This window comes from Chryseobacterium endophyticum (assembly GCF_056333165.1).
Map to the genome: position 1 here is coordinate 429,662 of NZ_JBWGXE010000003.1, position 57,671 is coordinate 487,332.

The 57,671-nt window shown below is 38.9% G+C and carries 55 protein-coding genes (2 of these 55 running past the window's edge); 35 read left to right on the forward strand and 20 right to left on the reverse strand.

From position 1 onward, the window contains the following. Positions 1 to 994: the 3' portion of a cation:proton antiporter domain-containing protein gene (locus tag AC0N32_RS10125; protein ID WP_476393730.1), read on the forward strand. The gene continues 200 nt to the left of window position 1, outside the view; only the last 994 of its 1,194 coding nucleotides appear in the window; the start codon falls outside the window, past its left edge; the stop codon is at positions 992 to 994. A gap of 249 nt (positions 995 to 1,243) precedes the next feature. On the opposite strand, the gene AC0N32_RS10130 is transcribed toward AC0N32_RS10125, so the two are convergent. Further along, positions 1,244 to 1,567 (reverse strand): helix-turn-helix domain-containing protein, encoded by a 324-nt coding sequence (locus AC0N32_RS10130; RefSeq protein WP_476393731.1) that lies wholly within the window; start codon positions 1,565 to 1,567, stop codon positions 1,244 to 1,246. A gap of 910 nt (positions 1,568 to 2,477) precedes the next feature. Between AC0N32_RS10130 and AC0N32_RS10135 the strand changes: the two genes are divergently transcribed. Further along, a complete protein-coding gene (locus tag AC0N32_RS10135; RefSeq protein WP_476393732.1) occupies positions 2,478 to 5,426 on the forward strand; it encodes a sensor histidine kinase in 2,949 nt (982 codons plus the stop codon). Here the strand turns inward: AC0N32_RS10135 and AC0N32_RS10140 are convergent. After that, positions 5,423 to 6,058: a response regulator gene (locus tag AC0N32_RS10140; protein WP_476393733.1), complete on the reverse strand. Its 636-nt coding sequence runs from the start codon at positions 6,056 to 6,058 to the stop codon at positions 5,423 to 5,425. The two genes, AC0N32_RS10135 and AC0N32_RS10140, sit on opposite strands and share 4 nt — an antisense overlap. Before the next feature lie 145 nt (positions 6,059 to 6,203). Next, entirely contained in the window at positions 6,204 to 6,674 is a 471-nt protein-coding gene (locus tag AC0N32_RS10145) for an Lrp/AsnC family transcriptional regulator (RefSeq protein WP_476393734.1), read from the reverse strand. Between the two features lie 144 nt (positions 6,675 to 6,818). On the opposite strand from AC0N32_RS10145, the gene AC0N32_RS10150 reads away from it, so the two are divergent. Beyond that, the gene (locus AC0N32_RS10150; RefSeq protein ID WP_476393735.1) at positions 6,819 to 8,207 is read left to right on the forward strand and encodes an MFS transporter; all 1,389 of its coding nucleotides are present in this window, start codon (positions 6,819 to 6,821) and stop codon (positions 8,205 to 8,207) included. Between the two features lie 63 nt (positions 8,208 to 8,270). Here the strand turns inward: AC0N32_RS10150 and AC0N32_RS10155 are convergent, their stop codons facing one another. The 4 genes from AC0N32_RS10155 to AC0N32_RS10170 form a co-directional block, all read right to left on the reverse strand. Then, the gene (locus tag AC0N32_RS10155) at positions 8,271 to 10,535 is read right to left on the reverse strand and encodes a glycoside hydrolase family 3 C-terminal domain-containing protein (RefSeq protein WP_476393736.1); all 2,265 of its coding nucleotides are present in this window, start codon (positions 10,533 to 10,535) and stop codon (positions 8,271 to 8,273) included. A 212-nt stretch (positions 10,536 to 10,747) separates the two neighbouring features. Further along, positions 10,748 to 11,557 (reverse strand): methionine ABC transporter substrate-binding lipoprotein MetQ, encoded by an 810-nt coding sequence (metQ, locus tag AC0N32_RS10160; RefSeq protein ID WP_476393737.1) that lies wholly within the window; start codon positions 11,555 to 11,557, stop codon positions 10,748 to 10,750. Between the two features lie 165 nt (positions 11,558 to 11,722). After that, a complete protein-coding gene (metI, locus tag AC0N32_RS10165) occupies positions 11,723 to 12,379 on the reverse strand; it encodes a methionine ABC transporter permease MetI (RefSeq protein WP_476393738.1) in 657 nt (218 codons plus the stop codon). Beyond that, positions 12,372 to 13,400, reverse strand: coding sequence for a methionine ABC transporter ATP-binding protein (locus AC0N32_RS10170; protein ID WP_476393739.1), 1,029 nt, complete (start codon positions 13,398 to 13,400; stop codon positions 12,372 to 12,374). Before AC0N32_RS10170 ends, metI begins: the two co-directional genes overlap by 8 nt. Before the next feature lie 451 nt (positions 13,401 to 13,851). Here AC0N32_RS10170 and AC0N32_RS10175 point away from each other — a divergent pair, with 451 nt between their 5' ends. The 9 genes from AC0N32_RS10175 (at position 13,852) to AC0N32_RS10215 (ending at position 21,501) form a co-directional block, all read left to right on the forward strand. Next, positions 13,852 to 14,781 (forward strand): ring-cleaving dioxygenase, encoded by a 930-nt coding sequence (locus tag AC0N32_RS10175; protein ID WP_476393740.1) that lies wholly within the window; start codon positions 13,852 to 13,854, stop codon positions 14,779 to 14,781. 169 nt (positions 14,782 to 14,950) lie between these two features. Further along, positions 14,951 to 15,247, forward strand: coding sequence for a GNAT family N-acetyltransferase (locus AC0N32_RS10180; protein WP_476393741.1), 297 nt, complete (start codon positions 14,951 to 14,953; stop codon positions 15,245 to 15,247). Between the two features lie 36 nt (positions 15,248 to 15,283). Continuing rightward, positions 15,284 to 16,237, forward strand: coding sequence for a VOC family protein (locus AC0N32_RS10185; RefSeq protein WP_476393742.1), 954 nt, complete (start codon positions 15,284 to 15,286; stop codon positions 16,235 to 16,237). Between the two features lie 3 nt (positions 16,238 to 16,240). After that, entirely contained in the window at positions 16,241 to 16,861 is a 621-nt protein-coding gene (locus AC0N32_RS10190) for an alpha/beta hydrolase (RefSeq protein ID WP_476393743.1), read from the forward strand. A 48-nt stretch (positions 16,862 to 16,909) separates the two neighbouring features. Beyond that, positions 16,910 to 17,257 carry a cupin domain-containing protein gene (locus AC0N32_RS10195; protein ID WP_476393744.1) on the forward strand — a complete coding sequence of 116 codons (348 nt, stop codon included), beginning with the start codon at positions 16,910 to 16,912 and terminating at the stop codon, positions 17,255 to 17,257. Between the two features lie 163 nt (positions 17,258 to 17,420). Further along, the gene (locus AC0N32_RS10200) at positions 17,421 to 19,031 is read left to right on the forward strand and encodes a Na+/H+ antiporter (RefSeq protein WP_476393745.1); all 1,611 of its coding nucleotides are present in this window, start codon (positions 17,421 to 17,423) and stop codon (positions 19,029 to 19,031) included. A gap of 395 nt (positions 19,032 to 19,426) precedes the next feature. Beyond that, complete coding sequence (locus AC0N32_RS10205; protein ID WP_476393746.1) at positions 19,427 to 19,738, forward strand: hypothetical protein; 312 nt, start codon at positions 19,427 to 19,429, stop codon at positions 19,736 to 19,738. Positions 19,739 to 19,748: 10 nt separating this feature from the next. Beyond that, on the forward strand, positions 19,749 to 20,333 hold the full coding sequence (locus tag AC0N32_RS10210) for a Crp/Fnr family transcriptional regulator (protein ID WP_476393747.1): 585 nt from the start codon (positions 19,749 to 19,751) through the stop codon (positions 20,331 to 20,333). A gap of 292 nt (positions 20,334 to 20,625) precedes the next feature. Then, complete coding sequence (locus AC0N32_RS10215; RefSeq protein WP_476393748.1) at positions 20,626 to 21,501, forward strand: pirin family protein; 876 nt, start codon at positions 20,626 to 20,628, stop codon at positions 21,499 to 21,501. Positions 21,502 to 21,611: 110 nt separating this feature from the next. Here AC0N32_RS10215 and AC0N32_RS10220 read toward each other — a convergent pair whose 3' ends face one another. Together AC0N32_RS10220 and AC0N32_RS10225 are read right to left on the reverse strand one after the other, a co-directional pair. Continuing rightward, the gene (locus AC0N32_RS10220; RefSeq protein WP_476393749.1) at positions 21,612 to 22,034 is read right to left on the reverse strand and encodes a DUF1573 domain-containing protein; all 423 of its coding nucleotides are present in this window, start codon (positions 22,032 to 22,034) and stop codon (positions 21,612 to 21,614) included. Positions 22,035 to 22,038: 4 nt separating this feature from the next. Next, on the reverse strand, positions 22,039 to 22,920 hold the full coding sequence (locus AC0N32_RS10225) for a carboxypeptidase-like regulatory domain-containing protein (protein ID WP_476393750.1): 882 nt from the start codon (positions 22,918 to 22,920) through the stop codon (positions 22,039 to 22,041). A 1,177-nt stretch (positions 22,921 to 24,097) separates the two neighbouring features. Between AC0N32_RS10225 and AC0N32_RS10230 the strand changes: the two genes are divergently transcribed. From AC0N32_RS10230 to AC0N32_RS10255, 6 genes are all read left to right on the forward strand, one after another. After that, complete coding sequence (locus AC0N32_RS10230; RefSeq protein WP_476393751.1) at positions 24,098 to 26,215, forward strand: type IA DNA topoisomerase; 2,118 nt, start codon at positions 24,098 to 24,100, stop codon at positions 26,213 to 26,215. 148 nt (positions 26,216 to 26,363) lie between these two features. Beyond that, positions 26,364 to 27,143, forward strand: a complete 780-nt coding sequence (locus AC0N32_RS10235) for an alpha/beta fold hydrolase (RefSeq protein ID WP_476393752.1) — start codon at positions 26,364 to 26,366, stop codon at positions 27,141 to 27,143. A gap of 53 nt (positions 27,144 to 27,196) precedes the next feature. Next, complete coding sequence (locus AC0N32_RS10240; RefSeq protein ID WP_476393753.1) at positions 27,197 to 27,619, forward strand: PaaI family thioesterase; 423 nt, start codon at positions 27,197 to 27,199, stop codon at positions 27,617 to 27,619. A 71-nt stretch (positions 27,620 to 27,690) separates the two neighbouring features. Further along, positions 27,691 to 28,035: a phage holin family protein gene (locus AC0N32_RS10245; protein WP_476393754.1), complete on the forward strand. Its 345-nt coding sequence runs from the start codon at positions 27,691 to 27,693 to the stop codon at positions 28,033 to 28,035. A 152-nt stretch (positions 28,036 to 28,187) separates the two neighbouring features. Next, a complete protein-coding gene (locus AC0N32_RS10250; RefSeq protein WP_476393755.1) occupies positions 28,188 to 30,182 on the forward strand; it encodes a S9 family peptidase in 1,995 nt (664 codons plus the stop codon). A gap of 81 nt (positions 30,183 to 30,263) precedes the next feature. Beyond that, positions 30,264 to 30,755 (forward strand): DNA-deoxyinosine glycosylase, encoded by a 492-nt coding sequence (locus AC0N32_RS10255; RefSeq protein WP_476393756.1) that lies wholly within the window; start codon positions 30,264 to 30,266, stop codon positions 30,753 to 30,755. Here the strand turns inward: AC0N32_RS10255 and AC0N32_RS10260 are convergent, their stop codons facing one another. Both AC0N32_RS10260 and AC0N32_RS10265 read right to left on the reverse strand, forming a co-directional pair. After that, complete coding sequence (locus AC0N32_RS10260; protein WP_476393757.1) at positions 30,756 to 31,829, reverse strand: serine hydrolase domain-containing protein; 1,074 nt, start codon at positions 31,827 to 31,829, stop codon at positions 30,756 to 30,758. 52 nt (positions 31,830 to 31,881) lie between these two features. Continuing rightward, complete coding sequence (locus tag AC0N32_RS10265; RefSeq protein ID WP_476393758.1) at positions 31,882 to 32,574, reverse strand: AIM24 family protein; 693 nt, start codon at positions 32,572 to 32,574, stop codon at positions 31,882 to 31,884. Positions 32,575 to 32,747: 173 nt separating this feature from the next. Here AC0N32_RS10265 and queA point away from each other — a divergent pair, with 173 nt between their 5' ends. The 6 genes from queA to AC0N32_RS10295 all read left to right on the forward strand — a co-directional run bounded on the left by queA (position 32,748) and on the right by AC0N32_RS10295 (position 38,577). Beyond that, positions 32,748 to 33,797, forward strand: coding sequence for a tRNA preQ1(34) S-adenosylmethionine ribosyltransferase-isomerase QueA (queA, locus tag AC0N32_RS10270; RefSeq protein ID WP_476393759.1), 1,050 nt, complete (start codon positions 32,748 to 32,750; stop codon positions 33,795 to 33,797). 49 nt (positions 33,798 to 33,846) lie between these two features. Then, a complete protein-coding gene (locus tag AC0N32_RS10275; RefSeq protein WP_476393760.1) occupies positions 33,847 to 34,194 on the forward strand; it encodes a four helix bundle protein in 348 nt (115 codons plus the stop codon). Positions 34,195 to 34,233: 39 nt separating this feature from the next. Then, on the forward strand, positions 34,234 to 35,268 hold the full coding sequence (gene rlmN / locus AC0N32_RS10280; RefSeq protein WP_476393761.1) for a dual-specificity RNA methyltransferase RlmN: 1,035 nt from the start codon (positions 34,234 to 34,236) through the stop codon (positions 35,266 to 35,268). A 74-nt stretch (positions 35,269 to 35,342) separates the two neighbouring features. Then, positions 35,343 to 36,281 carry a sterol desaturase family protein gene (locus AC0N32_RS10285; protein WP_476393762.1) on the forward strand — a complete coding sequence of 313 codons (939 nt, stop codon included), beginning with the start codon at positions 35,343 to 35,345 and terminating at the stop codon, positions 36,279 to 36,281. 313 nt (positions 36,282 to 36,594) lie between these two features. Continuing rightward, entirely contained in the window at positions 36,595 to 37,467 is an 873-nt protein-coding gene (locus tag AC0N32_RS10290) for a hypothetical protein (RefSeq protein WP_476393763.1), read from the forward strand. 132 nt (positions 37,468 to 37,599) lie between these two features. Then, the gene (locus AC0N32_RS10295; RefSeq protein ID WP_476393764.1) at positions 37,600 to 38,577 is read left to right on the forward strand and encodes a polyprenyl synthetase family protein; all 978 of its coding nucleotides are present in this window, start codon (positions 37,600 to 37,602) and stop codon (positions 38,575 to 38,577) included. A gap of 1 nt (position 38,578) precedes the next feature. On the opposite strand, the gene AC0N32_RS10300 is transcribed toward AC0N32_RS10295, so the two are convergent. Beyond that, positions 38,579 to 38,872 carry a hypothetical protein gene (locus tag AC0N32_RS10300; RefSeq protein WP_476393765.1) on the reverse strand — a complete coding sequence of 98 codons (294 nt, stop codon included), beginning with the start codon at positions 38,870 to 38,872 and terminating at the stop codon, positions 38,579 to 38,581. Between the two features lie 137 nt (positions 38,873 to 39,009). On the opposite strand from AC0N32_RS10300, the gene AC0N32_RS10305 reads away from it, so the two are divergent. Further along, the gene (locus AC0N32_RS10305) at positions 39,010 to 41,442 is read left to right on the forward strand and encodes an alpha-ketoacid dehydrogenase subunit alpha/beta (protein ID WP_476393766.1); all 2,433 of its coding nucleotides are present in this window, start codon (positions 39,010 to 39,012) and stop codon (positions 41,440 to 41,442) included. A 57-nt stretch (positions 41,443 to 41,499) separates the two neighbouring features. Here AC0N32_RS10305 and AC0N32_RS10310 read toward each other — a convergent pair whose 3' ends face one another. Continuing rightward, the gene (locus AC0N32_RS10310; protein WP_476393767.1) at positions 41,500 to 41,889 is read right to left on the reverse strand and encodes a winged helix-turn-helix transcriptional regulator; all 390 of its coding nucleotides are present in this window, start codon (positions 41,887 to 41,889) and stop codon (positions 41,500 to 41,502) included. A 386-nt stretch (positions 41,890 to 42,275) separates the two neighbouring features. Between AC0N32_RS10310 and AC0N32_RS10315 the strand changes: the two genes are divergently transcribed. Further along, positions 42,276 to 43,337, forward strand: a complete 1,062-nt coding sequence (locus AC0N32_RS10315) for an NADH:flavin oxidoreductase (protein WP_476393768.1) — start codon at positions 42,276 to 42,278, stop codon at positions 43,335 to 43,337. 628 nt (positions 43,338 to 43,965) lie between these two features. Here the strand turns inward: AC0N32_RS10315 and AC0N32_RS10320 are convergent. Next, on the reverse strand, positions 43,966 to 45,168 hold the full coding sequence (locus tag AC0N32_RS10320) for a C1 family peptidase (protein WP_476393769.1): 1,203 nt from the start codon (positions 45,166 to 45,168) through the stop codon (positions 43,966 to 43,968). A gap of 74 nt (positions 45,169 to 45,242) precedes the next feature. After that, the gene (locus AC0N32_RS10325) at positions 45,243 to 45,497 is read right to left on the reverse strand and encodes a hypothetical protein (protein ID WP_476393770.1); all 255 of its coding nucleotides are present in this window, start codon (positions 45,495 to 45,497) and stop codon (positions 45,243 to 45,245) included. A gap of 957 nt (positions 45,498 to 46,454) precedes the next feature. Between AC0N32_RS10325 and AC0N32_RS10330 the strand changes: the two genes are divergently transcribed. From AC0N32_RS10330 to AC0N32_RS10365, 8 genes are all read left to right on the forward strand, one after another. Then, positions 46,455 to 46,973: an RNA polymerase sigma factor gene (locus AC0N32_RS10330; protein WP_476393771.1), complete on the forward strand. Its 519-nt coding sequence runs from the start codon at positions 46,455 to 46,457 to the stop codon at positions 46,971 to 46,973. A 10-nt stretch (positions 46,974 to 46,983) separates the two neighbouring features. Further along, positions 46,984 to 48,090, forward strand: coding sequence for a hypothetical protein (locus AC0N32_RS10335; RefSeq protein ID WP_476393772.1), 1,107 nt, complete (start codon positions 46,984 to 46,986; stop codon positions 48,088 to 48,090). Positions 48,091 to 48,232: 142 nt separating this feature from the next. Then, complete coding sequence (locus tag AC0N32_RS10340) at positions 48,233 to 50,209, forward strand: vWA domain-containing protein (protein WP_476393773.1); 1,977 nt, start codon at positions 48,233 to 48,235, stop codon at positions 50,207 to 50,209. 114 nt (positions 50,210 to 50,323) lie between these two features. Next, positions 50,324 to 50,827, forward strand: a complete 504-nt coding sequence (locus AC0N32_RS10345) for a GbsR/MarR family transcriptional regulator (RefSeq protein ID WP_476393774.1) — start codon at positions 50,324 to 50,326, stop codon at positions 50,825 to 50,827. Positions 50,828 to 50,896: 69 nt separating this feature from the next. Beyond that, positions 50,897 to 51,241 carry a hypothetical protein gene (locus tag AC0N32_RS10350; protein ID WP_476393775.1) on the forward strand — a complete coding sequence of 115 codons (345 nt, stop codon included), beginning with the start codon at positions 50,897 to 50,899 and terminating at the stop codon, positions 51,239 to 51,241. A 6-nt stretch (positions 51,242 to 51,247) separates the two neighbouring features. Next, positions 51,248 to 51,652, forward strand: a complete 405-nt coding sequence (locus AC0N32_RS10355; protein WP_476393776.1) for a hypothetical protein — start codon at positions 51,248 to 51,250, stop codon at positions 51,650 to 51,652. Between the two features lie 78 nt (positions 51,653 to 51,730). Further along, complete coding sequence (locus tag AC0N32_RS10360; protein ID WP_476393777.1) at positions 51,731 to 52,135, forward strand: hypothetical protein; 405 nt, start codon at positions 51,731 to 51,733, stop codon at positions 52,133 to 52,135. Between the two features lie 106 nt (positions 52,136 to 52,241). Then, entirely contained in the window at positions 52,242 to 53,135 is an 894-nt protein-coding gene (locus AC0N32_RS10365) for a TIGR01777 family oxidoreductase (RefSeq protein WP_476393778.1), read from the forward strand. 152 nt (positions 53,136 to 53,287) lie between these two features. Here AC0N32_RS10365 and AC0N32_RS10370 read toward each other — a convergent pair whose 3' ends face one another. From AC0N32_RS10370 to AC0N32_RS10380, 3 genes are all read right to left on the reverse strand, one after another. Further along, positions 53,288 to 53,689, reverse strand: a complete 402-nt coding sequence (locus tag AC0N32_RS10370) for a hypothetical protein (protein ID WP_476393779.1) — start codon at positions 53,687 to 53,689, stop codon at positions 53,288 to 53,290. Between the two features lie 376 nt (positions 53,690 to 54,065). After that, positions 54,066 to 54,563 carry a hypothetical protein gene (locus tag AC0N32_RS10375; RefSeq protein ID WP_476393780.1) on the reverse strand — a complete coding sequence of 166 codons (498 nt, stop codon included), beginning with the start codon at positions 54,561 to 54,563 and terminating at the stop codon, positions 54,066 to 54,068. After that, positions 54,563 to 56,194: an RHS repeat-associated core domain-containing protein gene (locus AC0N32_RS10380; RefSeq protein WP_476393781.1), complete on the reverse strand. Its 1,632-nt coding sequence runs from the start codon at positions 56,192 to 56,194 to the stop codon at positions 54,563 to 54,565. The genes AC0N32_RS10375 and AC0N32_RS10380 overlap by 1 nt, the downstream gene beginning before the upstream one ends. Before the next feature lie 380 nt (positions 56,195 to 56,574). On the opposite strand from AC0N32_RS10380, the gene AC0N32_RS10385 reads away from it, so the two are divergent. Beyond that, a complete protein-coding gene (locus tag AC0N32_RS10385) occupies positions 56,575 to 57,018 on the forward strand; it encodes a hypothetical protein (protein ID WP_476393782.1) in 444 nt (147 codons plus the stop codon). A gap of 28 nt (positions 57,019 to 57,046) precedes the next feature. Here the strand turns inward: AC0N32_RS10385 and AC0N32_RS10390 are convergent, their stop codons facing one another. Together AC0N32_RS10390 and AC0N32_RS10395 are read right to left on the reverse strand one after the other, a co-directional pair. Then, complete coding sequence (locus AC0N32_RS10390) at positions 57,047 to 57,421, reverse strand: hypothetical protein (protein WP_326319547.1); 375 nt, start codon at positions 57,419 to 57,421, stop codon at positions 57,047 to 57,049. After that, positions 57,411 to 57,671 carry part of the coding region annotated (locus AC0N32_RS10395) for an RHS repeat-associated core domain-containing protein (RefSeq protein WP_476393783.1) on the reverse strand (this coding region is incomplete at its 5' end). 651 nt of the annotated region lie beyond the right edge of the window, so 261 of the 912 annotated nt are shown. The genes AC0N32_RS10395 and AC0N32_RS10390, both read right to left, overlap by 11 nt.

Below are 57,671 nucleotides of genomic sequence, written 5' to 3' on the forward strand. Positions count from 1 at the left end.
TTTTTTAGGCATGGAAATTAATGTTCCGGATAATCGGAGTGCTCTTGTGAAACCTGTTGTAGCACAGGTTATTAAGATTATTCTGAGTATAGGGTTTGCCTGTATTGTGGGATATTTTGCGGAACTTTCGGTGAAAAGTATCGTACTTATCACGGTGTTGTTTGTTTTTAACAGTACGGCTGTGGTCAGTGAGTTTTTAAATAAGCACAATACGCTGAAGACGACTTTCGGATTAACGGTACTCAATATATTAATATTCCAGGATCTTCTTCTTGCTCCTGTGCTTACTTTGTTGAAGGCCTGGGGAATTAATGATTTTCATTTATTTAAAATTCTCTTTCCGGTCATTTTCTGCCTTCTTATTTTTTTTATGATGAAAAGGCTTAGGAATTTTCAGGAGATTAAATTGCCAAAATTCTTTGCATCCATCAAGGAGGACCATGATCTACAGGTTTTTTCCGGATTATTCTTATGTCTCATTTCCGGGTTAGTGGCCGAAGTAGCAGGAATGAGCAGCGCGCTCGGAAGTTTTATGGCAGGAGTAATTGTGGGAAGGGTGAAAATTTTCGGCTGGCTGGAACATTCGTTACTTCCTTTTAAAGTTTTTTTTGTGACGCTGTTTTTCGTTTCTATTGGTTTACGCCTTGATGTTTCTTATCTCCTTTCAAACATCAGCATCATTTTTCTGGGAACTTTTTTTGTTCTCATCAGCAACAGTGTGATGTCTGCGGCAGCATTTCGTTTACTAAAGTTTAGCTGGAAAGAAAGCTTGTATGGAGGTGCCTTACTTTCACAGACCGGAGAATTTGGAATTCTGGCATTATCTGTAGCGTATAAGTCGGGAATTATAGAATACAGCCTTTATAAATCAGGGCTTGCCATCACTTGTCTCTCACTTTTACTTTCCACAGTCTGGGTGGCGGTGCTGGATCGCCTGCTAAAGAAAAAATCTCAAAAAAGATTTTTAGATCGGTCTTACGGTGAGAGATTTTAAAATGTTTTCAGCAGAAAGTGAGGTTTGGATTTAAATAGCCTTTTTAGAACAGCGGGTGTATTAACTATCAACCAAAATTATTCCCGGTAAAATATCAAACCAAATAAAATATTTTACGTTCTAACAATACCGTATACGTCGCTGAAACGATGATCGTACGATATGTTTTTAAAAGGTAAAAGAACCTGTTCTGAAAGGCATGTAATATATTCTATACTATTTAATCTTAATTAATAGCATTTTTTGGAATCAGTAAGAAAATTCTCTTTTCCATTTGCTTATTGTATTTCGGGACAGATCGAACTGTCTGGATATTTCAATATTAGTAAGTTCATTTTTCTTCTGATAGTCCAGAATCTTAATAATAGACTCGTAATCATAGCTCTTATGTTTCCGGTTGATGATTTGTGACTCATCTGTTTTACCGAAAACCATTTCATTGAGAGATAAGACATCCATTGCTGAAATTTCATTTTTATTCAATAATGGTGCACATTGATTGTATTTTTCAGGACATTTTTTTCGGATAATGTCCTCGTAGATTTTTTTATAATCAGGTAATGATCTTTCCATAATGTTTTTTATAATTGAAGTTTGCAAGAAATTTTTAGATCGTAGGGGTATGGTTTAGTTTTGAGTTGCGGAACGATATGGTCTTAATGAATATCATTCCGCAAAGATGCATTCCAGGATCTGTCAAAACTTTTAAAACAGCCTGAAGCACATACTCAAAACTTCTTAAAGAAACACCTTCACTTAATATGAGTTAACACTTAAGCTATTTTTTTTCATCACTGTGCGTTGGATATGATGAGTTTGTGTTTTCCTGTCGGTTTTCAGAATTGCAGAGACGATCTCTGCAACCCCTGAACCTTAATAATCATTATGTGTTTTTAGAATCTTGCGTTTTGAATTTATTTTCGGGTATTACATCATTTGCTTTTATGGTTTTCGTTTTTTTTGTTTAATTTTTCTCAACTTCGGTTGATTATTTTTATGGGTCTTATCAGAAATTTGTGATAAGGAAGCAGTGAAAATCATGATATTTCTTTTTAGATCATATAGTATTTTCATATTCCTGACACTATTTGTAGTTATTTTTCTTTCTGATATTTCATCATTACGATCATTATCCGTATCAAAGATGACCCTCAGGGATTGCCCTATGATAGGCCATCGGAGATGCGGAATGGGAAGTTTAATCTTTTCTTATCATTTGGTTTTCTTAGGTCATCGCTATAATTCACTTTTTTATAAGTCTACTATTTTTATATACTGCTATGTATAATGTCATAAAAATCGTATTTTTGCTGCATGTTTTTTAATAATTCTAAGTTTTTATTACTTTAACACTACAGGCACAAAGTTATTTCTATGAAAAGATAAAATATGTAATACTATTTCAATATTTGATGAGTATTTATACTACCCTATGTAGTACTAGTATTACATCGAATTGTTATATTATTTTATTTTTTAAGGTATGAATTCTCTTTGGATATTGCTTTTCTTTCTGTTATTCAGTCCGTTGTGTGCACAGCAGGATGCTTACTATGAAAAGTGGTATGATGCCGACAATAGTAAACTTCCGCAGAATTCTATCATGTCAATTGTCAAAGATAAATACGGTTTTCTGTGGCTTTCCACACAAGATGGTATTGTAAGGTTTGATGGAAATAATTTTCTGGTACATGATATTGGTGTTCCATCGATAGAAAACCGCACCCTGATGATCGATGGATCTGCAGCTGATGACTGGCTGTTTACCTTTTATAATTCTGGAGGGATTCCCTCGCTCATTTCTAAAAGAGGATATTCTGTAATTACTGACGCTAAGTCTTCTCTTTTTAAGGACCTGATGAGGCGTGGCAACGGAAATCTCTGGAAACTGAATAGAATGGTTCCAAGAGATTCAAGTGCGATGAAATTCTTTTATTTTATTTCGAAAAATGAATTTTATTATCTGGATTATGACAAGCTTTTTTATCAGAAGAAGGACACGAAACAATACGTAGGAAGATTCGATGCCCGATCTTTTTACCGTTTTTTTTTACTGGGAGACCAGTTGTTCCGTATAAAGGATGGTTCGGTCATAGAAAAAATAGAAAAAAACGGGAAAGTCAGGGAATATAAAACGGGCTTGAAAGTGGCAAAGGACTTCGACTATTTTATAAACATACCCAACAAACAGCTTCTTCTCAGAAACGATAATAAGATTTACCTGGTCGGATATCATAATAACTTATTAACCCTAGACCTTATTTATGATGGTAAAACTCTCCGTGACCTTACCGTTTCCAATATGTATTATGATGAATCTGCAAGGACGCTCAGTATCGGTACTTCGTCAAAGGGCCTGTTATTGATCAGGAAGAAATTTATTTATCCACACATCACACCAAGGAAAAGTATTTTTCATTCGCTTACCAATGATGGTGTGGGAAGAGTTTTAACAAGTGAAGGAGATATGTTCGGGATTGATGGTTATATTAAAACAATTCCAGTTTCAGGTATTGATCAATACGGGATTGTCCCACTGGACAACCGTGGAGAGTTTCTTCTGAAAGGTGAGCACGCCCTCGTCTTACAGTTTAATAATAAAACAAAAATTGTCAGAGATTTTACTAATGACTCTTCGGTATACTGTATCAGTAGCACTTCTGGTAATAAGGTATGGTTATCCCTGTTGTACAAAGACCGGCATCTCTTGGGATATGTTGTTATAAAAGACCATAAAGTTGCGGAGGAGATGTTCTTTAAGACTAATATCGGCATAAAAGGAATTGCTAAGGTTAATGACGAAGAACTTCTTCTGGCTGCCAACGAAGGACTTTTTATTTTTAATGAAAAGAAGAGGATTTATAAAAAGCTTATGTCCGGAATCAGTTTCAGAAGCATTAATAACAATAATGGAGATCCCTTTTTCTGGGTACAAAGCTATGGAAAAGGACTTTATCTTTACAAGGAAGGGAAGCTCTACAAGCCTCTTCATAATAAGGAGATTTTATCTTCGGTCCACAGTGTAATCGATGACAAAAGGGGTTTTTACTGGCTTTCATCGAATCACGGGCTTTTTCAGGTTAAGAAAAATGATTTCATTAATGCTTATTTAAAAGGGAATAAAAATTTTTATATCCATAAATATGCCCGAAAGGACGGTATTCTGACCTCGGAGTTTAATGGAGGAGCAAACAATAATGGAGTATTCAACAATGGATATGTAATATTTCCATCCATGAACGGCATGGTTTATATTGATACCAAAAAAGCCTTCCCGGTGCTGCCTGCTGAAGATTTCTTTATCGACCGTGTGGCGATAAATGAAAAAGAAAAAGTAGTTTCCGGAGTTTTAAAGCTTGAGAGAAATTTTGGGTATGTAAAGATTTTTGTGGATTTTGTAAATTTTGGAAATCAAAGAAATAATTATATCGATTACAAGATCGATGATAAAACCTGGCAGCCGCTGCCTGAAAACAGGATTATCAATATTAATGCGCTGACGAAAGGAAAACACAGTATTGTGGTCAGAAAGCTGAAGAACTTCTCATCCGAATACAGCTACAAAACACTGCACGTATATGTACGGCCCGCTTTCTGGGAAACGGATGTATTCAAAATTTCCATGGTGATCCTTGTGCTTCTGATTTTTTATCTCATCTACACCCTGAGATTAAAGCAGGCAGAAAAAGAGGCCATTATCCTCAGTGAAAAAATTGAAGAACGCACGGCAGAGCTCAACGAAACCATAGATTCCCTCTCAAAAACAAGGGAAGAACTTTACGCACAGCTTTCCCGGAAAAAAAAGCTTGTCGCAGCCATCAGTCATGATATCAAAAGTCCTCTGAATTTTATCAATATCAGTACGGGAATTTTATTGGATAGCATAGACGACTCAACCTACGAAAAAAGAGTTATCAGCTCAATCAAAGAGTCTTCTGCACAGATTCTTGAATTTATTGATTCTACGATCAGGTACAATAAGATTTTTGTTTATGACAACTATAAATCCAGGGAGCAGATTGTGCTCAGAGACTTTATGACACAGAGAATCGGCCTGTTCCTCAATGCGGCAGAGTTTAAATTTATCCAGATACAAAATAACATAAGTGCAGATCACACGGTAATCAGTAATCCGGATGTGCTAAGCATCGTGATTCACAATATTCTGGATAACGCCGTGAAGTATACAAATCAGGGATTTATTTATATTTACGGGATCAAAGACGAATGCCGGTTTCATCTGGTGATTGAGGATACCGGGATAGGAATGTCTGAACAGGAACTGTCCCAAATTAAAAATTCTGACAAGTTTAACGGGCCGCAATTAGGAATGAAAATTATTGGAGAACTCTTACCTCTTATAGACGTGACTTTTAATATTGAAAGTAAAAAAGGGCAGGGGACAAAAATTACCCTTAGTTTTACGATTTAATTCACACTTAAAAAATTTAGAAGTGCCGGAATGTTATTAATTCCCAGCTTTTCAAAAATCCGGTTCTTATAAGTACTTACGGTAGATTTGTGAATGTAAAGCTTGGATGCGATCTCATTGTTTGTAAGTCCCGAAACCAAAAGCCTCGCGATTTCCAGCTCCCGTAATGACAGCAGTTCAATAGGCGTAGCGCCGCTTTTCCGGATCATATTTTCCAGGAGTCTTTCTTTAAGCTCGTCACTCATATATTTTCCGGATTCAAAAAACTTGCTGAATGCCCGGATGATCTCGTCCTGTTCGCAAAGTTTACTGAGAAAGCCATTGGCACCGGCCTTTATGAATTTAAAAGCATAGATACCCTCTTCAAGAGCAGAAAAGATAAGCGTTTTTATACCGCCGCAGTATTCAACAGACAGGTTCTCGACAAAACTTAAGCTGTTTCCTTCAGGGAAATTAATATCCAGGATGATAAAATCTATGTTTTCCCTTTTTATAACTGATCTTCCTTCATTCAATGTTGACGCTTCAAATACATTTATATTTGAGAAATGCTTTCTGATAAGCAGAAAAACACCCTGTCTTACAATGCTGTGATCGTCAATCACAAGTACATTTTTTCTGTTAGTTTCCATTTATATAGTTTTCATCATCTTTTATATAATTCAAATATATTAATATTTTTTTTAAATCAAATATGTCGAATTTTTCGATTTTTTATTAAATGAATGTGTTTTTCTGAATGGAGAATTCCTGAAAACTGATGTGTCTATTTCCAATCTACAGAATCTGAGCACTTTCCTTAATGCTGTTCATCACGAAAATACTTTTCGTTTGCCCGATCCCTTCGATTTCAGATAATTTGTTAACAAAAAATTCATGAAACTCATCCATATTCGGGGCTAAAATTTTTAACATAAAATCAAAATCTCCGCTGATGTTATAAAATTCAACCACTTCCTTCAGTTTCCCCACTTCTTCGATGAATTTTCCGGCCGTTTTTTTATGGTGAACATTCAGGGCAACCATGCAGATAACCATCATTCCTTTGTTTACTTTCTTGCGGTCAACAATGGTAGTGTATTCCCGGATAATTCCCAATCGCTCCATTCGTTTGATACGTTCGTGAGTAGGAGTGGGACTGAGATTGATTTTGCCGGCAATATCACGGACGCTCAGTTTGGCATCTTTCTGTAAAATTCGCAGGATGGAAAGGTCTTTATCGTCAGGTATGTAATTTTCGGTAGTCATTTTGTTCTGTTTTATAAGATTTAAATTATTCTAAATGATACTATGTTCTTTTTATTTGTCTTAAAGTGTAATATTGTTCTAAATTTAAGGTTAAATTTTTATATGTGTTCTATTGATTTTAATTTTGCAGGGTAAATGAACTATATGAAAAGTAAAAATCTGATCCTGGCAGTGGCCTCTGCTGGAACCTTTGTTGAAGCTTTGGACATTGCCATCGTAAATCTCAGCATCCCCTCCATACAGGCGCAATTTGCGATCGGTACGGAAACGGTACAGTGGCTGCAGACTTTGTATGTATTGTTTTTCGGAGGCTTCCTAATCATCGGGGGCAAACTTTCAGATCAGATCGGGCGTAAAAGGGTTTTTCTTCTGGGGTCTCTTATTTTTATGCTGACCTCTCTTGGTGCCGGACTTTCTCAGGGGTTTGAAACACTCGCGGTATTCCGGGCATTTCAGGGTTTGGGAGCAGCATTCATTATGCCTTCTGCAATGTCTATCGTTACAAATACTTTTACGGAAGATCAGGAAAGAAACCGTGCCGTGGGTATTTTCAGTTCTTTTGCCGCCATCGGCTCCGGAAGCGGACTTTCACTTGGTGGAATTATCAGCACATATTTGAGCTGGCATTGGGTCTTTCTGATCAATGTTCCGGTTTTGGCCATCACGCTTATTGCCGCTTATCATTACCTTCCCAAAGATCAGCCTTCCGTAAAACCTGAAAAAACCGATGTGCTTTCAGGTTTGCTGTTAGTATCGGGATTGCTGAGTCTTACGTACGGTACTCACGAACTGGTTCATGTCAGGGATCAACCATGGTTAGTCATTTCTTCTTTGGTTTTGGCGGTGGTTCTTTTATGGGCTCTTTTTTACCGATTGAAATCAGTTTCCCAGCCGCTGATTGATCTGAATCTGCTAAAACACCGTTCTTTAAAGGTCTCCAATATAAGCTTTACGGCTTTGGGCGCATTCTTTATAGGTTTTCTGTTTTTGATTTCATTAATGCTTCAGAAAGATATGAAACTCAGTGCGGCATCGGCCGGGCTTCTTCTCGTGCCTTTCAGTGTCATGTCTGCTTTGGTGGCAAAATTTGTTCTTCCCGTCATTTCCAAAAGACTGAATTCTGCACAGATGGCCATTTTCGGCTGGTCATTCATGCTGACCGGAGCTTTGCTTCTGCTGATTTCGGTATACAACGGGCATCCTTTGGTCTTGGTTCTCGTGGGGGCAGCCTGTATTTCAGGAATCGGAATGACCTTTTGCTTTACGGCACTCTCAGTCATGGGAGTAAGTGATGTACATGCTTCAGACTATGGAGTGGCAGCCAGTGCAGGTTCTACGAGCTACTTTCTGGGCGCAGGAATCGGATTGTCATTCATGACTTTGATGAGCCGGGTTTTTCCTTCAGATTGGGCGGTGGGAAATTTAAGCTTAATGATTCTTATCGGGTATTCGCTGCTCGCACTTGGCGGACTTTTTTATTTTATCATTAAAAATTTAAAGACCAGGAAAAGAGAAGTGGTCTTTGAATCTTAAACAATAAAAAATGCCCGGAAAAGTCCCGGGCATTCACGTTTTAGAAAATATAAATAAGTAAAACTACTTGAGTGTAAATCTCACTTTGGTTTTAATGGCATCCGAAGAGTTTCCGATGAGCGCTTCAAAATCTCCGGGTTCTGCAACCCATTCATGCTTTTCGGCATCGAAGAAACTTAAAGCAGTTTTATCGATCGTAAAGGTTACTTCTTTTTCTTCACCCGGATTCAGGAATACTTTCTCAAAACCTTTCAGTTCTTTTGTTGGTCGCTGAACCGATGATTTCAGATCGCTGATGTACAACTGTGCAACTTCGGCTCCTGCTTTTTTACCTGTATTTTTAACGGTTACGGTAAAAGTGATTTTATCATCCTGGGACATCTCCTTTTTATCCGATTTTGCTTTTCCAAACTCAAAAGTAGTGTAGCTCAAACCGTGTCCAAAGCTGAATAAAGGTTTGATTTTTTTTGTGTCATGCCATCTGTAGCCTACCAGAATTCCTTCGTTATAGGTAATGTTGATAGGGTTTTTCTGGTCTTTACCTTTTCCGGCTGCCAATTCTTCTTTATTTCCCGGATATTCACCCATTTGGTGCGCGGCATTATCTTCCAGTTTTACCGGGAAAGTGAATGGCAGTTTTCCGGACGGGTTGGCGTCACCGGCTAAAATTGCTGCCAAAGAGTTTCCTGCCTCTGATCCAAGATACCAGGCTTGTACGATGGTAGGAACTTCCTTCACCCATGGCATAGCTACTGCATTCCCGGAAACAAGTACGACGGCAAGATTTTTATTGGCTTTAGCCAAAGCAGAGATCACCTGATCCTGGTTGTATGGCAGGCCGTAGCTTTTTCGGTCGTTTCCTTCACTGTCCTGGAAATCAGCTTTATTAAGACCTCCGACGAAAATCACGTAGTCTGAAGATTTTGCCAATGCTATGGCTTCATCAATCAGTGCTTCGGGAGAACGGTCTTCTTTAAGGTTCTGTCCGGATTTTACGCCGTTATATTCTCCACCGATATCTCCTACATAGCCCCTTGCATACTGTACATCAGCCTGTTTTCCGAATCTTGCTTTGATTCCGTCCAGAGGAAGGGTTTCATATTTTACCTTCAAAGAGGAAGAACCACCGCCTACTGTCATGATTTTAATGGCATTTTCCCCGATAACGGCTATCTTTTTGGCTTTGTTAATGTCGATCGGAAGTACATTTCCCTGATTTTTTAAGAGTACGATTCCTTCTTCCCCGATTTCCTTTGCTACTGCCTTATGCTCTTCAGAAGCAATATTTCCGAAGGGTTTGTTCCGGTTCATAGTGGTTTTGTAGGCAAGACGTAAAAGTCGCGTTACTTTGTCGTCAAGCTCTTTGGTTCCCACTTTTCCTTCTTTAATCAGTTTTAAATAAGGCTGAGCCAGGTAATAATTGTCATACGCATTGGAATGGCCGTCTGATAAACCATTGGTCCAGCTTCCGAACTCAAGATCCAACCCGTTATGAATAGCCTGTTCGGTATTATTTACCGCGCCCCAGTCTGAAACCACCACACCTTTGTAATTCCATTCCTTTTTCAGGATATCATTGAGAAGATACTGGTTTTGGCTGGCATACTGACCTTTATACATGTCGTAAGCTCCCATAATGGTCCAGGAATCTCCTTCTGTAACAGCCGCTTTGAAAGGCGGAAGATAAATTTCATACAATGTTCTGTCGTCAATTTTTACATTGCTGGTATGGCGGAACATTTCCTGATTATTTAATGCGTAATGTTTTACGGAAGTAGCCACGCCGTTGGATTGTACTCCTTTAATGTAAGGCACCACCATCTTTGACGTCAAAAAAGGATCTTCTCCCATATATTCGAAATTTCTTCCGTTGAGAGGGGTTCTGTAAATGTTGACACCTGGCCCGAGAAGAATATCTTTTTTTCGGTAACGGGCTTCTTCACCCAAAGCTTTCCCGTAATTCCATGACATATTTTTATTCCATGTGGCAGAAAGTGCGGTAAGGGCAGGGTAAGCAATGATCGAGTCATTGGTCCAGCCGGCCTGGTCCCATTCGTCCCATTTCACTTCAGAACGTACGCCGTGCGGGCCGTCAGTCGTCCAGAATTCAGGGATTCCCAGTCTCGGTACTCCCGGTGAGCTGAATTTGGATTGTGCATGCAGCATCGCAATCTTCTCCTCAAGGGTCATCCTCGATAAAGCATCCTGAATGCGCTGTTCTACAGGTTTGGATTCGTCTAAATAAACAGGAAGGGTCGTGGTATTCTGAGCCATATAAGAAACGGAAATAAGAGTAAATAAACTTACAATGGCGGTTTTCTTTAACATAAAAAGCCTTTTTTGATTAAAAACAAAAGTAGGAAAATATTTTATTATCTCAAATTGAGAAAATGTAATTTTTCAAAATTGGTTATTTCTCACCACTATTTCAGACAAACAAAAAGCATCACTCCTGGTATGGAATGATGCCCAAATATAATATAACAGAATCTATGTCAGCAAAGCTCTCGGCTGGTAGAGGTTAGGACAATTTAAACCAATCAGTTCCATCCTTTCACAGCGCCACCTTTGAAAATCTCGGCGGCTTTTTTTTCAACCTCATCCGATTCGTAGGATTTCACAAATTTTTTCACGTTTTCAGCATTTTTATTATCCTGGCGGGTAACAATAACGTTTACGTACGGAGAATCTTTATCTTCCTGGAAAACACCGTTTTTTTGTGCATCCAGTCCGGCCTGGGCCGCAAAATTGTTGTTAATGATGGCGATCACCACTTCATTATCATCCAATATCCGCGGTAATTGGGCCGCCTCAATTTCAAGGATTTTCAGCTGTTTCGGATTCCCGGTAATATCGGTTACTTTCGGAAGCAGGCCGACTCCTTTTCTTAGTTTCAGAAGTCCGTTTTTCTCAAGCAGCAACAGCGAACGGCCACCATTCGTAGGATCATTGGGAATCACGATCGTGTTGCCGTCCTTCAGCTGACTGATATTCCTGATCTTTTTTGAATAAGCCACAATAGGATACACAAAAGTATTGCCCACCACCGCCAGCCGGTAACCTCTCTGTTTCGATTGTTCCTGAAGGTAAGGCACATGCTGGAAAGCATTCGCATCGATGTCGCCATTGTTTAATGCTTCATTGGGGACCACATAATCATTGAAGGCTACCAGCTCTACATCAAGGTTATACTTCTCTTTGGCGACCTTTTTGGCTATTTCCGCAATCTCCTGTTCGGGGCCGAAAGTGATGCCCACCCTGATGAAGTTCGGATCGTTATTCCTTCCCGGACGGCACGAGAAGACCAATAATCCCGCCGCCAGTATGCTGAGCATTTTTATTTTTATCATTGTTAAATTCTTTTTTAATGGTAAAAAAGCGAAAATCGCGGAAAATTATTAATCTCAGGGTATTCCGGAAATTCGCCCTTTACCATTTGTGACAAAGGATTACCATGTCACCACACTATTTCACATTCACATTATTGTTTAAATTCTGCCCTTATTTGATGGCAATTAACGGTGATCAAACTTTTTAGACAGCCGGTCGCCGGAAAACTGGATAACAAATACAATCGCCACCAGCAAGGCAAGGACAAGATTCATGATGACGGCATTGTAGCCGATGTAGCCGTACTGATAGCCGATCTGTCCGAGTCCGCCTGCTCCTACGGCACCACCCATCGCAGAATATCCCACAAGCGTTATCAGCGTTATGCTGGCATTGTTGATCAATGAAGGAAGGGCTTCGGGAAGCAGAATTTTCCGGATGATCTGAAGCGGGCGGGCTCCCAATGCACGTGCCGTCTCTATCAGTCCGTAAGGAACTTCCAGAAGACTGTTTTCAACGAGTCTCGCAATAAAAGGCGCTGACCCGATGCTTAATGGAACCAAAGCGGCATTCACACCGATGGAGGTTCCGACGATGCTCCTCGTAAAAGGGATCATCCATACGATCAGGATAATGAAAGGGATTGACCGGAAGATATTCACTACTACAGATAAAATTCTGTTGTAAACTATATTTTCCAAAAGTTGTCCTTTTTTGGTCAGGAACAGCAGGATTCCCGTCGGCAATCCCAAAGTAAATCCGAAAAACCCGGAAACAAAAGTCATGTAAACCGTTTCCCACGCTCCCTTCAGCAAGAGGGCAATCTCTGTTTCACTAAGCATAACCTCTAACTCTGTTTTGAATTTTGTTTTGATTTAAATAATAAATGGCCTGCTGATTGGCTTCCTTACCGCCCTGCAGCTGGAGGAGGAGTTTACCGAAATTGGCATCTCCCAGATATTCTACATCAGCCTTCAGGAGCTTGTAGGGAATTTTATACCTTTCATATATAATGGAGAGAAGTTCTTCCACCGAAATATCTTCGTTTACTTCTATTTCTAAGAGAGGGAAAAGCCCGTCCTGAGGGTCTTTCTGTAATTTCTTGTTGAGTTCCTGAGGTATTGTCATAGCACCTGGGTTTAAAAATTGTTTGATGATGGGGTGATCTTTCTGTGAAACAAGGTCACGCAGACTTCCTTTTGCGATGAGTTTTCCTTTGTCGATCACGGCTACGTGGTTGCAGATGTTCCGGATGACTTCCATTTCGTGGGTGATGAGAAGGATCGTAATACCCAGCCTCTGATTGATATCCCGGAGAAGTTCCAGGATCGACAGGGTGGTAGCGGGATCCAGTGCGCTGGTCGCCTCGTCACAGAGCAGCAGATACGGATCATTGGCAAGAGCCCTTGCGATGGCGACCCTCTGTTTTTGTCCACCCGAAAGGCTCTTGGGGTAATCTTGAGCTTTATCTTCAAGACCTACTAATCGCAGGAGTTCGTTAACTTTCTCCGTTATTTTTGTTTTGCTTGAACCGTCCAGCTCGAGAGGTAAAGCAATATTTTCCGAAACTGTTCTTGAGGAAAGCAGATTGAAATGCTGGAAAATCATTCCTATTTTCTTTCTTTCCTTCGCCAGTTCGCCGGAACTTAGTTTTGTAAAATCTTTTCCGTTGATCGTGATGGTACCTTCATCAGGCCTTTCCAGGAGATTTACCGTTCTGATAAGGGTGCTTTTTCCTGCCCCCGAAAAGCCGATAATGCCGACAATATCACCTTTGCTGATCTCCAGGCTTACCTGATCCAGGGCCTTGAACGACTGCTTTTTCTGATGGAAAGTTTTTGAAATATTTTTGATTGCTATCATTTTTTCTTTAAATCTTCAATAAATAAAAAAGGCTTTACAATGTGGTAAAGCCTTTAAAATATGTCATATAAAGTAAGGTCAGTCACCACAGGGTCCTATTGCAGGCATACAGCAATACATCATTGTATTGATGGTATGATTGATTTTGGAAATAGGTTTCAGACTTCTGTTCATTTTATAATGTTGTTACGGTTGCAAATATAGAATATAAAAATTTATTAGTCCACTAAAAAAGTAGACTTTTTTACAAAATATTTTAAATTTGTAGGTAAGTGATTGATTTTTAAAATTTTGTTTTGATTTTTTTGATGAGTATTTAATGACTAATCCTGAAATTTTCCCTTTAAATGCCGGTATTTTCCTTTTTAAGGCTTAAAATGTTATTTATTAAACTAGTTAAATGCACCGCACTCATCAGCAACCTACCTTTGTCATATAAAAATTAAAGAAAATGGACAATAGAATTTTAGGTCTGCACCATATCACGGCGATAGCAGACAATGCAAAAAGAAATTTAGATTTTTACACTCAGGTATTGGGCGTAAGGCTGGTAAAAAAAACCGTCAACTTTGATGATCCGGGAACCTATCATTTTTATTTTGGAAATGAAGAAGGAACGCCGGGAACTATTTTGACATTCTTTCCATGGGAAGGAATAGGAAAAGGAACAAACGGAACAGGCCTTGCCACACACATCGGGTATTCCGTGCCGAAAGGAAGTCTTGATTTCTGGAAAAATAGACTGCAGCAATTTAATGTGCCTGTAGAAGAAAGTGAAATATTTGGCGAAAAGCTGATTTCATTCAGAGATCCGGATGGTCTTCAACTACAATTTATCGAAGATCCGGCAGACAACAGAAAAGTATGGACCACAGAAGATATCAAAGAAGAAAATGCGTTGAAAGGATTTCATAATGTAACCCTTACCCTGAAAAAAGCAGACCCTACGGTTAAAGTTCTGACCGATATTTTCGGGTATGAATTCAGTAAACAGGAAGGAGAGAGGTCCCGTTTTGCTACGAATGCCATAGAGACTGCCAACATCGTTGATATTATTGAAAATGATAAAATATTGGCGGGAAGAAATGCTGCGGGAACCAATCACCATGTGGCTTTCCGGGTGAAAGATGACAATGTTTTAATGGAATTCCGTGAAAAAGTACTTTCCGCAGGTTTTAATATTACTCCGAAAATCGACAGGGATTACTTTTATTCGCTGTATTTCCGTGAACCGGGCGGTGTTCTTTTCGAAATTGCAACTGATAATCCGGGATTTACCGTAGATGAACCTTTAAACGAATTGGGAACAAACCTTAAGCTGCCAAAACAACACGAAGGACTCCGCGAAAAGATTGAAGAAGTACTTCCGAAGTTATCATAGGTTATCGGCTATTTTTACAAAACACGGTAATTTGGCAGTAGGCAGTAGGCAGTAGGCAGTAGGCAGTAGGCAGTAGGCAGTAGGCAGTAGGCAGTAGGCAGTAAGCAGTAAGCAGTAAGCAGTAAGCTGTAAGCCATCAACTATCAACCATCAACCAAAAAACAACATTATGGAAACAACGAAAGTAATTTTAGGAAACGTAAGAGGAGAAATACAGCTTTTTTCAGACGATAATAAAGCCGGAAAAATGGATATTTCAGTAATGGGAAACAAATTAACCGTTTACCACACCGAAGTCAGCGAAGAATACGCAGGGAAAGGCTTCGCCAAAATACTCTTGGACAAATTGGTTTCCTATGACAGGGAAAATGAACTTAAAATCGTACCGTTGTGTCCGTATGTTCACGCCCAGTTCAAAAGAAACCCGGAATTGTACATCGACGTCTGGTTTAAAGAAGAAAACTAAACAATTTTTAACCTCAACCTCAATCAACCTCAAACTATGGCACTCATCACAGGACTTCATCACGTTACAGCCATCACCGGCGACGCACAGGAAAACATAGACTTTTACACCGGAGTTTTAGGGCTCCGGCTCGTAAAAACTACCGTAAATTTCGACTATTCCGACGTATATCATTTTTACTTCGGCGACGAATTCGGAACACCCGGAACCATCATGACCACATTTCCCTACGGAAAGGGGCTGGTAAACGGCAGGCACGGAAAAGGAATGCTCAATACAACCGCATTTTCCGTCTCAATGGAGGCACTGGACTACTGGATGACCCGCCTGAATCAGTTTAATATCCCTTTCAAACATCCGCAGCAGAGGTTTTCCGGGGAGGTTTTCATTTATCTGGAAGATTTTGACGGCCTTGGCCTCGAACTGGTTTTTAATGATAAAGATTCCCGCAAAGGATACGATAATCATTTTATCCCTAAAGATTTTGCGATTAAAGGAATTCATCATGTCGAAATATGGCTGGATGCGTACGAAAGAACCGCGGCGCTTCTTACCACGCAGATGGATCATCAGGTTATTGCCGAAAGTTCAGGCAGATTCAGGTTTGCGGTTGAAGATGCTCCCGGAAAATATGTAGATCTCCTGTGTACTCCGAATGCCCTGAAAGGCCTTGCCGGAAGAGGAACCGTACATCATGTTGCTTTTGCCACGCCCGACGCACAAACTCAACTTGAAATGATCGAAAAGCTCAACAGATTCGGATTGCAGCATACCGAAGTGAAAGACCGGAAATATTTTACTTCCGTCTACTTTAAAGAACCCGGCGGTGTTTTGTTTGAGATTGCCACGTCAGGACCGGGCTTTGATGTCGATGAAGAACTGGCCTCCTTAGGCGAACACCTTAATCTTCCTGAACAGTTTGAAGATAAAAGAGAACATCTCATAGAAGTTCTCCCGAAATTTACTTATCCAACAGAAAAATACAGATAAATCATGAGTCATATTTTAGATATAAAAACAGCCGGAAAATCATTGAATGAAGCCGAAAAAGCCTTAATCATGATACACGGAAGAGGCGGAAGTGGCCAGGATATTTTAAGTTTATCACAATATTTAAATGTCAAAGACTACGCACTTCTTGCTCCCCAGGCTACCAATGGAAGCTGGTATCCGCTTTCCTTCATGGCCCCGGTTGAACAAAATGAGCCCTGGCTCTCTTCAGCCATTGAAAACATAGGCAAAACCGTTGAAAAAGCTGTGGCTGAAGGCATTAAACCTGAAAGTATTTACTTCTTCGGATTCTCACAGGGTGCCTGTCTTACGCTTGAGTTTTTAGCAAGAAATGCACAAAAGTTCGGGGGTGCTGCAGCCATCATCGGTGGGGTAATCGGAGAAAAGATCAACCGCGAAAACTATAAGGGAGATTTTGCCCAAACGCCTGTGTTCCTCGGAACCAGCAATCCCGATTTCCATGTGCCGGTAGAAAGGGTATATGCAACCGCCAATATTTTTCGCGAAATGAATGCTGATGTTAGTGAAAAAGTTTACCAGAATTTCGGACATTCCATTAATCAGGAAGAAATAGAGCTGGCCAATTCACTGGTTTTTGTTTAAATATCAATGAAACTATTATTCTCTTTTTTATTTTAAATTGAAATGATCATGAAAATCACAAGGATATTTAGTGACGAAACCGGCGAATCTCATTTTGAAGATCTTGAAATTCCTTTAGTGGATCAGGGCGAAATAGGATTTTTATCCGAAGATTTAGAGGTTAAAAAATTACAGTTCAGAAAAGTTTCCGCAGATTATGACTACGATTTTCATCATGCTCCACAGAGACAGTACATCGTTCTTTTGGATGGAGGTGTGGAAATAGAAACATCCCTCGGTGAAATCCGCCAGTTCCGGACCGGTGAAATTCTTCTGGTAGAAGATACGACCGGAAAAGGCCATAAAACCAAAAACCTGGAAAAGCGAGAAAGAACCTCATTATTCATACATTTGTAATAAAAGGACCGCAAGATAATAGACGGATAGAAGATAGATATTGTAGTCGCTTATTTTACATTAATGATCTATTTTCTATTCGTCTGTCATCTATTTATTTCTTGTTTAATTGCATCGAATTTTCGATTTCAATACAAAAGAAAATTATAAAAATAAAAAAACCATGCACGAACAACTGCTTCTTATACTAGGTCTCCTCCTCATCGTCATGCTTCTCGTGATGCTGGCACAAAGAATCAGGATTGCTTACCCCATATTTCTGGTGCTGGCCGGATTAGGGATCAGCCTTATCCCGGGAGTTCCTGTTCTAAAACTAGATCCGGATATCATATTCCTTATTTTCCTGCCACCGCTGTTGTATGAGGCCGCATGGTATACTTCATGGAACGATTTCTGGAAATGGAAAAGAACCATCGGGCTACTCGCTTTCGGGCTCGTATTTCTTACATCATTGGTCGTGGCATTCGCATCGCAGGCGCTTATTCCCGGTTTTACGCTGGCCATGGGATTTTTGCTGGGCGGAATTGTCTCCCCTCCGGATGCCGTAGCCGCAACCACAGTCTTAAAAGGATTAAAAGTTCCCAAACGTACCGTCGCAATCCTGGAAGGAGAAAGCCTGATCAACGATGCTTCATCGTTGATTGTCTTTAGGTTTGCCCTGGCGGCAGTGATGACGGGTGTTTTTTCCATGCAGGAGGCAACCGGACAGTTTTTCCTCGTTGCCGGAATGGGTGTGATTATCGGGATTGCCGGGGCTCATGTTTTCTATGCCATCCATCGGTTTTTGCCGACTACACCGGCGATCGATGCGGCACTTACAGTCATCACCCCATACATCCTGTTCCTTTCAGCGGAGCATTTTCACTATTCCGGGGTAATGGCCGTTGTGAGCGGTGGGCTGTTTATGTCGTTCCGTTCCCATGAAATATTTAAAACAGGAACGACGAGGGTTAATATGCTCGGCGTCTGGAATACCCTGATCTTTGTGATGAATGCCCTTGTATTCGTACTGATCGGCCTCGAGCTTCCCGACATCATCAGTGGCTTGGGAGAAACTTCGGTCATGGAAGGAATTCGGTATGGACTCATCATCAGTGCTATTGTCATTGTGGTAAGAATGCTCTGGATTTATCCCGTAGCCCATATTCCGAGATGGCTCAGCAAAAATGTGCGCAAAGATCCCACCCCGGGCTGGAAAAATCCCCTGATCATCGGCTGGGCAGGAATGCGGGGTGTGGTTTCCCTCGCTACGGCACTGTCTATTCCCGTCATGATGAATGACCAGTCGGAGTTTCCCATGCGGAATTTAATTATTTTCATAACCTTTGTTGTGATCTTTGTAACGCTTGTCTTTCAGGGACTTACCCTTCCTTTGATCATTAAGCTCATTAAAATTGGTGAGATCGATCATATTCAGCCCTCGCACGAACAGCAGGCAGGAATTCAGATTAGGCTCGACAAACTTGCGCTCGAAAGGCTTCATGAAAAATATCAGCCCGTCATAAATGCCAACAGCCTCGTGGAAAACTTTAAGAGCACCATTGAAAACGACATTAAGCTTCATAAGAATCATTTGAGCTCCATTGAGATGTGTACCAACAGGCGCAACGACCTCAACGAATACCACCAGATCATGCTGGATATCTTCGCCCTGCAGAGAAAAGAACTCTTCAAAATGAAAAGAGAAAAACAATACAGCGACGAAGAGATCCGGAAAGCCGAATCCCAATTGGATCTCAACGAACTAAAAATAACAGGAAGTAAACATCTATAAGTAAAATCGGAAGTTAAAGTTGAAGCTTAGATAAAGGTTAAGATTAAAAGATCCTATAATTTCAGCCAGACGATATCTTAGAAGATCTCTGCGCGCTCTTATAAGTGAAACGGCTTTGCGAAACCTAAAAACAGTTAGTAGTAAAAAAATCTCCGTGCCCTCCGCGTTCAAAAACCAACGTAAAACTCAAAGCTCTTATAAGTGAAACGGCTTTGCGAACCTTAAAGCACAATGCATAAAAAGAAAATCTTAGTGCCCTCTGTGTTCAGACAGCAGCCACCAAGTAAACCTTAGCGGTCTCTTATAAGTGAAACGCCTTTGTGAAACTTAAAAACAGTTAGTAGTCAAAAAATCTCCGCGCCCTCTGCGTTCAAACAACATAAAACCCAAATAAAATGAACACCCTACATTTCTTAGTCATTGGAAAAAATCAGGAAATCCTCGATACCCTAAAAAGAATCATCGAAAACAATGACGGCTGGACCGCCGAAATTACCACCGATGAAGACGCCTGCCAGGATTACATCCGCAGCAAATCCGTAGATATTGTGCTTTTGAGCTCAGGCCTGGAAGAAAAATTCGAAAAAGAGATCAAAGACTTTTGTGAAAACCTGGATAAAGAAGTTAAGGTTATCGATCACTATGGCGGAGGAAGTGGACTGTTAAAGAACGAAGTTTACACACTTTTTCCTAATTTGCAGCCGTAAACTGCAAACTATGTCCGAAAATATCATCCAAAACGTCACACGATTTATAAAACTCGATCCGGAAGAAGAAAATTTTTTTACCGATTTGCTTACTTTCCAGACCTTTCCCAAAAAGACCGTTTTATTGCGGGAAGGGGAGATCTGCCAGTTTGAAGGCTACATCCGGAAAGGCTGTGTGAGGGTTTATTATCTCGACGACAATGGCTTTGAAGTCACCATTCTGTTCGCTATTGAAGACTGGTGGATCAGTGATATTGCGTCTTTTCAGGATCAGAAGCCATCCAATCTGTATATGGAGACGCTTGAAGATTCCGAGATCTACATGCTCAATCCTTCCAGCAAAGAAAAATTGCTCACTGAAATTCCGAAATTTGAAAGAGTATTCAGAATCCTTGTGCAGCGAAACCTTTCCACGCTTCAGAACCGGCTGGTGAATACCATCTCCAAAAGTGCTTCAGACCGCTATCTTGAATTCATTAAGGTATATCCTTCCATCCCGCAGCGGGTTGCACAATATTACATTGCTTCCTACCTCGGGGTCTCCAAGGAATTCGTCAGCACCATCCGAAAACGCCTCGCCTCCAAAGAAAAATAACCCCATTCTATATTTATTGTTACCATAAAAAATAACACCCACAAAAATTCCACTCCTGTGGAGGGGTGGCAAAAATTCAAATAATTTTTGACGGGGTGATTCAAAAAACTCTAGAAATCTTGTTCATTTTTAGTCTTTAGCTCCAGGTCTTAAATTTTTGTTTCTTTTGTTTCACTGCGGCGAATCTTCGATGTTAAGACAAAAGAAAATAGATTTATTAAACTAGTTAAATGCACACCAATTCCAATCATCCTAAATTTGCCTTATCAAAACAAATAAACAAACAACAGATATGGACAGAAAAGATTTTTTAAAGAAAGGATTATTGGGCACAGGCATGTTCGTGGCATCGGCTTCTATGGGAAATACCATGAAAAACGAAATCGATGAGATTGAGCCGCTCGAACCACTGGGCTACAACCATCTTCCCAATCCCGAATCGAAAATTAAAGACAACTCAGTGATCCATAAAGCCGATTCCAGGGGGAAAGCAGACCATGGCTGGCTCGTAAGCAATCATACTTTCAGCTTTGCCAACTATCACAATACTGAAAGAATGCACTTTGGGGTGCTGCGGGTTTTAAATGATGATACAGTGGAGGCGGGCAGAGGTTTCGGAACCCATCCCCATGACAATATGGAAATCATCAGTATTCCGCTGGAAGGTGACCTCGAACACAAAGACAGCATGGGAAATACTGCGGTGATCAGAAGCGGTGACATCCAGGTGATGAGTGCCGGAACAGGAATCATGCACAGTGAATTCAACAAAAACGATGATCAGCGGGTAAAATTCCTGCAGATCTGGGTGTACCCGAACAAAAGAAATGTTACCCCGAGATACGATCAGATAACATTAGACAAAACGAAAAGCAAAAATAAGTTCCAGCAGATCCTTTCCCCCAATCCCGATGACGAAGGTGTCTGGATCCATCAGGAGGCATGGTTTCATTTGGGAAACTTTGAAAACAATACCGAAACCGATTATCAGGTTAAGAAAAAAGGAAACGGGGTCTACGCCTTCATCATTCAAGGAAGCGCGGAAATCGAAGGCCAGCCGCTAGCAGAAAGAGACGGCTTCGGGGTGTGGAATGTTGAAAATCTTCAGATCAAAGCCACATCAGATCATACGGAAATCCTTTTAATGGATGTTCCCATGACGATGTAAATAAAATTAAAATTCATGAACCAGTTTCATAATTATTGTTGGTAAGCTCTCTTTTTTAAGGGAGCTTTTGGATTGATAACACTAAAAAGATTTTAAAAAGGATTGTGAATTTACTTAACATCTGTTACCAAACCTTTCAGTTTTAATTGGGTAACGCCATTATTAAAATTACCTTTGACTAAAATGGAAGCGCTGTTTTTTCCTAATAATGTCTTTTTGGGTATAAAACGTGCTTTTATTTCTGTCTGTTGATGAGGTAATACTTTTCCTTTTTTATATTCGATGACAGTACAATTGCAATTGGGTAACACTTTATTAATGAGAAGAGGTTCCTGTCCGATATTTTTTATCACAAATGCATAATCAACAGTATCTAAATAAGTAATTTGGCCAAAATCATATTCTTTAACCGGGATTTCCGCTTTTCCCTTAAGATCAATATAATAAAATTTTTCTCTCCTATGAGTTATTAGCGCTATAATAAAAATCGATGTAATAAGTAATAAACCAATAATTATATATTTTCTTTTCATGTTTTTATTCTTTTGAGGGTAATAATACTTCCACACCGATCATCGGATTAACGTATCCTGTTTTGCCTCCGGTTGAACCATTTCTCCATCCGGTATCATGATAATTAGACCAGGTTATAGATTTGTTTTTTATACTGGAAGTATATCGGAACATAGGTCCGAATTTTGCATATTTTTCGACTCTGCCTACCGTATTTATTAATTCAACACCAACACAAATACCATTTTTAGGAAATTTAATATTGTATTCTTCTACATCTATCCATAATCTGTATTTGTGGTTCTTAGGATTTACATATATGTTTTTGCTGTAAAGTTCTTTACCCGGGACATTGTTTTTTTCATCATATTCATAAAACTTGATATTAAACATTGCTATATAATCAGCATTATCTCTTCTCTTCAAATCAATATAAGTTCTTTTAACCTTGCCTGCAGTTTGCGTAGGATTTTCAATATAAAGGCAGGTTTCATATCCTATTAATGAGGTCATTCCTATATTACCTTCCTTACTTTCACCGAATATTTTCTTTTGAGTATAATTTATCTTTTTTTGAGAGATAGTAACCTCTTCAATATTTACTACTTTGGTATCAAGAGATACTTTTAAATTTACAATGTTTTGATTTTTGTATGTTGTTAACGGGAAAAATTTTGCTTTATATCCAACAGAAGATATCTTTAACGTATCATATATGTTGTTTTTTACATCCAGTTCAAACTGTCCTTTTTCATCCGAATAGATGCCTCTACCATTCATTAAAACAATATTTGCATAGGGTAATGGTGATTTGGTTAAAGAATCGGTTATGGAGCCTTTTATAATTTGAGCATTCGATAGACTTAAGGTAAGCAGGAAAAAGTCGTATAGAAGAAATTTTTTCATAATTTAAATGTATTAAAAAATACCACCAAGTGATATCCTTGGTGGTTTCTTTTCTTGTATTAAATTGGAGCACTTACTCCTTCAGTACAAGATATTACTTCGTAAGTAAACCATTCAAACAATCCAAATAATGCCGAATGATAAATCTGTTTTTCTATACAACCATTGTCCCATACGTAGGCCCATTCTAATCTCTTTGCTCAAACATTTGGAGAATAGAATAATGCACCGGCAAAAATTGCAGCTAAAGCTGCGTTTTTAAATTTTTTCATAATAATTAAAAGTTTTTAATCTTTCCTACTTATTTTGCTAAGACTTCTATTTAGAAGCTTTTAGCTTTCCTTCCGGAGGCGGGTTTTCGGATTAATCCTGCCTTATGTATATTGCGCAATATCATTACACGGACTATTTTCTATAAATGGAAATTATTCTTAATTATTCAAATTTAAAATTATTTTTTCAGCAAACAATGGTTTGTTTTAGTTATTGTATTATGTTAATAATTTGTTTTATTTAGTTTTATTTTTAAATTAAAATACATAATGTATATAAAATGATAATTTTTTAAATATATTCATTTAGTGTACAATTTTAATTTATAAATGGTTATTATGATGTATATAATCATTTTCAGAAAATGATGTATTCAATCAAAAAATGCCAATAATGAAAAAAATAACTGTAAAATATATTTTCACAATTTCAATCATAAATAAGTAATTCCAAGTATGATTTTAGTAACTGCGAAAATAAAACGAGCAACTCTAAATAATTTTCTTTCAACTCCAGATATAAAACAGGCAATTTTACAAATGATATGAAGAACTTCGGCGATACTTGTAGCAACTGCGAGTATACTTTTAGCAACTCTGGATATGATTGTTGAAACTGCGGTTGTAATATGAGCAACTGCAAAGAATATTCTTGCTCCTGCGATTATAATTTTAATGCTTGTGAGTTACTTTCTTACGACCCAAAATAAGATTCTTGTGATGCAATTTGTATTTAGAACGAGGTAAACTGTATTTCTTTCATGGTAAAATCCGGATATGGCTTACAATCTATCACCCACACGCTCAAGGATCAACCGACAACTGTCCACCATCAGCCATCAACAAATTAGCAGAATCCAAAAAAAATCCCGATTTTTGTCCCTCTTCAAAATCCCCGAACATTCATGAAACTTTGTATTGCCGAAAAGCCAAGTGTTGCCAGAGATATCGCCAAAGTATTGGGTGCCACCACTCCCAAACAGGGGTATATGGAAGGAAACGGTTATTGTGTGACATGGACGTTCGGACATCTCTGCACCCTCAAGGAACCCCACGACTACGGACCGCAGTACAAATCCTGGAACCTTTTTCTGCTGCCCATCATTCCCCAGAATTTCGGAATTAAATTAATTCCCAACAAAGGCGTCGAAAATCAGTTTAAAGTCATTGAAAGATTGGTCGCCGAATGTGATGAGGTCATCAACTGCGGGGATGCTGGGCAGGAGGGAGAACTTATCCAGCGATGGGTATTGCAGAAAGCGAAATGCAATAAACCTGTTCAGCGCCTCTGGATCTCGTCCCTTACCGAAGAGGCCATTAAAGAAGGTTTCGCCAGCCTGAAACCTGCGGAAGATTACAAAAATCTTTACCTCGCAGGCAATGCCAGAGCTGTGGGCGACTGGCTTTTAGGAATTAATGCAACAAGACTTTTCACCAAAAAGTTCGGAGGAAATAAAGCTGTTCTCTCTATTGGAAGGGTGCAGACGCCAACATTGGCAATGCTTGTCCAACGTCAGAAAGAGATCGAGGCCTTTACCGTAGAAGAATACTGGGAATTGAAAACCAGGTACCGGGATGTGATCTTCAATGCGGCGATCGACCGTTTAAAAACATTAGACCGCGCCGAAAAAGGACTTGAATATTTAAAAGAAAACATTTTTGAGATCGTCTCTTTCGAAATAAAGGAAGGCAGGGAAAAAAATCCGAGACTGTTTGATCTTACCGGTCTCCAGGTGGAAGCCAACAGGAAGTATGGCTATTCCGCAGAAAGCACTCTCAACTATATTCAGAGCCTTTACGAGAAAAAGCATGTTACCTATCCGCGTGTCGATACCACGTATTTATCAGAAAGCTTATATCAGAAAATAGAAGGCATTCTCAGGAAAATGACGTTCTACCAGGAGCTTATTTCTCCTTTACTGGAAGGTCCGATTCCGAAGTCTAAAGCGGTTTTTGATGATACCAAAGTAACCGATCACCACGCGATCATTCCTACGGAAGTCCCGCCTTCCCAGAATCTGAGCCGCGAAGAAAAACTGATCTACGACCTGATTGCAAAACGTTTCATTTCCGTTTTCTATCCCGAATGTAAAATTTCCAATACCCTCGTGGAAGGTAAAGTAGGCACCATTCCTTTTAAAACCAGCGGAAAGCAGATCCTTGAACCCGGCTGGAGGGCCGTTTATGCCAAAGAACCGAAAGATGAGGCCGACAAAGAAAAAGATAAGGAGGAAGAACAAACCATCCCCGAATTCAAAGTAGGAGAAACCGGTCCGCACGATCCGATGATTCACCAGGGAAAAACATCGCCTCCAAAGCCATATACCGAAGCTACACTTCTCCGCGCCATGGAAACCGCCGGAAAACAGGTGGAAGACGAAGAGCTTCGTGAATTGCTTAAAAACAACGGAATCGGAAGACCGTCTACCCGTGCCAATATCATCGAAACCCTTTTCAAAAGAAAATACATCGAAAAGAAAAGGAAAAACCTCATCGCCACCCAAACCGGCATTCAGCTGATCGATACCATTGAAGACGAACTTCTGAAAAGTCCCGAACTAACCGGTGAATGGGAGCTCAAACTCCGGAAAATTGAAAAAGGGGAATATGAAGCCAATCATTTTAAGGAAGAATTGATCCGGATGGTGACGGAACTTACCGAAAAAGTAGTCTACGGAAAAGGAAAAGTCATTAGCCTCGAAGAAGAAAAAATGGTGAAGGAAAAGAAAAAACGTGAACCCGCACCAAAAAAAGAATTGCAGTCCTGGGAAGAAACCCAATGTCCGAAATGCAAAGAACATCACCTGATGAAAGGAAAAACAGCGGTCGGATGTTCAGATTTCAAAAACTGTGGATTTAAAGTCTCCTTCGAAATTTTTGGTAAAAAACTTTCCGACAAACAATTAATGGACCTTGTTGTTAAAGGAAAAACTTCAAAACTGAAAGGTTTCAGTTCACATCCGGAGAACATCGCAGAGGGCGTTTTATCCATGGATGAAAATTTTGCGGTCGTTCTTATTTAATTTTATTCAGACCCATCTATAAAATCATTTAGAATTTAAATAAAAGAATCTGCCCGATCAGCATAATCTGCGTGAGATATAACAGCATAGAATCTCTTGTGATACGGGTAAATTTCCTACCTTTAATCTCAGCTAAAATTTTCACGACATGAAAAAAATTACAGGACTGTTCCTCTTTTTAATATACATCACAGGCTTTGCCCAAAATAATAATTTCGGAAAAAATCCCGCCGCCGGAAAGATCCTTCATCTTCAGGACGCTGATATTTATTACGAAGTCTACGGAACAGGAAAACCACTCTTTCTGCTTCACGGAAACGGCGGAAGTATTGACGCTTTTGCAAGGGAAATTCCCGAGCTTTCAAAACATTTTATGGTAATCGCCATGGATTCCCGCGGTCAGGGGCAAAGTACAGATACCTCTGCCGAACCTTTAACCTACCGTAAGTTTGCAGATGACGTAAAAATGCTGGCGGATAAACTTAAATTAAAGAAAATCAATATTCTCGGATGGAGCGACGGCGGAAATACTGCGCTTGAGTTTGCCATTAAATATCCGCAACGCGTTAAAAAAATAATGACCAGCGGAGCCAATGTTTTTCCTGAAGGCGTCGGCGAAAATGAAGTAACCTCCATGAAGAATGAAGTCGCCGAAAAAAGAGCGCAACAAAAACCCGAAAGCGAAATCCGGCTTATCCAGCTGATGATCGACGAGCCGAAAATCACCAAAGAGCAGCTGAACAACATCAAAGCAAAAGTGCTTGTCGCAGCAGGAGAAAATGACCTCATTCTCCGTTCCCATACCGAATACATTGCCGCTGAGATTCCAAAATCAACACTGAAAATTTATAAGGGTGCATCCCACGGCGTTCCTGTTGAAAGAGCAGACGAACTCAGCAGAGATGTGATTGAATTCATCAATAAATAGTGATGGCATATTCTTTTCACTTCAGAAATTTACTTTATAACGAAAACAGACCTATGACCCCGCAAAAAAAGCAACTGATCACCGACAGTTTCCACCGTTCGGAAACTTTGAAATTTTACAAAGCCGAACTTGTGGAAGTGGAAACCGATTTTATCTCGATGAAAATTCCTAAAATGGATCTTATGACCAGAAAAGCCGGGATGTTCAATGGCGCCATGATCGCGTCCCTCGTAGATGTTTCTTCAGGATATGCTGCCGTAAGCCATTATGAGGAAGATTGCTACGTCGTTACTGTCGAGTTAAAAGTAAATTATTTAAGACCGGCTGTCGGTGAAGCTCTTGTTTCAAAATCTTATGTGGTAAAAGGCGGGGCGAAGATCAGCGTCATCCGTACCGAAATTTATACGGTTGACGAAAATCATGAAAATGAAAGCCATGTAGCCACTTCGCTCGTAACCATGATGAAAATAAAATAAACTTTTTAAGCAATTTATGCTATATTTATGTGACAGATTTCAGATAAATCAATAAACTAAAAAATGAAATTATGAACTTAATTATTCGTCTTCTGGTAACCGCCATTGTGGCATATCTACTTACGATGATCCTGCCGGGCGTTCATTTTTCAGGGTTTGGAGGAGCTATTATCTTTTCTATTGTCCTTGGGATTTTAAACCTGATCGTAAAACCGATACTTAATCTTTTAGGATTGCCTTTAACGATTATTACCCTGGGATTATTTGCCCTTGTCATCAATGCAGTCATCATCCTGATCGCAGATTATTTTATCGACAGTATGGTTGTAGACGGCTTCTGGTGGGCACTGATCTTCAGCATTCTTCTTTCTGTCATTACTTCGCTGGCTAATTCGATGTTCTCCGACAAGGATTAAATCAAATACATAATAAAGGTTGTTAAGGGTGAATTTCGGTTCACTCTTTTTATTTAAATGATACATCAAATCTTAAAAATAAGTAACTTTGGGACCTTTGAATTAAACAGGATTATGAATTTTAAAGCATAATCAAAAAAAGAAATCAATATATGAAACTTAAGTACAGTCTGCTGGCTTTGGCAGCGCCGCTCTTAATGAATGCACAAAAAGTAATGACGCCCGAAATCCTCTGGACTTTAAAGAAAGTTGGAGTACAGGCCGTTTCACCCGATCAGTCTTCCCTTATCTATAAAGTAGGACAGGTAGATCTTAAAACAGAAAAAACCAAAAACGAGAACTATTTTCTCAATGTCATCAATAACCAGTCTGCGAAAGTAGATTTAGGTAAAAAAGCATTGGTCCAATGGGATAAAAACGGAATATATGCCCAGGAAGGCGATAAGATTTTCTTGTCTAAAGATCATGCAAAAACCTGGACGGAATTCTACACGATTGGTGAAGCTGATAACGTCGTAATATCTCCCGATGGAAAAAAAATAGCCTTCAGCAAGCAGGTTTTAGTGGAAAAAGTAATGGGAAAAGATAAATATTCCGATACTCCGAAAACTACAGCACAGGTATACACCGACCTGAATCACAGACACTGGGATTATTTTAATGAAGGAAAGTACAACCATGTTTTTGTGGTAAATGTTTCTGATAAAGCTGAAACGGCTAAAGATCTTCTCGAAGGCAAAATGTGGGATTCTCCCCAACGGCCTTTCGGAGGTGCTGAAGATTTTATCTGGAGCCCGGATTCTACTCAGCTTTTATACGTAACCAAACCTAAAAGCGGAAAAGAATATTCAACAAGCACCAATACCGATATCTTCGCTTACGATCTGGCTACAGGGGCTACTAAGAACTTAACGGAATCCAACAAAGGATATGATGTAAATCCGAAATTCAGTCCGGACGGAAAATCCCTGATCTGGCAGAGCATGGCAAGAGACGGATACGAAGCCGATAAAAATGACGTAAAAATCCTTGACTGGAAGTCCGGTAAAACGACAAACCTTACCGCCGGCTGGGACGAAAGTGTTTCCGGTGATGTTTTCTGGGGCGCAGATTCAAAAGTGATTTATTTCACGGCAGCTTTTAAAGGGACCAAGCAGCTGTTTTCTTTAGATCCTAAAAATGCTAAAGTTCAGCAGATCACGAAAGGTGATTTTGATGTCAATGAAATTTTTGCTGACCAGAAAAAATCGCTTTTGGTAGGAAGAACAGATATCAACCACGCCACAGAGCTGTTTTCTGTCAATATCAAAAACGGGGAAATGCAGCAGGTGACCGATGTAAATAAAGAAGTTTACGCAAGCCTGAGCCAGGGGAAATCTGAGCTTAAAATGGTAAAAACTACTGATGGTAAAGAAATGGGAGTCTGGTTCCATTATCCGCCAAACTTCGATCCTAATAAAAAATATCCGACTTTGGTCTACTGCCAGGGCGGACCGCAATCTGCGTTAACCCAATTCTTCAGCACAAGATGGAATTTTGCTTTAATGGCAGCAAACGGCTACATCGTCGTGGCACCAAACAGAAGAGGAATGCCTGGCTGGGGAACGAAGTGGAACGAAGAAATCTCTAAAGACTGGGGCGGACAGCCCATGAGAGACTATCTTGCCGCAACCGACTATGCCAAAACTTTATCTTATGTTGATGGTGACCGCGTAGCGGCAGTCGGTGCGAGTTATGGTGGATACAGCGTATTTATGCTTGCCGGAATTCATGAAAACCGATTCAAAACGTTTATCGCGCACGACGGACTTTTTGATATGAAATCCTGGTATCTGACGACAGAAGAACTCTGGTTTGCGAATTGGGACCTTGGTTCGCCATGGGAAAAACCTCTTCCGAAGGCATATACGGAATTCAATCCAAGCAATTTTGTTGACAAATGGAACAAACCGATCATGATCGTACAGGGCGGAATCGATTACCGCGTTCCTTACGAACAGGGACAGGAAGCATTCCAGGCTGCTCAGCTAAGAGGTTTGAAATCGAAACTGGTGTATTTTCCTAATGAAAACCACTGGGTGCTTCACCCGCAGAACGGTTTGGTTTGGCAGAGAGAATTTTTCGACTGGCTAAAGGAAACTTTATAAAATATCAATGGGAGCGGGCTTTAGCCCGCTTTTTGTTTTCGGAATCAGGAACGGCTTCAGCCAAAATCTATTATTCAGATTATGCAAGACAGAATTTTTTCTTTCCCTCCTATTATCGACAATGATTCTAAAATTTTAATTTTGGGCTCTATTCCCGGAGTGAAATCTTTGGAAAAACAACAATATTACGCTCATCCTCAAAACAAATTCTGGAAAATTATCTTTGAACTGTTCAATGAAGAGTTTACAGACAACTATCAGGAAAAAATCAATATGTTAAAGAAAAATCATATTGCGCTTTGGGATGTCATCGACTCCTGCGAAAGAAAAGGAAGTCTCGATTCGGAAATTAAGAATGAAGAAGCCAATCAGATCGAAGAACTGCTGGAAAGTTATCCGAATATCCAGGCAATATTCTGCAATGGCGGGAAGTCTTTTAAAAATCTACAGAAAATCTTAGGGAAAAATTTTAGAATTCCCATCTTCTTATTACCTTCTACAAGCCCTCTTCATACCGTTTCTTTTGAAAAAAAGCTGGAAGAGTGGAAGGAAATCTTAAGCTTTACAGGATAATTATTGCCCATAGTAAGCAGAAATTAGTCTTTCCCTCATTTTATTCAGATATTTGATATCTTTTGTATTCGATAAAATAATTAAGGTAAGATTTTTTTCAGGCAAATGTACCCAATTGGCGCTGTGTCCGTATCCCTCACCCTGACGCTCTACAAATAAAGTGTTTACATTTCCAAAGCTTTTAGGATAAACCCAGAATCCAAGTGCGGTGTCTTCAAGTTTTTTATCAGCAGTAAGCATCACGTCTAACGTTGATTTTTTCAGCAAAATATTTTTAAAAATAGCCTGGTCAAAAATCAGTAGATCTTTGGGAGTAGAATACATGGCGCCCGCAGAATAAAAATTGTCGATGTACGAATTGGTAGGGGTATGAAGCGCAAAAGCATCAGATTCGTCCGCGGTATAGCCGTCATCAATATTTTTAACTATATCATTGTGATGAAGCATTCCTGTATTTTGCATTTTAAGAGGAATTAAAATTTGTTCCTTTAATACTTCTTCAAAAGATTTTTTATAAATTTTTTCGATGATTTTCCCCAATAGAATGTAGTCCCCATTGTTATAGCTAAACTTTCTTCCCGGCTGATTAACCAGTTTTTCGGATAAATAAGTCGTGATGAAATCATCCAGATCCCAAATTGTATTATCATAAGCCTGATGAATAAATTCCGGGGTACTGATGTCTTTATTTTCCCTTCCGCTACTGTAAGTCAATAGATTTCTGATCGTAGCTTTTTGTGCTGCCTCACCTTTATATTCAGGATAATAAGTGGAAATTGTTGCGTCTAAATCCAGTTTCCCTCTTTCATACAATTGCATGATAAGAACGGCGGTAAAGGTTTTCGTAAGGGAGAAAATATGGAATTTGGTATTGTCGGAAAAACTAATATTATAATGCCTGTCAGAAAGTCCTTTATAAGTAAGTAATTCTGTTCTTCCGTTTTGAGCCAGTAATACAGCACCGTTGAAATTGTCTTTCTTTACAGAGGAATCAATCATTTCTTCCGCTTTTTTTATTTGAGAATGACAAAAAGTAAAAGTTAAGACCAATACACCGGTAAGAATATATTTCATGTGCTGATATTTTAAGGTGAAATTTACAGAATTACTTACATACTTGGATTAATTATTTATCAATTCTATAAACTTCCTCATACGGCTGAATCAATACCCATCCGCTTCCGGAAAATTTCATCTGGAATTCCTCACCGCTTCCTCTTCCGATCAGGCTTTTAAATGAGACGTTTGTTTTTAAATCCGGGGTCAGATTTCCTGACCAGGCCACAGTGGCGTTCGGATCTGTAAAGACCGGTGCATCAGGGGTAACCATTAAAGTCAGCGGTTCACCATGAGTGGTGATGGCAATATGCCCTGTCCCGGACAATCGCACCTGAAAAAGTCCGCCCGACATAACGCCGGCAATGCTCTTCAGCATCGTGATATCGCTTTTTATGCTTTGCTCATGCGCCAGTACATCATTACCGTTTACACAGACTGCTTCATTGTTCAGATAAAGAATACGGACTTTTTTTCCTTCGTCTGCCACGTAAAGTTTTCCGGTTCCTTCGGCTTTCATGAGTCTTGCTCCTTCTCCGCTGATTGCTTTTTTCAAAAGGTTTCCCAAACCGCCGGCAAGCATTCCCTGCCGCTCAAAATTGATGCTTCCGATATAACCTACCATGCTTCCGGTTTTGGTCCATACCGACTGGTTGTTCAGGTTGATCTCCAGAAGTGCAGGTTTTTCCAGTTCGAAATAATCCCTCTGTTCCGGTTTTTCTTTTGTTTCGTTGACAAAAGATTCAATTGAATATTTGCTCATAGGTGTAAAATTTAAAACGCAAAATACAATTTTAGTGTTTAATATTCGCCGTAAAACCACGGTTTTTTGCCTGATTGTAAATAATACTTGACAAAGGGGTGTCTAATGTCGTATATTTGCAGTCCGAAAATTACACCTTGTAATTTGATAATTTTTAAACCGTAATTTAAAAAATGAAAACATCAGATTTTAATTTTGATCTACCTGCAGAATTATTAGCAGAACATCCATCCGAACACAGAGACGAAGCAAGATTAATGGTCTTGGACAGAAAAACCGAAACCATCGAGCACAAACTTTTCAAGGATGTTGTGGATTATTTTGACGAAGGAGATCTTTTTATCTTCAACAATACCAAAGTATTCCCGGCCCGTCTTTACGGAAATAAAGAAAAAACCGGTGCTAAAATCGAAGTTTTCCTGTTGAGAGAGCTTGACAAGGAAACCCGTGTCTGGGACGTTTTGGTAGATCCTGCAAGAAAAATCAGAATCGGAAATAAATTATTCTTCACGGAGGATGAATCTCTCGTGGCTGAGGTCATCGACAATACCACTTCAAGAGGAAGAACGTTAAGATTCTTATTCGATGGTTCGTATGAAGAATTCAGAGCAAAACTGAAGGAGCTTGGAGAAACTCCGCTTCCTAAATATATCAAAAGAGACGTTGAACCGGAAGATGCCGAAAGATACCAGACCATCTACGCAAAAGTGGAAGGTGCCGTTGCAGCTCCTACTGCCGGTCTTCACTTTTCAAGACATCTGATGAAAAGACTTGAAATCAAAGGGATCGACTTTGCTGAAGTGACGCTGCACGTTGGTTTAGGGACATTCAACCCGATTGAGGTGGAAGATCTTTCTAAACATAAAATGGAGTCTGAGGAAATTTTCATCGATGAAAAAAATGCCCAGATCATCAATAATGCGGTAGATGCTCATAAAAGAGTCTGTGCCGTGGGTACAACAACGATGAGAACGCTTGAAACTTCAGTCTCTTCAAACAAGAAAATCTCTGCATTCCACGGGTGGACGAATAAATTTATCTATCCTCCTCACGAATTTGGTGTTGCCAACTGTATGATCACCAACTTCCACACTCCGAAATCAACATTAATCATGATGATCGCCGCGTTTGCAGGAAGAGATTTCATCATGCATGCTTACGAAGAAGCCGTAAAAGAGAAGTATAAATTCTACTCATACGGTGATGCCATGCTAATTTTATAATAATAAGTAAAAAGAGCCAAGTTAAAGGTAAAAAGTTAAAGAACACAATATGAAACAAAATGATTTACTTACAAGAACTTTTTTGTTTGGAGTGAATTGTCTTAAGTTTTTAAGAACACTGCCAAATGATCCTGAAAGTAAATTAATTAGGTTTCAACTTGGAAAATCAGCCACTTCTATAGGGGCAAATTATGAAGAATCACAAGCAGGATCTTCGAAAGCTGATTTTAAAAATAAGGTAAAAATTGCCTTAATAGAAGCTCGGGAAAGCAATTTCTGGCTTCGGATTTTAAAAAATTTAGACGGTTATAATTCAGAAGAATTTCAATTATTATTAAATGAAAGTGCTGAATTAAAAAATATTTTAGCAGCAATAGTTAACAACACAAAGTTGTAAAACTTTTGAATTTTTACTTTTAACTTGGCTCTTACCTATATGAAAGACATCAGAACTTTATCACTCGACCAGCTTAAAGAATACTTTGCTTCTTTGGGCGAAAAGCCTTTCCGTGCGAAACAGGTGTACGACTGGCTGTGGAGTAAAAACCTCCATTCGATTGATGAGATGACGAATCTTTCGAAAACTCTTCGTGAAAGAATTTCCGAGGAATATACCATTAATCCGGTTTCTGTTGATCAGCTACAGAAAAGTTCAGACGGAACCATTAAAAACGGTGTTAAACTGCATGACGGATTACTTGTAGAATCAGTTTTAATTCCAACAGAAACCAGAACGACAGCTTGTGTTTCCTCACAGGTTGGCTGTTCATTAAACTGTGAATTCTGTGCCACCGCGAGACTCAAAAGAATGAGAAACCTGGAGGTTGCCGAGATCGTGGATCAGGTTGCTTTAATCGACAGCCAGAGCAAAATGTACTTCAACAGACCGCTTTCCAATATTGTCTTTATGGGGATGGGCGAGCCGATGATGAACTACAAAAATGTGGTGGAAGCCATCCGTAAGATCACCCAGCCGGAAGGTTTAGGAATGTCTCCCCGAAGAATTACTGTCTCGACATCAGGAATTCCAAAAATGATCAAGATGCTTGCTGATGATGATCTGCGGGTAAAACTGGCCTTATCGCTTCACTCGGCCATCGAATCCAAACGGAATGAGATCATGCCTTTCTCTGATAAATTTCCATTAACCGACATTATGGAAGCCCTTCAATACTGGTATCAGAAGACAGGATCTGTCATTACTTTTGAATACTGTGTCTGGAAAGGCATTAACGATGGTGATGAAGATATTAAAGCTTTGATTAAATACTGCAAACAGGTTCCTTCCAAAGTTAATTTAATTCAATATAATCCGATTGGTGACGGAAAATACGACCAGTGCAACAAGCAGGCAGAGGAAAACTATATCCGTCAGCTCGAAAATGCGGGAATCGTATGTATGGTCAGAAAAAGCCGCGGCGGAGATATTGATGCAGCCTGTGGCCAGCTGGCTAATAAAACAGCCGATTAAAATTTCATTAAAAAAATCAAAAAAAATCCTTAACGTTTTCTTAAAATCCTAACTTTGCACAAAATCAGGTGACAATGATGGATTATTTTTTAGGTAAAGACGGCCTTGAAAACGTTTATGCCTGGTCAATTCCGGTTCACGCGACAATTATTCTTGCAGAAATGATTTATAGTCATGTCGCGGAAGCCAAGCTGTACAACGGTAAAGATGTTGCGACCAGCATTTACCTTGCTGTGCTCAATTTTGGACTGGATCTTGTCATGAAGGCCTTTGCCATGGGGGTCATGTTTTTCTTTTTTAACCACAGGATTTTTTCATGGGAATATACGGTCTGGTACTGGCTGATCTGTTTTGTGGTCACGGATTTTGCTTATTACGTGCTTCATTATGTCGATCATCACTCAAGAGCATTCTGGGCGGTTCATATTACCCATCACAATTCTGAATATTTCAATCTTACGACAGGTTTCAGAAGTCCTGTTCTGCAGCCGCTTTACAGATATTTATATTTTTCTCCACTGGCTTTTTTAGGATTTAATCCCTGGCATATTATGGTTGTTTATGCAATCGGACAGGTCTATGGAACCTGGGTTCATACGCAGACGGTAAAGAGTATGGGAATTCTTGAATATATCCTCGTTACCCCTTCGCATCACCGTGTTCACCATGCGTGCAATATCAAATACCTGGACCGGAATATGGGCATGTGCCTCATTATATGGGACAAAATATTCGGAACCTTTGAAAAGGAAGATCCTACTGTACCTGTAAAATACGGGATTTATCCGAAGATGCCTGATAATAAACCTGATACGGTTCTTCTCTATGAGTGGCGAAAAATCTGGAAAGACATTAAACAGCCTGGCTTATCAGTTTCAGACAGGATCAATTATATATTCAATTCTCCGGGATGGCGGCATGATGGCACCGGTAAAACCGTAAGGCAATATCAAAAGGATTATTGGGCGAAGAAGAATAAGAAAAGTCCAAAGCCACATAAAAAAACAGCGTGATTTTTTATAATATTAATTAATTTCCAATGGAATCTATATAATCAATTCAGGCGGATTTTGTTAGTACTTTTATTGGCTTATGCATATCAATTTTTCAAAACTTTATTGAATGAAACACCGCTTATTAAAAAGACAAATTATAATCTAATATTAGATTTTGCTATCATTTGCTGAGTGTTAACGCCTTTGCGAACAAAAAATAAACGCAATCATTTACAATAAAGCTTTGCGCCCGCTGCGTTAAAAAAAGATTCTTTGTTATATAAACTTGAATTAACACAAAAATTAAGGTCATTTATAATATTTTTACAAAATGAAAAAAATATTTCTGGCTTTTATTATTACAATCTCCACTCCTTCGCCTGCTCAGCAGTCCGCTATTTTTAAAATCAGAAAATACAGAATAAGCTATCTGGATGAAAGCATCAAAGAAACATCGGGTTTGAGTCTTATGAACGGAAAACTTTACACATTCAATGACAGCGGCAATTCTCCCGAACTTTTTGAACTGGATAAAACAACAGGGGCCATTGTAAGTACATTAAAAATCAACGGTAAAAATAAAGACTGGGAAGCTTTAACCAATGACGGACAGTACTTTTACATCGGTGACTTCGGAAATAACAGCGGAACAAGAAAAGATCTGGAAATCTATAAGATACCTTTTAATGGTTTATGTGAACATGTCTCAATGAGTGTGATTTCTTTTGAATATCCCGAGCAAAAAGAGTTTGTTCCTAAGAATACTTTTACTGATTTTGATGCCGAAGCGATGATCTACCTGAATGGAAAAATCCATCTTTTTACGAAAGAATGGAACTCAAAATCTACCACGCATTATGTCATTGATCCTAATGATCCGGCTAAGCAGCAAGCCCGGAAAACAGAATCTTTCAAAACGAATTTCGTGGTTACCGATGCTTCTTATTTTGATAAAAAGCTTTATCTGGTCGGTTACACAAAAAAAACTGAAGTCTTTTTAAATATTTTTACAGAAACTGATCCTGGCCAATTTTTCAAAGAAAAACCTGTTCGGTACTATTTAGGCAGCGCTTTATCCATCGGCCAGATCGAAGGAATTGCCGTAGATGAGACGGGCATTTATATTTCAGGCGAAAAATTTCATTCCCCATTAGGCGGATCAAAGCAGAGTCTTTATTTTATTCCAAAAGATAAACTTAAATAATAATTTAATTTTTTTCATTTTTTTATCTAAAATTGAGATGATTGACGAATCATATTCGTATTAATTTCTCTTAATTTGACTGAAAAAAATTATCTTTGTGGGAATTAATAATTTATCCATCATCCAAAGATTGTGGCGAATACTGTAGAAGAAATCAAGCGACCGATCAATGAGGAAATGAAACTTTTTGAGCAGAAGTTTTATGAATCCATGCAGAGTAAAGTACCTTTATTAGATAAAGTCACGCGCTTTATCGTTACTACAAAAGGGAAACAGATGCGCCCTATGTTCGTTTTTCTATGCGCCAAACTGGTCGGGAATGTCAATGAAAAAACCTACCGTGGTGCTTCCATGATTGAGCTGATCCATACGGCGACACTTGTTCATGACGATGTGGTGGATGAAAGTTTTAAACGACGTAACTTCTTTTCAATCAATGCTCTTTGGAAAAATAAAATTGCGGTTTTAGTTGGGGATTACCTTTTGTCCAAATCTGTTTTACTTTCAACGGATCATAAGGATTATGATTTATTGGGCGTTATTTCCAGAACGATCCGCGAAATGTCCGAAGGCGAGCTCTTACAGCTTGAAAAAGCCAGAAAACTGGATATTACCGAAGAAGTCTACTACGAAATTATCCGTCAGAAAACCGCAACATTAATCGCTGCCTGCTGCGAGATCGGTGTTTTGTCCAATAATGCTGATGCAGATTTAGCTAAAAAAATGATGGATTTCGGAACCTACACCGGGATGGCGTTTCAGATTAAGGATGATCTTTTCGATTACCTGAGCTCAAATGTGATCGGAAAGCCGGTAGGAATCGATATCAAAGAACAAAAAATGACACTGCCGCTGATCTTTACGCTGAGAAATGCTGACGAAAAAAATAAAAAATATTACTTCAACACCATCAAGCGTTACAACAACGATCAGAAACGGGTAAAGGAATTGATCAGTTTTGTGAAGAATTCGGGTGGCCTGGATTACGCAATTTCCGTCATGAAAGATTTTCAGCAGAAAGCCAAAGATATTCTCAATGAATTTCCCGATTCCGAAGCTAAGAGATCTTTACATATTATGCTGGATTACGTGATTGAGCGAAAATTTTAAATTAAATGATTTCCATCGTCACAATAATTACAGCTAGAACAATACAAAATAAAGCGATTAAAAATAAATAATCCGCAATAGTTTCAAATCTGAACCCCTGCTTTTCCCGCTGGGATCTTATCGCCAGGAAAGAGAAAAAACAGCTGAAGGCAAAGAACAGGCAGGCGATACCTGCAAATTCGTCCAAATGCGTGCTGTGACTGATCTTTGAGATCTTCAGAGAGGTAATGATCACCAGCGAAAATCCTAAAAGATTGCTTGAAGCATTCAGAATATGAGAGGATTTCTTTTCCATCTGTACAATTTTTTCTCAATATAAATACAATTTTTTTTATTATCAAATTTTTAAAAAAGATTATTAAAAATTAAAATTAATTTAAAAAGTGTATATTAGCAAAATACTTCAAGAATTATAAAATTTTTTATCGGGCTATGCAGACAACCTATATTGAAACACAGCAAATTTCCTTTCAAGACTTTAAAAATCAGATCCTTGAAGATTATAAGTTGGGAAGGGTTTCTCGCGAAATGTCATACTTAGGCAGAAGAGAAGTTCTTACGGGAAAAGCTAAATTTGGTATTTTTGGGGATGGTAAGGAACTTCCTCAGCTTGCAATGGCGAAAGTTTTCAGAAATGGAGACTTCCGTTCGGGATATTACAGGGATCAGACCTTCGCATTGGCTGTAGATGCACTGACAGTTGAGAGTTTTTTTGCTCAGCTCTACGCCGATACAAGCGTTGAAAGAGAACCGGCATCCGCAGGAAGACAGATGAACGGCCACTTTGCAACAAGAAGTTTAAATGAAGACGGAAGCTGGAAAGACCTGACTGCCCAGAAAAATATCTCTTCGGATATTTCTCCGACAGCCGGACAGATGCCTAGGTTATTAGGCTTGGCGCAAGCCTCCAAAATATATAAAACCGTAAAATTTGATGGCTCAGAGAAATTCTCAAAAGATGGTAACGAAATTGCTTTCGGAACGATTGGTGATGCTTCTACTGCTGAAGGTCACTTTTGGGAAACCCTGAATGCTGCCTGTGCATTGCAGGTTCCGATGATCGTTTCAATTTGGGACGACGGATATGGAATTTCCGTACCTACGATGAAGCAGCGGGCTAAAGCAGATATTGCTGAAATGCTGAGCGGTTTCCAGAGAAAAGAGGGTGAATTCCAGGGATGTGAGATTATTCAGGTAAAAGCCTGGGATTATCCTTCACTATTGGATGCTTACGCCAGGGCAGAGCAGTTTGCCAGAGTGGAAAGTGTTCCGGTAGTAGTACATGTCGTGGAAGTTACCCAGCCTCAGGGACACTCGACTTCAGGATCTCACGAAAGATATAAGAATGAAGAGCGCCTGGCATGGGAATCTCAGTTCGACGGTTTGGTAAAATTCAAAGAATGGATCCTGGATTATTCTATTGAAATCGATGGTCATGAAGAAGTTCTGGCAACAGCTGAACAGCTTGAGGCTATCGATGAAGAAGCGAAAAGAACGGTGAAGGCCGGACAGAAGGCTGCCTGGGAAAACTATCAGAAAACCATCACTGATTTAATTCACACGGTTTTACCTTTGGTTGAGAATCTGAAAAGTCAGAATACTGAAATTGAAAACTATATCAATCAGTTCAATAAACTGGTTTCCAAGGCGAAGAAAGATGCTTTTCACCTGGTGAGAAAGTCTTTACTGGCCACAAGAGGGACAAATTCGGCGGAGAGAAATCAGCTGATGCAGAAATACAGCGAGATTTTTGAGGTTGAAAAGGATAATTATTCTTCTCATTTGTATTCACAGTCTCAATGGAAAGCCGAAAACGTAAAAGAAGTAAAACCCATCTATTCTGAAAACTCTGAAGATGTTGACGGAAGAGTAGTGGTGCGAAATAATTTCGATAAAATATTCGAAAAATATCCTGAAACACTGGTTTTTGGTGAAGATGCCGGAAATATAGGCGACGTAAACCAGGGATTAGAGGGGATGCAGGAAAAATATGGTGACGTTCGCGTTGCCGATACGGGAATCCGTGAAGCGACGATCCTTGGACAGGGAATCGGTATGGCGATGAGAGGTTTAAGACCCATCGCTGAAATCCAGTATCTCGATTATATTTTATACTGCTTACAGGGCATGAGTGATGATCTGGCGACCGTTCAGTACAGAACAAAAGGCGGACAGAAAGCACCGGTAATCATCCGTACCAGAGGACACCGACTGGAAGGCGTATGGCATTCGGGTTCTCCGATGGCGGGAATTCTTAACCTTTCAAAAGGAATTTTAGTATTGGTTCCGAGAAACCTTACCAAAGCGGCCGGATTTTACAATACCATGCTTCAGAGCGACGATCCTGCGGTAATTGTGGAATGTTTAAACGGATACAGGTTAAAAGAAAAGCAGCCTGATAATTTAGGTGAATTCACGGTTCCTGTAGGAAAAATAGAAGTGACAAAAGAGGGAAGTGATGTGACGCTGGTAACCTACGGATCGACCTGGAGAATTGTTATGGAAGCCGCAGAAGAACTAGGAAAACTGGGTATTTCGGCAGAAGTTATCGATGTTCAGTCATTAATTCCTTTTGATCTGACTCATGAAATTGCGGAGTCTGTCAAGAAAACAAACCGATTGGTCGTAATAGACGAAGACGTGGAAGGTGGAACTTCAGCTTTTATTTTACAGCAGATTTTAGAAAAACAGAAAGCTTTCAGGTTCCTGGATTCTGATCCGTTGACGATTGCAGCAAACGATCACAGACCGGCCTACGCCAGCGATGGAGATTATTTCAGCAAGCCGTCTGCAGACGATATGGTAGAGAAAATTTACGCGATGTTTAACGAAACCAATCCTCAGAAATATCCTGCGATATTTTAACTGGAAACTTTTAGATAAATTTTGAAACCGCTTTCTTTGGAGAGCGGTTTTTGTTCATCAAACAACAGTCTTCTGTAATTTCTTGCCCTCCATAATCATTTTACAAGCCTTTTCCTTCTCAGGATCATACACATGGTATTTCATTTCCCATTCTTCCAATTGATACAAAATGGGTAACAATGCCAATCCTTTCTCCGTAAGTGAATATTCAACTCTGGGAGGGATTTCTTTAAACTCTTCCCGAATGACCAACCCGTCGGCTTCCATTTCACGGAGCTGATCGGTAAGGACTTTTCTGGAAATAACGTTAATGCGCACGGCGAGCTCCCCAAAACGTAATTTACGGTCTTTAATGACCAAAACAATAATCGGTTTCCACTTGCTTCCCAAGGCCGACATGGCTTTACCCAACGGACAGCTGTATTGCATTAATTCATTCTTTTTCATAAGGGCTTATTTTAATTTTGCTGTTGATGAACGCGAAGTCCACCAAGATTTTTTTAACTGCTAACTGTTTTTAAGTTTCACAAAGCCGCTGTGCTTATAAAAGTATAGCAAAGGTTTTAATCTCAATCTTAGCTTTTACCTTATTGAACACGAAGTTCATGAAGATTTTTTTAACTGCTAACTGTTTTTAAGTTTCACAAAGCCGCTCTGCTTATAAAAGTCTAACAAAGGTTTCAATGTTAAGCTTAACCTCAATCTTACTCCCGAGTTACTTCCACGTTACCATCATCAGTTACCGCAAAGTTACCACTTTTTTTTATTCGGGGATACAAATGCGAACTATTATTAGTTACTTTGTGTAACAATTATAAAATGCAATTAAAAGAATGAGCACAGAATCATTATTTAAGCCTTTTCATTACAAGAATTTAGAACTAAAAAATAGAATCGTAATGGCCCCGATGACACGGGCGCAATCAGATAACGGGGTTCCTACACAGCAAATTGCCGACTATTATGCCAGAAGAGCAGCAGCTGAAGTGGGATTAATTATTTCTGAAGGTACCGTCATCAACAGGCCGGCTTCAAAAAATATGCAAAATATCCCTGATTTTTACGGTACTGAAGCATTGAACGGATGGAAAAACGTCATTGATGCCGTTCACGAAAACGGAGGTAAAATGGGGCCTCAGATCTGGCATGTCGGTGATACGAGAAGTACGTCGGATTATCCTTTGGAGGATATGGAAAAAGCTTCAACGATGACCTTAGAAGATATTCAGGATACGATTGCCCAGTTTGCGGCTTCTGCCAAATCGGCTAAAGATCTTGGATTCGATGTGCTGGAAATTCATGGGGCACACGGTTACCTGATCGACCAGTTTTTCTGGGAAGTGACGAATACCAGAACAGATGAATATGGCGGAAAGACCATTAAAGAAAGAAACCGTTTTGCAGTGGATGTCGTAAAAGCCATCAGAGCTGCAGTGGGCGAAGATTTTACGATTATTATCCGTCTTTCTCAATGGAAGCAGCAGGATTATTCAACCAAATTGGCGAATACTCCGGAAGAAATGGAAGAATGGCTGTTGCCGCTGAAAGAAGCGGGTGTAGACATTTTCCACTGTTCACAGCGAAGATTCTGGGAAGCGGAGTTTGAAGGTTCTGATCTGAATTTTGCGGGTTGGGCTAAGAAAATTACCGGTCAGCCAACAATTACTGTTGGTTCCGTAGGGCTTGAAGGTGATTTTATGGCAGCTTTCGGCGGAAAAGGAACTGAAAAAGCAGACCTGACGGAGCTTACCAGAAGACTGGAAAGAGGGGATTTCGATCTTGTTGCCGTAGGCCGTGCTATTCTTCAGGATCCGGAATGGGCCAGAAAAATTAAAGAAAACAATACCGAAGCCTTGCTTGATTTTTCAGCAGAGAGCCTCGGCGTATTATACTAAGAGTTAATGGTCAATGGTGAATTGTTTTCGCGGTTATTCCTTTTGGAATTAACAATCAACTATTCACTGCGGAGAGAATGTTGCTATTGATTATTTTACCATATCTTGATTACCTATTTAAATTTTTTAACAAAGAGGCTGTCCAAAATGTCGGGCAGTCTCTTTTTTTATGCCTGAAAATTTGATAAGTAATTTTTATCTTCAAGAGTAGCAATATCTTTGTAGTAGAAAATAACGGTAGGATATCGAAAGAACGCCGTAGCTGTGCTATGATAAGATAGAACTCCCAGGGAGTTCCGGTACAGGATGCAGATATTCATCTACACACATATTGCTCCTCTGGAGCAAATCCTAAGCTGTGCTGTAAAATCATTATTTACATCAGATAGAGCGCTGGCAATTGCAAAAAGGTTTAGGGTAGCTTCGTTATTTTTAAGGTAAATTTTTATTCAGATAGGATCATCAAAATGAGCTTTAAACATACTTGTCGATAAACCTTTTATCGGAAGTTTAGAAATAAATTAATAGTTAAATGATTTAACCTAAAATAAAACCGTCTTCAAAAAATTGAAAACGGTTTTTAACAGATTAAATATCTAAAATTGCCAGATGGCAATAGTGATTCATTTTAAAGGCCAATGTTTTTCGTAGGCTTTAGTTGTTTTTTAATGCTTTTCGGAAGGGCATCTTTGTGAACAAGAATGGCGGTCGATTTATATTCGACGTAAGGTCTTGTGACGTACAGGTATCCTTCGAAATCATTGGTAACGCCCCATGAATTTTTTACCATATAATATTCTTTTCCGCTCTGATCTTTTGCGAGTCCTACGATATGCATACCGTGATCGTCAGTAGTAGAAAGATTGTTCAAAGCCTGCTGGCGCATATCTTCGGTGATGGTTTTATCTTTTTTAGGTTCTGTGAATAAGGTTCCTTTGTTGTCTTTGGTAATCTGATCAAGATCCATATCCGGAACATAGGCCACCCCGTTCTTGTAAGAGAAATACGGTTCGGAAACATCGGTAGCCCAACCCACGGAATATCCTTTATTAACGGCGTTATCAATGATGGCTGTCAGGTCTTTCATCGGAACGTTCCAGTCGGAATCATGGCTCCAGTTGTCGGGAATCGGCACTACGAATTTCTGGTAATACGGATAGTCTTTATAGGAAGAGATCTCTACATAATCTTCAGGATTAATGCCTACGACTTCTTTGGCGAATGTTTTGGGCGTGTAAGATTTTCCTTCATAGGTAAAGTTGGCAGGAACTTTTCCCAAGTACTGATCTAAAATCGCATCTACCGAAGACATCCAGTTGTCGGTAAGCTTTCCTTTAGCTCCGGCCTGAACAAGACTGTCTAAAACAGGTTTTAATTTACCCTGCATTTCAGTGAAATTATTCAGGGTCTGTCCTTGTTTTAATCCGGTATAGGCATCCTGAGGAACGGCTCCGTATTTTTTATACATATTGATCACGTCATGAAGCTCACCTCCATCACCCCAGCTGATGGCTCCGTTGTTTAAAACATATAATTTTGCTTTATCGTGGTAAGAGTTTCTTGCGGTGAAGATTTCTGCAAGGTCTACAGGTTTTTTGCCCATTCTCTGCATTTCAGACTCCAGGAAAGAGTTCCCGGAATAGCTCCAGCATGTTCCCGAAGAACCCTGGTTCTTTACCGACGTTGCCCCTACGTCTTTCAGCGTGGTAAACTGGAAATTGGCATTTTGGGACTGATTGTTTTTTAACTTGTTGATTAAGTCATCCTGTGCAAACATCATACTTCCTGCAGACAAAACAAAAAGTAATGATACAAATCTGGTATTTTTCATTACTATAAATAGATTATTTATACGAATAGTCGTTCGTAATACAGATTCGTTACAGGGGTAAAGGTTAAATCTGTTTAAGAATTTTTATGAAAAGTTAAATGGATTGGCGAAATTTTCAGGGGTGATGTCGGATATATTTTGTCCGGTGCTTCATATAGTCTGGCGGAAGGCTTATCTACTTTGGCGGATGTCTTATCTGTTTTGGCGGAAGGCTTATATACTTTGGCCGGTGTCATATATAGTTTGGCCGGTGTCATATCTAGTTTGGACAAAGGCTTATCTATTTTGGACGGTGGTTCATACAGTTTGGACAAAGCATTGTTGTTCATCAATACATCTTTTTGAATCAATATTTGGGAAATTTATAGTATTAACGCAAAGTTTTGCTTATCATTCCGTTTATTTTTAAGGTGTTGAAGAAGGCGGCAAAGCCGCTGATTAAGCGTGGGTATGATGTGTGTAAGCTTAATCAGATCAGCTTGCTGATCCTTCTTTGCCTTCTTAATTGTATACAGAGAAGCATAAAACTTTGCGTTAAAAAAAACAGAGAATAAAGTTGCGTGATGCCTGGATTTGATATTTTAGAGGCTTCGTCAATATATCTGTTATCTTCAACCAAAGGCTATATTTGGGAAATTCATAGTATTAACGCAAAGTTTGATGATCATTCCGTTTTATTTTAAGGTGTTGAAGAAGGCGGCAAAGCCGCTGATTAAGCGTGGGTATGATGTGTGTAAACTTAATCAGATCAGCTTGCTGATCCTTCTTTGCCTTCTTATTGTATACAGAGAAGCATAAAACTTTGCGTTAAAAAAAACAGAGAAATAAAGTTGCGTGATGCCTGGATTTGATATTTTAGAGGCTTCGTCAATATATCTGTTATCTTCAACCAAAGGCTATATTTTGGAAATTCATAGTATTAACGCAAAGTTTGCTTATCATTCCGTTTTATTTTAAGGTGTTGAAGAAGGCGGCAAAGCCGCTGATTAAGCTTGCGTATGATGTGTAAGCTTAATCAGATCAGCTTGGTGATCCTTCTTTGCCTTCTTAATTGTATACAGAGAAGCATAAAACTTTGCGTTAAAAAAAAGAAACCAGCCTGAAATGACTTCTTGCTTTGCTTCCTGTCATGATCATTAGAAGATAGGGAACTTTGATTATAAAAAGGGGAAAAAAAGGTGAGTGATGGCTCAAATTTGAGTTTAAACCTTTATTTTTAAAAAAAGTTTGGTAGGTTTCCAACCTTTTTTAAATTTTCTGCATCTATGTAGATATAATGCCTGATTATGGAACGAGAGTTACTATTGGAATGTCAGCGGAACGACCGCAATGCGCAGCGGAAAGTCTACGAACGGATGGCGGGAAAACTGTATGCGGTCTGCAGACGCTACCTGAAAAGTGAGGAAGATATTGAAGAAGCTTTGGCAGACACCTTTTATAAGATTTTTACGAAGATCGACCAGCTTCATCAGCCTGAAATTTTTGAGGCCTGGGCAAGAAAGATTGCAGTAAATGAGTGCCTGCAGAAGCTGAGGGCGGCAAAGCATCTGCATATTTCACTGGAGGAAAGCCATATAGGCAGTTCGGACCATGCGCCTGAAAGTCTGTCATTAGAGAAAGATATCCTTAGTCTCCTGAATTTTCTGCCGGAGGGTTGCCGGGCGATTTTCAATCTTTTTGCCATTGAAGGCTATCCTCATAAGGAAATCGCATCGATGCTTTCCATTAGTGAGGGAACTTCAAAATCCCAGCTTAATTTCGCGAGGAAAAAGCTTCAGGAACTTCTAGTCAACCAAAATATTTAAACGTTAAGCAATGGAAAATAATCACGATATCGATAAAGCTTTTAATGAGGCGTCTAAAAATTCGGAAGAATCTGCGACTTTTCCTGGTTTTGATAAAGTCTGGGCTAAAGTGGAGGAGCGGCTGGACCAGAAAGAAGTGAAGAAAAGAAAGAACATTCCGCTTTGGATTCCCTATGGCGTTGCGGCCAGTTTATTGGTGGTATCCGGAATTTTCTACTTTACCCATGAAAAACAAAATAAGGAGATTCAGCAGGAGGTGATCACTACTCATACTGACTTTCAGAAGGAGAGTCCTGCCGCCACTTCATCGCCGGTGCAGAGGATTGACAGTCTGGTAAAGATGAATATCCAAAGTGAAACAATGCCTGTTCCTTCGGAAAGAGCAATAGCCTACCAGGCAGCTCCAAAACTGAATGCACCGCTTCCGGCTTCTCCTATTGCTGAAATGAGCGTTGTGGCAGCATCCCGTTTAGAATCAGCCCAGGCCGCCGAACAGCAGAAGATGGCGATGGATAGTGTAAGGCGTCAGAATATAGAGGAAGTGATCTCCATGGGAATAAAAAAGGAAAAAGCTTCAATGGGTGCTCTTGCATCGAGCCAGAAGGTTTCAGGCCTCAATGCGGTGGGAGATACTGCGGAATCTTTTTATCCTGATCTTGCCCTCAACCTGAAGGAAAAAGAATTCAATATTAATAATAAAAGGTATGTTAAAACAGAGAAGCCTTTTTCGTTTCAGAATCTCAGCAGCGGTCTTGTGGGCGAAAAAGCGGATCCGAATGTTTTTAAAGACATGAGTCAGGGAGCGCGTGTGAATTCTGTTCCGGCGTCGGTAAATCCAGTGAAGCCTGATGTCACGATCAAGATACAGGGAACGGGAAATGCAGCTCAGGACCCGATGCTGGTGATCGACGGTAAGGTGTCTGATATGAAAACGTTCAGCAATTTAGATCCTCAAAAGATCGAATCGGTAACGGTTCTGAAGGCGAATCAGGCAGCGCCGTTGTTTTCGGGAGAAAAAGCGCGCAATGGGGTTATTGTCGTTATTACCAAGTCTATTTCCAGGAAGGAAAAGCAGAAGCTGAAAAAGTTTTTTAATGAAAAACTTCTTAAGGAATAGCCCTTAAAATCTTTATAACTCATAGTCATTCAATATAAATCTTATAAGAAGCTTCTCCGGAGGTTTCTTTTTTTTTCCGGTAAGGTGCAACTTTTTCAACAAAATGAATCTTTAATATAAGAAGATTAAATTTAAACAGCATATGAGAAAAACAGGAACAGCAATATTGGTATTAGCCGTACTGGCAGGATGTAAGACGAAAACGGTTTCAGGATCAGACGGGGTAAAAAAAATCAGCATTGAAAAGGATAAGGACCAGGATGGGATAAAGAACAGCCGAGACAAATGCCCGGAAGTTGCGGGTCCCTCTGAAAATAAAGGCTGTCCGTGGCCGGATGTGGATGGTGATGGTATTGCGGATAAGGATGACCCGTGTAAGGATGTTCCGGGACCTGTTGAAAATAACGGTTGTCCATGGCCTGATGCAGACGGTGACGGGGTGACGGATAAGGACGATGCCTGCCCAACTGTTGCAGGGCCTGCGGAAAACAACGGCTGTCCGTGGCCGGATACAGATGGCGACGGAATTCTGGATAAAGATGATGCGTGCCCCACCGTTCCCGGACTTCCGGAATATAATGGCTGCCCGAAACCGAAAACGGTGACGGCCATGGAGATTGAATCTTCATTAAGTCCGTATGTCGGAAAATCGTATAACCATAACCGCTTTGCGAAGAAAACAGTGAAAAAATCTGCAAAGAAAGTTGTTGATTATGATAACGAAGAGTATGATGCATTGGTGGAAAATCCTTTTGAGCTGACGAAGAATCAGCCATTGTCGACATTTTCTATTGATGTGGATAATGCTTCTTATTCCAATGTCAGAAGAATGATCGAATACAGAGAGGTGGATAAAAATGCTGTGAGGGTGGAGGAAATGGTGAATTATTTTAAATACAATTATCCCCAGCCTAAACTTAACCAGCCTTTTTCCATCAGTACCGAGGTGGATCTGGCACCCTGGAACCCGAAGCATAAACTGCTTAAAATAGGATTAAAAGGAAAAAATATTCCGATGAATAATCTTCCTCCTTCCAATATTGTATTTCTGATCGATACCTCGGGTTCTATGGAAGATGAAAATAAATTGCCGCTGCTGAGGTCTTCGTTAAAAATATTACTGGATCAGCTGAGACCGGTAGATAAAGTATCGATTGTGGTGTATGCGGGGAGTGCGGGCGTAGTTTTACCTCCGACTTCGGCTGCTGAAAAAGCAAAAATTATAAAAGCGCTCGATCAATTGCAGGCAGGAGGAAGCACTGCCGGAGGAGCGGGAATTGAGCTGGCCTACCGACTGGCCCGGGAAAATTTTATAAAATCAGGAAACAACCGTGTTGTTCTGGCTACGGATGGTGATTTCAATGTTGGGGTATCTTCCAAGGGAGATCTTGAAAGTTTAATTGAAGAAAAAAGAAAATCGGGGATCTTTCTTACCTGTCTTGGCTACGGAATGGGAAATTATAAGGACAACAGGATGGAAACTCTTGCCGATAAAGGAAACGGGAATTATGCGTATATCGATAATCTTCAGGAAGCTAATAAGTTTCTGGGAAGAGAATTTGCGGGAAATATTTACACGATTGCCAAGGACGTAAAGATCCAGATTGAGTTTAATCCTAAATATGTTCAGTCGTACCGTTTGATAGGGTATGAGAACAGAAAATTAAGAAACCAGGATTTTGAAAATGACAAAATTGATGCGGGGGAACTGGGAAGCGGGCATACCGTAACGGCTTTTTATGAGATTATTCCGACGAACAGCCGTTCTGAGTTTTTGCTCAAACCCAATAAACTTAAATATTCTTCGGCTTCGGCGACCCATACTTATGGTCAGGAGATGGCGACGATAAAGTTCAGATACAAAAAGCCACAGGGATCTAAGAGTTCGGAAATTATAAAGATTGTGGAAAATTCAACTCCGAAAAAGGTGAGTGAAGATTTTCATTTTGCATCAGCCGTTGCCTGGTTTGGGCTCGTGTTAAGGGATTCGGAGTTTATTAAGAAAAAAAGTTTAAAGGATATCGAAAATCTTGCAAAACAGAATAAAGGAAAAGATACGGAAGGATATAGAACGGAATTTGTAAAAATGGTTCAGAAATACAGTAAGATGAGTAATTAAAATTAGGTTAACAGGCATTCGGAAACGGGTGCCTGTTTTTTTATATAATATATTTTCAGTAATTATTGAAAGTTTAAAATATTTGATTATATTTGTATCAGAATTAATGATGTTATGAAACTTTCAGAAGCCAAAGAAAAATATATTCAGACGTGGGGTACATTTGCGACCAATTGGGGAATCAATCGTACCATGGCGCAGGTTCACGCGTTATTGCTGGCCAGTGACAAACCACTTTCGACGGATGAAGTGATGGAAGAGCTTGAAATTTCGAGAGGAAATGCCAACACGAACCTGAGGGGGCTGATAGACTGGGGAATTGTAAAAAAAGCACATATAAAAGGGGACAGGAAGGAGTATTTCACCGCTGAAAAAGATGTATGGTATCTGTTCAAGCAGATTACGAAAGAGCGCAGGAAAAGAGAGATCGAACCGGTGATTTCTTTTCTTGAGGAACTGAAAAATATTGAAGATAAAGACTCGGAAGGAGCAAAAGAGTTCATTAAGCTGATGGAGGATTTCAGTTCTGTAACGGGGAAAATAAACAATATAATGGATCTCGCCATAAAAAGTGACGATCACTGGCTGGTCGGTAAAATTACCAGCTTATTGAAATAGAAAGGGTGTACATCCCTTTTTTATTTCTCTGTTGTTTTCAAAAATTATTGAAAATATAAAAACTAAAAGATGTTTAGTATTCTATCCTATATTATTTTCCTGACGGCCAGCTCTTATATCACGGTAGATGTCGGGAGAAGATGTTACCATGCGGGGAAATCTTACCTGGAGTATCTCATCTATGATCAGAATCTCTGTCTTACGATCAACAGGATCCTTTTAGGCTGTTATTATCTGATCAACCTGGGATATCTTGCCATCAGCCTGACCAGCTGGGAGAGAATACTGTCTTTTGAACAGCTTCTGGCGGTAACGGCAATCCGTATCGGAAACATCATGCTGATCCTTTGTGTATTACATTACATGAACATTTTTACCCTTTATCTTTTAAGAAAAAACTTAACTCTAAAATAAACGATTATGACAGCAACTATCTTAACCACTGCAACGTACAATTTTTCAGCGTACATGATTTATTTACCTATCGTTACTGCACTTACCATTTTGGTGACGCAGTTTCTCTTTAAGAATTCAAAAACTTTTATGATTGATATTTTTCATCAGAAGGAAGATATTGCGATGGCGACCAATTCACTGTTCAAGATAGGATTTTACCTGCTGAACATCGGTTTTGCCCTGTGCATTATTGAGTTTTACAAAATTGAAACGGCGGAAGAACTTGTGGTAAACATGAGCGAGAAGATCGGGAAATTCTCCATTTATCTTGGCATCATGATGCTCTTCAATCTGCTGTTTTTCCTGAAAGGCCGCAAACACGCCATGAATAAAGAAAAATCTTATAAAAATGAAAACACTCGTATTTAAAATATGGATGTATTTTACATTCAAACTACAAAATAAAAGGACCAGAGGAGATTTTTTAAACCTTTAAAATCAATAGCTATGAAAACTTTATTCAAATATGATTTCCGGATTCAACTGGTTGCCATCCTTATTTTTACCGCAACTTTGATCATGATCGCACTCACGAAAAATGAAGTTCTGATGACGTTGATTAAAGTTGAATTTTTTATTTTGGCGATTGTTCAGTATACAGTGAATATCGCAAAATTTTACAGTAAAAGTTACGTGAGAAAGCTTTCCATAATCATCTATATTTCTGTTTCCAGCTATGTTGTTGTGTCCTTTTTACTGTTTATTCTGGGGATTAAACTAAATTACAGGATGGTCAACGACTTTTTTGAATGGATGCCCGTTTCGTGGCTCGCTGCCACACCGGTTCTGATCGTACAATCGTTGATCATAAGCTTTTATGACCGGGATAAGCAAGAACGAAAAGAGAACTGATATGGCGAGCATAGGATCGTCCGAACTGTAAAGTTTCCATCTAATTAAGTACTCCACATATGAATAGCCATCAACCATCAATTCATTAACCATTAAAAATACTAGAATGAAAATACTGATTGCTGCCGGCACAGGCTTTCTCGGGAAAAGTCTCGAAGTGTATTTTACGGAAAAAGGTTATGAAGTTATGATCCTTACCCGAACCCCGATACGTTCAAATGAATATCATTGGGATGGAAAAACCCTTGGTGCATGGAAAGATCTTCTGGAAAGCGCAGATGTTGTAATCAACCTGGCCGGAAAATCAGTCGACTGCCGGTATACTGATAAAAACAAGCAGGAAATTTATTCATCCAGAATTGAGAGTACGAAAGTCCTGCAACAGGCGTTTGATCGCTGTACCCAGAAACCGAAAATCTGGCTGAATGCCAGTTCGGCAACGATCTATATCCATTCGGAAAACCATTTAAATACTGAAGAAAATGGCATCGTCGGCGATGATTTTTCGATGAATATCTGTAAGAGCTGGGAAAAGGAGTTTTTCAAACAGGAAACAGAAAATGTGAGAAAAGTAGCCTTACGGACTTCTATCGTATTAGGAAATAACGGCGGCGCTTTTCCAAAACTGAAAATGATTACGAGATTAGGTCTTGGCGGAAAGCAGGGGAGGGGCAACCAAAATATCAGCTGGATCCACGTAGAAGATTTCTGCAGGGCTGTTGAGTATATTATTGACCACGAAAGTATTTCAGGCCCGGTAAATATCACGGCCCCTCATCCTTTGTCCAATGAATCTTTTATGAAAAAATTACGGAAGGCGATGAAAATCCCATTTGGATTGAATGCTTCGGTCTGGCAGCTGGAATTCTCTTCTCTATTCCTGGGAACCGAAACAGAATTACTGTTAAAAAGCAGGAACGTTTATCCCCAGAAGTTGATTGACAGTGGTTTTAAATTTTTGTATCCTGATGTTGAAAGGGTGTTTGGGGATTGGGCGTGATGAAAAACATCATATATGATCAATTTAAACGGTATGTGATGAGTGCCCACAAAAAAAGTATTTAAAGACTTCTTCCTGAAAAATGGAACTATTCTATAAACTAAAAATCCCGCCGATAATAGCGGGATTGATTATTTCATTTCATTTTTGTTTTAATAGGAATTTTTAAGCCATAAACTATCAATTGTCGAAAGTTTATTATTTACAATAGCAAAACGAGTATTTTCGAAAAATTTAAAGTGCAAGTTATTTGATAAATTTTTACCAAAAGAAATTGTTTTAAGTTTTTTTTCAACTTTGATATACTTGTTATTTTGCGTATAGGAATTAAATTTAATTTTTGATAAATTCAGTTTCAATAAACTTTTTTTGTAAGTAAATTCAGTAGAGTCCGTTTTCTTCTCATTTTCAATTAAATAAATTATACTTTGATTGTTGCTCAATAATTTAATTTGATAATTATTTTCAAAGTTATCCTTAAGAACATATTCAGAATAACTATTACAAGATATTAAGCTTAAGAAAAAAAACAGGAATAAAATCTTTTCTCTCATTTTATTGATTTGAATTAAATTGTTCTTTAGTTATTCCTTTAATAATCCAGTAAATCAAGGAATACATAATGATATACCCGTCTTCTGTGGCTCTTTTCCGTTGTATTTACATTGACACGATGGAGTAACTTCTAGCACATTGTATCCTTCATGTTTTAGTCCTAAAGAAGAATAATAATTGTTTTCTTCAAGAACTTCTATGCTGTTGCCGTTGTTGAAGTAACTTACATTGCACGTTCCCCAAGTGGTCAGTATAGTTGTAAATATACTTATTTTCAAAATTTATTAAACTCACCACATTTTGTAGTGGTTTTGCTTTTATCTACGTGATAAAAGCTGCAAGCTTTCAATAGTGTGCAATCAATTCGGGATTTGTTTATTTCATTATTTTAGGAACATTTTTAATATCTGGTTCAGGAATCTCATTTCTCTTTAAATTGTATTCTGCTTTTTGAAAAAAAGTATTTAACTCACCTTTATACACTTCAAAAAAAGTATACTTACGTTTTTTATAAATAATTTTATATATATGTCCTGTTACATTGTAACTAACTCTTTGATTATAAATTTTTTTCGAACATTTTATCAAATTATTGATAAAAGGAAAGTCCAATATATATGTTGAATCAGTTGGTTTGAAGGTATGAAAAACTTTTCCTTTATATATGTAACATTTGTTATCTAGTAATATTTTGGGCAAAAAATCCACATCATTTTTTGTTTCCGCAATAATTAAACTATCTTTCCTTTGAAAAATGAAATATTCAACATCTTTTTTTTTTGAACAAATAGAATTATTTAATATAGAATTAATTCTTTGAGCAGACATTGTACAAAATAAAAAGCACAATATTGTTAATAAATATTTTTTCATTATTTATAAATTGTATCTACAGTTAATGTTTTTACCGTACCCATATTTTTGTTTCCATATCCTTTTTCTGTTGCCCAATATTTCCATAAATTCATAGGACCATTATTGGGGGCATAAAGCATAAAACTCATAGGTGAATATGTTGGCTTGTTAGGGGCATTTTTATGCGCTAAATAACCTGTTAAAGCAGAAGTGTAATCATCATTTACCCCACCTCCAGCTCCCATAGAAGGTTTATTAAGGTTTTTATGTGAATGTATTTCAAATAAGGTATATCTAACATTCTTATTAAAAAAATAAGCCGGTGTTAAAGCTGCTTCGTGTCCTGTAAAAACAGCTGTTAAACTACTTGTTGCATTTAGTCCCCATTCTACATTCGAATTTTTGGCTGCAAATGAAAAAACACTAAGTGCATCATTTGCATTTTTTGTTGTACCATAGTTTATTCCTTTGGAAAATCCTTTTTCAGATATAGGTGTATTGTTTGCCAGGCCACTTATAATTGAACCACTATTTTTATCTGTTTTAATAACTTTTGCATAATCGATTCCTTCTTTTCCTTCTCCACTAATTGCTTTTTGCGCAAGACCATTAGAACCTTTTATGGCATTTCCGTTAGAATCGCTTTTCGCTTTATAAAGCCTATCAAAATTATCATCTGTCTTTTGAATCAAACTAACATTTCCATTATTATCAACTCCATAATCATCGTAGTTCATTCCGTTATAATCTACATAAAAAATCGGATTATTTCCAGATATATGATACGTAGACATTGGTTGGTACATTTCCGCCAATGGATCCACCACACCCCATCTTCCAATCTCCGGCATATAAAATCTTGCACCATAATCATACATTCCCGTTTCTGTCTGCAATTCTTTACCATTATATTTGTAAGAATACAGCCCTCCTAAGTTTGAGGTTCCAAAGCTACTGGCAATATGATTCATTCCAAAAGCGTAATAATTGTTGGTATCCTTAATTTCCAATGCTCCACTGCTGTTTTTAGCATAGCTCACTCTTGCATTTCCCAGATGATCCCTGTACTGGTAAATATAACGGTTTTCCGTGAAACTGTAAAATCCTTCAGCCGTAGGGACAAAATCAAGAATCCAGGTCGGAGTTAATGTTCCCGGAGTGAAGACCGGCGTTTTAAAAGCTTCTTTTTCGTAAGCCACACTCGTACGACACCACAGACACTGGGTGATCTCTGAAAAACTATACTGGAAGCCGTCCAGGTAGTCCGTAATGTTTGTCGTAATGGTAGGATTGCCCTTTCCCCCTCCATTAAAGTACGTTTTACGGACCTTGGTTCCGTCTGCCCGGTATAAATAATCTACGCCAAAGCTACTATAGGTGCCGCCAAAAGGATTGGCCTGGGTAATGGCATACGAATCAGGTAAGTTCAGGTGATTATAAGCAATTCCCTGAATTCCTTTGTCTTTCATCTTGATCATACTGCCGTTCAGGTTGTAATCTATAGTATTGTTTCCACCCTCGTATCCAGTTTGATTAAAGGCATTTTCAATGATTTTATCAAGACGGTTACCGGTGTATTGGTAATTGAGATCATCCACATTTGTTGCTGTAGGAGAATACACCTGAGGAGCATATCTTTTTAGCGTCAAGATATTTCCGTTCAAATCATAGGTGAGATATTCATCAAAGGTACCACTGACCCCGGTGCTTGGCTCTTTATAGAAAGCATTGGTCAGCCTGTTGAGCTTATCGTAGGTGTAATCGTATCTTTTTAATAGATTTTCAGAACCGTTGTTCCAGTCGATCTCCGCAATATTCCCATTGAATCTGGCAGGAGCAGCGTTCGGGTTAAAATCTATTTGTAAAATTATTTTATTTATCTTATAAAGTATTTATATTTGCTTAAATATCCTGCAATGCTCAACCGTTTCAACGACATCGAAAAACTTGATCGTGAAAACAAAAAACATCTGTTCTCCGTTGTAGATGGTTTTATTCAAGCTATGAAAATTAAAAATATTGCTGCGCTATGAAAAAGTATATTTTAATATTAATTGTCTTATTTTTGACAAGCTGTAATTTTAATAAAACCTATCGCAATAGGGAAGAAGATAAAAAAGAAGCCGAAAAAATTACTGAAAAATACTATCAGCTTATAAAAGAAAACAACAGAAAGGAAGCATTTAAATTATTTGGAGAAAAGTTTTTTGATAAAAAGTACGGCAAGATAAATAACAAAGAAGAGTTAAATCAAATGATTGACGATATTAATACAGAATGTGGAGATAAAATCTCAAATATTCAATTAACAATATGGGAAACTTTTGTTTCTGTGGGTACAAATCCAAAATCTCAATACGTATTATCGTATAGAATAGAAAGAAATATACAAAACACACAGGAAAAATTTACTTTGGAAAAAGAAGATGATTCTATTAAAATTGTGGGCTATGATGTTCATTTCACTAAATAAAAACAGCTACTTAAAGTAGCTGTTTTTATTATTCTAAAAGACCATTTTTTCGGGATTCTTCGAAATAATTATTCTTTATTATACTATCTTTTCTGAAAATATATTCAATCGAATCTCCTCTTTTCTTTGATATCGAATCTCCTACTTTATAGGGGTATTCTAGAAACTCATTAATTCCATTAGAAAACCTAACATAACCAAGATTATGTTGATCTTTATTGGAATAGATTTCAACAACTCTGGTATGCCTGTCTATGTTTAATAAATTTTGCTTTCTATCAGCGTTTGAGTTTATAATCAAATAAATAATAGTAAATAATAAAATACTTCCAAAAACTATTATAAATATTGTAATAGTTTTTTTACTGGATTTATCAACTTCTATATTAAAATTATTTTCCACGTACCCAGGTTTTAGATGCTGTCCACATTACAGGTAAACCTCCCTTCACTCCTGTACCTACACCTGCACTTACAGTAGTATATCCACTTTTAAAATCAGCAGAATTCTTTCCAAAACTTGCAGGATTAAATTGATCCATGGCAGTTGATGATTTTGTACGATTAAAAGTTCCACTATATGTTCCTGATGTAATTCCTTCACCTCCAGAATAACCCCGTCCGTCACCTGCAAAATCACTATTGACAAACTT

What these genes read in the sequence shown, in the direction of transcription:
- AC0N32_RS10130 (WP_476393731.1), bottom strand. Translation starts at nt 1,567, where the DNA reads ATGGAAAGATCATTACCTGATTATAAAAAAATCTACGAGGACATTATC.
- AC0N32_RS10135 (WP_476393732.1), top strand. Translation starts at nt 2,478, where the DNA reads ATGAATTCTCTTTGGATATTGCTTTTCTTTCTGTTATTCAGTCCGTTG.
- AC0N32_RS10140 (WP_476393733.1), bottom strand. Translation starts at nt 6,058, where the DNA reads ATGGAAACTAACAGAAAAAATGTACTTGTGATTGACGATCACAGCATT.
- AC0N32_RS10145 (WP_476393734.1), bottom strand. Translation starts at nt 6,674, where the DNA reads ATGACTACCGAAAATTACATACCTGACGATAAAGACCTTTCCATCCTG.
- AC0N32_RS10150 (WP_476393735.1), top strand. Translation starts at nt 6,819, where the DNA reads ATGAAAAGTAAAAATCTGATCCTGGCAGTGGCCTCTGCTGGAACCTTT.
- AC0N32_RS10155 (WP_476393736.1), bottom strand. Translation starts at nt 10,535, where the DNA reads ATGTTAAAGAAAACCGCCATTGTAAGTTTATTTACTCTTATTTCCGTT.
- metQ (WP_476393737.1), bottom strand. Translation starts at nt 11,557, where the DNA reads ATGATAAAAATAAAAATGCTCAGCATACTGGCGGCGGGATTATTGGTC.
- metI (WP_476393738.1), bottom strand. Translation starts at nt 12,379, where the DNA reads ATGCTTAGTGAAACAGAGATTGCCCTCTTGCTGAAGGGAGCGTGGGAA.
- AC0N32_RS10170 (WP_476393739.1), bottom strand. Translation starts at nt 13,400, where the DNA reads ATGATAGCAATCAAAAATATTTCAAAAACTTTCCATCAGAAAAAGCAG.
- AC0N32_RS10175 (WP_476393740.1), top strand. Translation starts at nt 13,852, where the DNA reads ATGGACAATAGAATTTTAGGTCTGCACCATATCACGGCGATAGCAGAC.
- AC0N32_RS10180 (WP_476393741.1), top strand. Translation starts at nt 14,951, where the DNA reads ATGGAAACAACGAAAGTAATTTTAGGAAACGTAAGAGGAGAAATACAG.
- AC0N32_RS10185 (WP_476393742.1), top strand. Translation starts at nt 15,284, where the DNA reads ATGGCACTCATCACAGGACTTCATCACGTTACAGCCATCACCGGCGAC.
- AC0N32_RS10190 (WP_476393743.1), top strand. Translation starts at nt 16,241, where the DNA reads ATGAGTCATATTTTAGATATAAAAACAGCCGGAAAATCATTGAATGAA.
- AC0N32_RS10195 (WP_476393744.1), top strand. Translation starts at nt 16,910, where the DNA reads ATGAAAATCACAAGGATATTTAGTGACGAAACCGGCGAATCTCATTTT.
- AC0N32_RS10200 (WP_476393745.1), top strand. Translation starts at nt 17,421, where the DNA reads ATGCACGAACAACTGCTTCTTATACTAGGTCTCCTCCTCATCGTCATG.
- AC0N32_RS10205 (WP_476393746.1), top strand. Translation starts at nt 19,427, where the DNA reads ATGAACACCCTACATTTCTTAGTCATTGGAAAAAATCAGGAAATCCTC.
- AC0N32_RS10210 (WP_476393747.1), top strand. Translation starts at nt 19,749, where the DNA reads ATGTCCGAAAATATCATCCAAAACGTCACACGATTTATAAAACTCGAT.
- AC0N32_RS10215 (WP_476393748.1), top strand. Translation starts at nt 20,626, where the DNA reads ATGGACAGAAAAGATTTTTTAAAGAAAGGATTATTGGGCACAGGCATG.
- AC0N32_RS10220 (WP_476393749.1), bottom strand. Translation starts at nt 22,034, where the DNA reads ATGAAAAGAAAATATATAATTATTGGTTTATTACTTATTACATCGATT.
- AC0N32_RS10225 (WP_476393750.1), bottom strand. Translation starts at nt 22,920, where the DNA reads ATGAAAAAATTTCTTCTATACGACTTTTTCCTGCTTACCTTAAGTCTA.
- AC0N32_RS10230 (WP_476393751.1), top strand. Translation starts at nt 24,098, where the DNA reads ATGAAACTTTGTATTGCCGAAAAGCCAAGTGTTGCCAGAGATATCGCC.
- AC0N32_RS10235 (WP_476393752.1), top strand. Translation starts at nt 26,364, where the DNA reads ATGAAAAAAATTACAGGACTGTTCCTCTTTTTAATATACATCACAGGC.
- AC0N32_RS10240 (WP_476393753.1), top strand. Translation starts at nt 27,197, where the DNA reads ATGACCCCGCAAAAAAAGCAACTGATCACCGACAGTTTCCACCGTTCG.
- AC0N32_RS10245 (WP_476393754.1), top strand. Translation starts at nt 27,691, where the DNA reads ATGAACTTAATTATTCGTCTTCTGGTAACCGCCATTGTGGCATATCTA.
- AC0N32_RS10250 (WP_476393755.1), top strand. Translation starts at nt 28,188, where the DNA reads ATGAAACTTAAGTACAGTCTGCTGGCTTTGGCAGCGCCGCTCTTAATG.
- AC0N32_RS10255 (WP_476393756.1), top strand. Translation starts at nt 30,264, where the DNA reads ATGCAAGACAGAATTTTTTCTTTCCCTCCTATTATCGACAATGATTCT.
- AC0N32_RS10260 (WP_476393757.1), bottom strand. Translation starts at nt 31,829, where the DNA reads ATGAAATATATTCTTACCGGTGTATTGGTCTTAACTTTTACTTTTTGT.
- AC0N32_RS10265 (WP_476393758.1), bottom strand. Translation starts at nt 32,574, where the DNA reads ATGAGCAAATATTCAATTGAATCTTTTGTCAACGAAACAAAAGAAAAA.
- queA (WP_476393759.1), top strand. Translation starts at nt 32,748, where the DNA reads ATGAAAACATCAGATTTTAATTTTGATCTACCTGCAGAATTATTAGCA.
- AC0N32_RS10275 (WP_476393760.1), top strand. Translation starts at nt 33,847, where the DNA reads ATGAAACAAAATGATTTACTTACAAGAACTTTTTTGTTTGGAGTGAAT.
- rlmN (WP_476393761.1), top strand. Translation starts at nt 34,234, where the DNA reads ATGAAAGACATCAGAACTTTATCACTCGACCAGCTTAAAGAATACTTT.
- AC0N32_RS10285 (WP_476393762.1), top strand. Translation starts at nt 35,343, where the DNA reads ATGATGGATTATTTTTTAGGTAAAGACGGCCTTGAAAACGTTTATGCC.
- AC0N32_RS10290 (WP_476393763.1), top strand. Translation starts at nt 36,595, where the DNA reads ATGAAAAAAATATTTCTGGCTTTTATTATTACAATCTCCACTCCTTCG.
- AC0N32_RS10300 (WP_476393765.1), bottom strand. Translation starts at nt 38,872, where the DNA reads ATGGAAAAGAAATCCTCTCATATTCTGAATGCTTCAAGCAATCTTTTA.
- AC0N32_RS10305 (WP_476393766.1), top strand. Translation starts at nt 39,010, where the DNA reads ATGCAGACAACCTATATTGAAACACAGCAAATTTCCTTTCAAGACTTT.
- AC0N32_RS10310 (WP_476393767.1), bottom strand. Translation starts at nt 41,889, where the DNA reads ATGAAAAAGAATGAATTAATGCAATACAGCTGTCCGTTGGGTAAAGCC.
- AC0N32_RS10315 (WP_476393768.1), top strand. Translation starts at nt 42,276, where the DNA reads ATGAGCACAGAATCATTATTTAAGCCTTTTCATTACAAGAATTTAGAA.
- AC0N32_RS10320 (WP_476393769.1), bottom strand. Translation starts at nt 45,168, where the DNA reads ATGAAAAATACCAGATTTGTATCATTACTTTTTGTTTTGTCTGCAGGA.
- AC0N32_RS10325 (WP_476393770.1), bottom strand. Translation starts at nt 45,497, where the DNA reads ATGAACAACAATGCTTTGTCCAAACTGTATGAACCACCGTCCAAAATA.
- AC0N32_RS10330 (WP_476393771.1), top strand. Translation starts at nt 46,455, where the DNA reads ATGGAACGAGAGTTACTATTGGAATGTCAGCGGAACGACCGCAATGCG.
- AC0N32_RS10335 (WP_476393772.1), top strand. Translation starts at nt 46,984, where the DNA reads ATGGAAAATAATCACGATATCGATAAAGCTTTTAATGAGGCGTCTAAA.
- AC0N32_RS10340 (WP_476393773.1), top strand. Translation starts at nt 48,233, where the DNA reads ATGAGAAAAACAGGAACAGCAATATTGGTATTAGCCGTACTGGCAGGA.
- AC0N32_RS10345 (WP_476393774.1), top strand. Translation starts at nt 50,324, where the DNA reads ATGAAACTTTCAGAAGCCAAAGAAAAATATATTCAGACGTGGGGTACA.
- AC0N32_RS10350 (WP_476393775.1), top strand. Translation starts at nt 50,897, where the DNA reads ATGTTTAGTATTCTATCCTATATTATTTTCCTGACGGCCAGCTCTTAT.
- AC0N32_RS10355 (WP_476393776.1), top strand. Translation starts at nt 51,248, where the DNA reads ATGACAGCAACTATCTTAACCACTGCAACGTACAATTTTTCAGCGTAC.
- AC0N32_RS10360 (WP_476393777.1), top strand. Translation starts at nt 51,731, where the DNA reads ATGAAAACTTTATTCAAATATGATTTCCGGATTCAACTGGTTGCCATC.
- AC0N32_RS10365 (WP_476393778.1), top strand. Translation starts at nt 52,242, where the DNA reads ATGAAAATACTGATTGCTGCCGGCACAGGCTTTCTCGGGAAAAGTCTC.
- AC0N32_RS10370 (WP_476393779.1), bottom strand. Translation starts at nt 53,689, where the DNA reads ATGAGAGAAAAGATTTTATTCCTGTTTTTTTTCTTAAGCTTAATATCT.
- AC0N32_RS10375 (WP_476393780.1), bottom strand. Translation starts at nt 54,563, where the DNA reads ATGAAAAAATATTTATTAACAATATTGTGCTTTTTATTTTGTACAATG.
- AC0N32_RS10385 (WP_476393782.1), top strand. Translation starts at nt 56,575, where the DNA reads ATGAAAAAGTATATTTTAATATTAATTGTCTTATTTTTGACAAGCTGT.